Source organism: Streptococcus mitis (genome assembly GCF_000722705.1).
Lineage (GTDB): Bacteria > Bacillota > Bacilli > Lactobacillales > Streptococcaceae > Streptococcus > Streptococcus mitis_P.
Genome location: NZ_JPFW01000007.1, coordinates 403,230 through 460,900, shown reverse-complemented (window position 1 = coordinate 460,900; position 57,671 = coordinate 403,230). Strand labels below are relative to the sequence as shown.

Annotated in this window: 45 protein-coding genes and 4 pseudogenes (2 of these 49 cut by a window edge); 32 read left to right on the top strand and 17 right to left on the bottom strand. The window is 38.8% G+C overall.

What is annotated here, in order from left to right; all coding sequences use genetic code 11:
* The 3 genes from SK642_RS04925 to SK642_RS04915 all read left to right on the top strand — a co-directional run.
* Window positions 1-98 carry the final stretch of a PspC domain-containing protein gene (locus SK642_RS04925; protein WP_033683610.1) on the top strand. The gene continues 175 nt to the left of window position 1, outside the view, so 98 of the gene's 273 nt are visible here — the last part of the coding sequence; its start codon lies beyond the left edge, outside the window; its stop codon occupies window positions 96-98.
* A 373-nt stretch (window positions 99-471) separates the two neighbouring features.
* On the top strand, window positions 472-1,230 hold the full coding sequence (locus SK642_RS04920; RefSeq protein WP_000173372.1) for an ABC transporter ATP-binding protein: 759 nt from the start codon (window positions 472-474) through the stop codon (window positions 1,228-1,230).
* A 1-nt stretch (window position 1,231) separates the two neighbouring features.
* Entirely contained in the window at window positions 1,232-3,220 is a 1,989-nt protein-coding gene (locus SK642_RS04915; protein WP_033683609.1) for an ABC transporter permease, read from the top strand.
* Window positions 3,221-3,459: 239 nt separating this feature from the next.
* Here SK642_RS04915 and SK642_RS04910 read toward each other — a convergent pair whose 3' ends face one another.
* The gene (locus SK642_RS04910) at window positions 3,460-4,155 is read right to left on the bottom strand and encodes a VIT1/CCC1 transporter family protein (protein WP_033683608.1); all 696 of its coding nucleotides are present in this window, start codon (window positions 4,153-4,155) and stop codon (window positions 3,460-3,462) included.
* 710 nt (window positions 4,156-4,865) lie between these two features.
* On the opposite strand from SK642_RS04910, the gene SK642_RS04905 reads away from it, so the two are divergent.
* From SK642_RS04905 to SK642_RS04870, 8 genes are all read left to right on the top strand, one after another.
* Window positions 4,866-6,326, top strand: coding sequence for an aminotransferase class I/II-fold pyridoxal phosphate-dependent enzyme (locus SK642_RS04905; RefSeq protein ID WP_033683607.1), 1,461 nt, complete (start codon window positions 4,866-4,868; stop codon window positions 6,324-6,326).
* A complete protein-coding gene (speE, locus tag SK642_RS04900; protein ID WP_033683606.1) occupies window positions 6,327-7,187 on the top strand; it encodes a polyamine aminopropyltransferase in 861 nt (286 codons plus the stop codon). It abuts the gene before it with no gap.
* Window positions 7,184-8,443 carry a saccharopine dehydrogenase family protein gene (locus SK642_RS04895; protein WP_033683605.1) on the top strand — a complete coding sequence of 420 codons (1,260 nt, stop codon included), beginning with the start codon at window positions 7,184-7,186 and terminating at the stop codon, window positions 8,441-8,443. Before speE ends, SK642_RS04895 begins: the two co-directional genes overlap by 4 nt.
* A complete protein-coding gene (nspC, locus tag SK642_RS04890; RefSeq protein WP_033683604.1) occupies window positions 8,443-9,570 on the top strand; it encodes a carboxynorspermidine decarboxylase in 1,128 nt (375 codons plus the stop codon). The genes SK642_RS04895 and nspC overlap by 1 nt, the downstream gene beginning before the upstream one ends.
* Window positions 9,567-10,652, top strand: a complete 1,086-nt coding sequence (aguA, locus tag SK642_RS04885) for an agmatine deiminase (RefSeq protein WP_033683603.1) — start codon at window positions 9,567-9,569, stop codon at window positions 10,650-10,652. The genes nspC and aguA overlap by 4 nt, the downstream gene beginning before the upstream one ends.
* Window positions 10,653-10,661: 9 nt before the next feature.
* Window positions 10,662-11,537, top strand: a complete 876-nt coding sequence (gene aguB / locus SK642_RS04880; protein ID WP_033683602.1) for an N-carbamoylputrescine amidase — start codon at window positions 10,662-10,664, stop codon at window positions 11,535-11,537.
* A 191-nt stretch (window positions 11,538-11,728) separates the two neighbouring features.
* Window positions 11,729-12,430 carry a response regulator transcription factor gene (locus SK642_RS04875; protein WP_033683601.1) on the top strand — a complete coding sequence of 234 codons (702 nt, stop codon included), beginning with the start codon at window positions 11,729-11,731 and terminating at the stop codon, window positions 12,428-12,430.
* Window positions 12,427-13,305: a sensor histidine kinase gene (locus tag SK642_RS04870; RefSeq protein WP_033683600.1), complete on the top strand. Its 879-nt coding sequence runs from the start codon at window positions 12,427-12,429 to the stop codon at window positions 13,303-13,305. The genes SK642_RS04875 and SK642_RS04870 overlap by 4 nt, the downstream gene beginning before the upstream one ends.
* Before the next feature lie 39 nt (window positions 13,306-13,344).
* Here the strand turns inward: SK642_RS04870 and SK642_RS04865 are convergent, their stop codons facing one another.
* The 3 genes from SK642_RS04865 to SK642_RS04855 all read right to left on the bottom strand — a co-directional run bounded on the left by SK642_RS04865 (window position 13,345) and on the right by SK642_RS04855 (window position 15,967).
* Window positions 13,345-14,097, bottom strand: coding sequence for an ABC transporter permease (locus SK642_RS04865; RefSeq protein ID WP_033683599.1), 753 nt, complete (start codon window positions 14,095-14,097; stop codon window positions 13,345-13,347).
* Between the two features lie 10 nt (window positions 14,098-14,107).
* A complete protein-coding gene (locus tag SK642_RS04860) occupies window positions 14,108-15,016 on the bottom strand; it encodes an ATP-binding cassette domain-containing protein (protein ID WP_033683598.1) in 909 nt (302 codons plus the stop codon).
* Between the two features lie 141 nt (window positions 15,017-15,157).
* Window positions 15,158-15,967, bottom strand: a complete 810-nt coding sequence (locus SK642_RS04855) for a Cof-type HAD-IIB family hydrolase (RefSeq protein WP_033683596.1) — start codon at window positions 15,965-15,967, stop codon at window positions 15,158-15,160.
* A 272-nt stretch (window positions 15,968-16,239) separates the two neighbouring features.
* Here SK642_RS04855 and SK642_RS04850 point away from each other — a divergent pair, with 272 nt between their 5' ends.
* From SK642_RS04850 to xerS, 21 genes and pseudogenes are all read left to right on the top strand, one after another.
* On the top strand, window positions 16,240-16,461 hold the full coding sequence (locus SK642_RS04850; RefSeq protein WP_033683595.1) for an SP_0924 family bacteriocin-like peptide: 222 nt from the start codon (window positions 16,240-16,242) through the stop codon (window positions 16,459-16,461).
* Window positions 16,462-16,514: 53 nt separating this feature from the next.
* Window positions 16,515-17,186 carry a CPBP family intramembrane glutamic endopeptidase gene (locus SK642_RS04845; RefSeq protein WP_033683594.1) on the top strand — a complete coding sequence of 224 codons (672 nt, stop codon included), beginning with the start codon at window positions 16,515-16,517 and terminating at the stop codon, window positions 17,184-17,186.
* Between the two features lie 130 nt (window positions 17,187-17,316).
* On the top strand, window positions 17,317-20,592 hold the full coding sequence (gene rexB / locus SK642_RS04840) for an ATP-dependent nuclease subunit B (protein WP_033683593.1): 3,276 nt from the start codon (window positions 17,317-17,319) through the stop codon (window positions 20,590-20,592).
* Entirely contained in the window at window positions 20,589-24,239 is a 3,651-nt protein-coding gene (addA, locus tag SK642_RS04835; protein ID WP_033683592.1) for a helicase-exonuclease AddAB subunit AddA, read from the top strand. Before rexB ends, addA begins: the two co-directional genes overlap by 4 nt.
* A 215-nt stretch (window positions 24,240-24,454) precedes the next feature.
* Window positions 24,455-25,633, top strand: coding sequence for a hypothetical protein (locus tag SK642_RS04830; RefSeq protein WP_033683591.1), 1,179 nt, complete (start codon window positions 24,455-24,457; stop codon window positions 25,631-25,633).
* Window positions 25,634-25,872: 239 nt separating this feature from the next.
* Window positions 25,873-31,491, top strand: a complete 5,619-nt coding sequence (locus SK642_RS04825) for a YSIRK signal domain/LPXTG anchor domain surface protein (protein WP_033683589.1) — start codon at window positions 25,873-25,875, stop codon at window positions 31,489-31,491.
* 283 nt (window positions 31,492-31,774) lie between these two features.
* Window positions 31,775-32,251: a type II toxin-antitoxin system antitoxin PezA gene (gene pezA, locus SK642_RS04820; RefSeq protein WP_033683587.1), complete on the top strand. Its 477-nt coding sequence runs from the start codon at window positions 31,775-31,777 to the stop codon at window positions 32,249-32,251.
* On the top strand, window positions 32,251-33,021 hold the full coding sequence (pezT, locus tag SK642_RS04815; protein ID WP_033683586.1) for a type II toxin-antitoxin system toxin PezT: 771 nt from the start codon (window positions 32,251-32,253) through the stop codon (window positions 33,019-33,021). The genes pezA and pezT overlap by 1 nt, the downstream gene beginning before the upstream one ends.
* A gap of 15 nt (window positions 33,022-33,036) precedes the next feature.
* Window positions 33,037-34,119, top strand: a complete 1,083-nt coding sequence (locus SK642_RS04810; RefSeq protein WP_080708935.1) for an SIR2 family protein — start codon at window positions 33,037-33,039, stop codon at window positions 34,117-34,119.
* An 8-nt stretch (window positions 34,120-34,127) separates the two neighbouring features.
* Window positions 34,128-35,849, top strand: coding sequence for an ATP-binding protein (locus SK642_RS04805; RefSeq protein ID WP_033683585.1), 1,722 nt, complete (start codon window positions 34,128-34,130; stop codon window positions 35,847-35,849).
* Window positions 35,850-36,246: 397 nt separating this feature from the next.
* Window positions 36,247-36,606 carry an SAG1252 family conjugative relaxosome accessory protein gene (locus SK642_RS04800; protein WP_033683584.1) on the top strand — a complete coding sequence of 120 codons (360 nt, stop codon included), beginning with the start codon at window positions 36,247-36,249 and terminating at the stop codon, window positions 36,604-36,606.
* 9 nt (window positions 36,607-36,615) lie between these two features.
* Entirely contained in the window at window positions 36,616-36,981 is a 366-nt protein-coding gene (locus SK642_RS04795) for a MobC family plasmid mobilization relaxosome protein (RefSeq protein WP_033683583.1), read from the top strand.
* Window positions 36,968-37,297, top strand: a pseudogene (locus tag SK642_RS10025) (relaxase/mobilization nuclease domain-containing protein); the annotation flags it as partial. The gene SK642_RS04795 and the pseudogene SK642_RS10025, both read left to right, overlap by 14 nt.
* 2 nt (window positions 37,298-37,299) lie before the next feature.
* Window positions 37,300-37,416, top strand: a pseudogene (locus tag SK642_RS10740) (XRE family transcriptional regulator); the annotation flags it as partial.
* A gap of 302 nt (window positions 37,417-37,718) precedes the next feature.
* The gene (locus tag SK642_RS04785) at window positions 37,719-37,952 is read left to right on the top strand and encodes a hypothetical protein (protein ID WP_001022845.1); all 234 of its coding nucleotides are present in this window, start codon (window positions 37,719-37,721) and stop codon (window positions 37,950-37,952) included.
* 84 nt (window positions 37,953-38,036) lie between these two features.
* On the top strand, window positions 38,037-39,545 hold the full coding sequence (locus SK642_RS04780; RefSeq protein WP_033683582.1) for a tyrosine-type recombinase/integrase: 1,509 nt from the start codon (window positions 38,037-38,039) through the stop codon (window positions 39,543-39,545).
* Between the two features lie 81 nt (window positions 39,546-39,626).
* Window positions 39,627-40,478 (top strand): ribosome biogenesis GTPase YlqF, encoded by an 852-nt coding sequence (ylqF, locus tag SK642_RS04775; RefSeq protein ID WP_033683581.1) that lies wholly within the window; start codon window positions 39,627-39,629, stop codon window positions 40,476-40,478.
* Window positions 40,465-41,243, top strand: a pseudogene (locus SK642_RS04770) (ribonuclease HII). The gene ylqF and the pseudogene SK642_RS04770 overlap by 14 nt, the downstream one beginning before the upstream one ends.
* 16 nt (window positions 41,244-41,259) lie before the next feature.
* Window positions 41,260-42,810, top strand: a complete 1,551-nt coding sequence (locus SK642_RS04765; protein WP_033683580.1) for a ClC family H(+)/Cl(-) exchange transporter — start codon at window positions 41,260-41,262, stop codon at window positions 42,808-42,810.
* Window positions 42,811-42,847: 37 nt separating this feature from the next.
* Window positions 42,848-43,048: pseudogene (locus SK642_RS10020) on the top strand (hypothetical protein); the annotation flags it as partial.
* Between the two features lie 340 nt (window positions 43,049-43,388).
* Window positions 43,389-44,459 (top strand): tyrosine recombinase XerS, encoded by a 1,071-nt coding sequence (xerS, locus tag SK642_RS04760; protein WP_033683579.1) that lies wholly within the window; start codon window positions 43,389-43,391, stop codon window positions 44,457-44,459.
* Window positions 44,460-44,531: 72 nt separating this feature from the next.
* On the opposite strand, the gene SK642_RS04755 is transcribed toward xerS, so the two are convergent.
* The 13 genes from SK642_RS04755 to SK642_RS04695 all read right to left on the bottom strand — a co-directional run.
* Entirely contained in the window at window positions 44,532-45,521 is a 990-nt protein-coding gene (locus SK642_RS04755; RefSeq protein ID WP_000873999.1) for a lipoate--protein ligase, read from the bottom strand.
* Between the two features lie 59 nt (window positions 45,522-45,580).
* The gene (gene lpdA / locus SK642_RS04750; protein WP_033683578.1) at window positions 45,581-47,284 is read right to left on the bottom strand and encodes a dihydrolipoyl dehydrogenase; all 1,704 of its coding nucleotides are present in this window, start codon (window positions 47,282-47,284) and stop codon (window positions 45,581-45,583) included.
* Window positions 47,285-47,329: 45 nt separating this feature from the next.
* Complete coding sequence (locus tag SK642_RS04745) at window positions 47,330-48,373, bottom strand: dihydrolipoamide acetyltransferase (RefSeq protein ID WP_033683577.1); 1,044 nt, start codon at window positions 48,371-48,373, stop codon at window positions 47,330-47,332.
* Window positions 48,374-48,478: 105 nt separating this feature from the next.
* Window positions 48,479-49,471, bottom strand: a complete 993-nt coding sequence (locus SK642_RS04740) for an alpha-ketoacid dehydrogenase subunit beta (RefSeq protein ID WP_000448714.1) — start codon at window positions 49,469-49,471, stop codon at window positions 48,479-48,481.
* A gap of 15 nt (window positions 49,472-49,486) precedes the next feature.
* Window positions 49,487-50,455 carry a thiamine pyrophosphate-dependent dehydrogenase E1 component subunit alpha gene (locus tag SK642_RS04735; RefSeq protein ID WP_033683576.1) on the bottom strand — a complete coding sequence of 323 codons (969 nt, stop codon included), beginning with the start codon at window positions 50,453-50,455 and terminating at the stop codon, window positions 49,487-49,489.
* A 153-nt stretch (window positions 50,456-50,608) separates the two neighbouring features.
* Window positions 50,609-51,970: a sodium-coupled multidrug efflux MATE transporter PdrM gene (gene pdrM, locus SK642_RS04730; protein ID WP_033683575.1), complete on the bottom strand. Its 1,362-nt coding sequence runs from the start codon at window positions 51,968-51,970 to the stop codon at window positions 50,609-50,611.
* Window positions 51,971-51,980: 10 nt separating this feature from the next.
* The gene (locus SK642_RS04725) at window positions 51,981-52,241 is read right to left on the bottom strand and encodes a hypothetical protein (RefSeq protein WP_001863992.1); all 261 of its coding nucleotides are present in this window, start codon (window positions 52,239-52,241) and stop codon (window positions 51,981-51,983) included.
* Between the two features lie 13 nt (window positions 52,242-52,254).
* Entirely contained in the window at window positions 52,255-53,523 is a 1,269-nt protein-coding gene (locus tag SK642_RS04720) for a dihydroorotase (RefSeq protein ID WP_033683574.1), read from the bottom strand.
* A gap of 12 nt (window positions 53,524-53,535) precedes the next feature.
* Complete coding sequence (locus tag SK642_RS04715; protein ID WP_001135770.1) at window positions 53,536-54,000, bottom strand: NUDIX hydrolase; 465 nt, start codon at window positions 53,998-54,000, stop codon at window positions 53,536-53,538.
* A gap of 9 nt (window positions 54,001-54,009) precedes the next feature.
* The gene (locus SK642_RS04710) at window positions 54,010-54,663 is read right to left on the bottom strand and encodes a uracil-DNA glycosylase (RefSeq protein ID WP_033683573.1); all 654 of its coding nucleotides are present in this window, start codon (window positions 54,661-54,663) and stop codon (window positions 54,010-54,012) included.
* A gap of 61 nt (window positions 54,664-54,724) precedes the next feature.
* Window positions 54,725-55,417, bottom strand: a complete 693-nt coding sequence (locus SK642_RS04705; RefSeq protein WP_033683571.1) for a YjjG family noncanonical pyrimidine nucleotidase — start codon at window positions 55,415-55,417, stop codon at window positions 54,725-54,727.
* A gap of 119 nt (window positions 55,418-55,536) precedes the next feature.
* The gene (locus tag SK642_RS10915) at window positions 55,537-55,749 is read right to left on the bottom strand and encodes a hypothetical protein (RefSeq protein ID WP_000680089.1); all 213 of its coding nucleotides are present in this window, start codon (window positions 55,747-55,749) and stop codon (window positions 55,537-55,539) included.
* A 349-nt stretch (window positions 55,750-56,098) separates the two neighbouring features.
* Window positions 56,099-57,671: the 3' portion of an ABC transporter ATP-binding protein gene (locus SK642_RS04695; protein ID WP_033683570.1), read on the bottom strand. The gene runs 110 nt beyond the window's last position; only the last 1,573 of its 1,683 coding nucleotides appear in the window; its start codon lies off the right edge, out of view — the gene reads right to left on this strand; it ends in the stop codon at window positions 56,099-56,101.

The window sequence follows — 57,671 nt, the reverse complement described above, 5'->3', positions numbered from 1 at the left end:
CGACTAAGGAAGAAATCGAAGCAGAGATGTATGGAACAGGCCCACGGAAACGCAAAGAAGCCCAAGTCATTGACGATAATGAAGGCTGGTTTTGGTGAGGTAGAGACAGTTATTTTACTGTTATTCTATAAATTCGACTAATCTATTTTAACATTTCTTGAACCCTTGTATCCGCAAGGGTTTTCTTCTTGCTTTCTTTTTGTGGTAAAATATTTTTAATGAAATGGCTACATTTCCCCTAATCTTACAAAAATGTAAGATTAAAGTCTCTTTTGTAAGGTTAGGTTATGGCAAGCGGTCTTTTTTTGATGTAAACTAGACTCATAAAGAACAAAGGAGTAACATCATGAAACAAATCTTACATAAGAAAACTAGAAAACCAAGTCACAAAGAAATCGAGCGCGTTCAGCTGGGATGCGCTATGATGCAAGCTACATTTCATTTGATGGGATATTAAGAAAGGAGATTCTCATGACACTTTTAGATGTAAAACACGTTCAAAAAATTTATAAAACTCGTTTTCAGGGCAACCAAGTAGAAGCCCTCAAGGACATTCACTTTACCGTAGAAAAGGGTGACTACGTTGCCATCATGGGGGAGTCTGGTTCTGGTAAATCCACTCTTCTCAATATCCTAGCTATGCTGGATAAACCAACTCGTGGTCAGGTTTATCTGAATGGAACTGATACCGCAACCATTAAAAATTCACAAGCTTCTAGCTTCCGTCGTGAAAAGCTGGGCTTTGTCTTCCAAGACTTTAACTTGCTAGATACCCTGTCTGTTAAAGACAATATCTTGCTTCCGCTTGTCTTGTCAAGAAGACCCATTACGGAAATGATGAAAAAATTGGTGGTGACAGCTGAGAATCTAGGCATCAACCAATTGCAAGAGAAGTACCCTTACGAGATTTCAGGTGGGCAAAAACAGCGTGTAGCAGTAGCACGCGCTATCATTACAGAACCTGAAATTCTTCTTGCAGACGAACCGACAGGAGCTCTTGATTCCAAATCATCTGCAGCCTTACTTGATGTGTTTGACGAAATCAATGAGCGTGGTCAAACCATTCTCATGGTAACTCACTCAACGGCAGCAGCCAGCAGGGCTAAGCGTGTACTCTTTATCAAGGACGGCATTCTTTACAATCAAATCTACCGTGGAGAGAAGACAGAGCGTCAGATGTTCCAAGAAATCTCTGATACCTTGACTGTCATGGCAAGCGAGGTGAATTAGTATGTTTCGATTAACCAATAAGTTAGCGGTATCGAACTTGATTAAAAACCGCAAACTCTACTATCCTTTTGCGCTGGCTGTTCTCTTGGCAGTCACCGTCACCTATCTCTTTTACTCTCTAACCTTTAATCCCAAGATTTCGGAAATCCGTGGAGGTGAAACGATTCAAGCTACTCTTGGATTTGGTATGTTTGTCGTCACCCTTGCGTCAGCTATTATCGTCCTCTATGCCAATAGTTTTGTCATGAAAAACCGTTCCAAGGAACTGGGGATTTATGGCATGTTGGGTTTGGAGAAGCGTCATCTGATCAGTATGTCCTTTAAAGAGTTGGTGCTATTTGGAATTCTAACTGTTGGTGCAGGTATCGGTATTGGAGCCTTGTTTGACAAGTTGATTTTCGCTTTCCTACTCAAACTGATGAAATTGAAGGTAGAACTGGTCGCTACCTTCCAGATGAAAGTTGTCATTTCAGTGCTAGTTGTCTTTGGATTGATTTTCCTAGGCCTCATGTTCCTGAACGCCCTTAGAATCGCCCGTATGAATGCTCTCCAGCTCTCGCGTGAGAAAGCAAGCGGAGAGAAAAAAGGTCGTTTCCTACCTCTCCAAACAATTCTTGGTTCGATTAGTTTAGGGATTGGATATTATCTTTCCCTTACTGTAAAAGATCCTCTGACAGCCTTAACAACCTTCTTCCTAGCTGTTTTACTGGTTATCTTTGGAACCTATCTTTTGTTCAATGCAGGGATTACCGTTTTCCTCCAAATCTTAAAGAAAAATAAGAAATACTATTACCAACCAAATAATCTTATCTCTGTTTCCAACTTGATTTTCCGTATGAAGAAAAATGCGGTTGGACTAGCAACTATCGCTATTTTGTCAACAATGGTTTTGGTAACCATGTCAGCAGCGACTAGTATTTTCAATGCCTCAGAAAGCTTTAAAAAAGTTCTAAATCCTCATGACTTTGGAATTACTGGACAAAATGTTGAAAAAGAAGACTTGGACAAACTCTTGAGCCAGTTTGCAAGTGATAAAGGTTATAAGATTAAAGAGAAAGAAGTTCTTCGTTACGCTTACTTTGGTGTTGCAAACCAAGAAGGAACCAAGTTAACCATTTTTGAAAAAGGACAAAACCGTGTCCAAGTCAAAACAGTTTTCATGGTATTTGACCAAAAAGATTATGAAAATATGACTGGTCAAAAACTGTCTCTATCAGGAAATGAGGTCGGACTCTTTGCAAAGAATGAGGGAGTTAAAGAACAGAAAGCTCTAACTCTAAATGATCATCAATTTTCTGTCAAAGAAGAATTTGATAAAGATTTTATTGTCAATCATGTCCCAAATCAGTTTAATATCTTGACTTCTGATTACAATTACCTTGTTGTACCTAATTTACAAGCCTTTTTGGACCAATTCCCAGATTCGGATATCTATAATCAGTTTTACGGTGGTATGAATGTAAGTATCAGTGAAGAAGAGCAACTCAAAGTCGCTGAAGAATATGAAAAATACTTACAAAAGTTTAATGCTCAATTAAACACTGAAGGTAACTATGTGTATGGTAGCACTCTAGCAGATGCTGGTGCTCAAATGAGTGTCCTCTTTGGCGGTGTCTTCTTTATTGGTATTTTCCTATCCATTATCTTTATGGTCGGAACCGTTCTGGTCATCTACTACAAACAAATTTCTGAAGGCTATGAAGACCGTGAACGCTTTATTATCTTGCAGAAAGTCGGTTTAGATCAAAAGCAAATCAAGCAAACCATTAACAAACAAGTTTTAACTGTTTTCTTCCTTCCTTTGCTCTTTGCCTTCATACATTTAGCCTTTGCCTACCATATGCTTAGTCTGATTTTAAAAGTGATTGGTGTACTGGATACGACTATGATGTTGATTGTGACCTTGTCTATCTGCGCCATCTTCCTCATTGCCTATGTGTTGATTTTCATGATTACTTCAAGAAGCTATCGCAAGATTGTGCAAATGTAAAAAAGATACCTCGACTTCAAAATCGAGGTATTTCTTGTATTTTATACTCAATGAAAATCAAAAAGCAAACTAGGAAGCTAGCCGCAGGTTGCTCAAAGCACTGCTTTGAGGTTGTAGATAGAACTGACGAAGTCAGCTCAAAACACTGTTTTGAGGTTGCAGATAGAACTGACGAAGTCAGTTACACATATATACGGCAAGGCGAAGCTGACGTGGTTTGAAGAGATTTTCGAAGAGTATTAAATGCTGAAAAGTTGTCCGAGCAGGAAAGTGACTCCCATGGTCAAGAGACCAATAGCGAGGTTTCGAATCATAGCTGTTTTGGTTGGGGCTTTTCCAAGTCTGGCACTAGTGTAACCAGTGAGAAGAAGGGCCACACCGACGATAAGGACAGTAGCAGGGATGCGGTATTCACTTGGGAAAATGGTCACTGAGAGCATTGGAGGCAAACTTCCAAGGAAAAAGGCAACAAAGCTGGAAATGGCAGCGTGCCAAGGATTGGTAAACTCTTCATACTCAATCCCATATTTTTCCTCGACCAGAGCCTTGAGTGGATTTTTTAGAAAGGCCTTGTTGGTCAAGAGTTGGGCAGAGGTTTCGCATTCTCCGTTTTGGATATAGGCAGCATAGAGGGATTTTTTGGCTAACTCTATATCTTGGTCTAGCAAGACTTGCTCACGCGCAACGGCTGCTTCCTCTGTATCTTTCTGAGTTGAAACGGATACGTATTCTCCACCAGCCATTGAAAAGGCACCTGCCAAGATAGCCGCAAAACCTGATAAAAAGATAATCCAGATATTGGTCGTGGCACTGGCAACCCCGGTAACCACACCAGCAATGGAAATAATCCCATCATTGGCACCAAGAACGCCCGCACGCAGGATATTTAAACGACCTGCAAAATTTGAATCAATTTCGTGATTTGTTTCTGACATATTATTCTCCTTTTATCCAGTATAAAGGAAAAATATAAGGAAATCAATCTTTTAAAACTGTCTGAAAAAAGTTGCACGATTTTAATAATAATGTAAAAATGTCGTCATCTTATCTAATCTATCAAACACAGAAGGTAAAGAGTATATAATGGCATGAAAGAATTTCAAATTAAATACTGTAATCATTTCGTTCACTTTATAATCGTTTACAAAAAAATATTTATCGATATTTTTTACATAAACTAAACAATTTACGAACATATTTTTGTTTTTTATCAAAAAATACTTTACAAGTTCTTAAAAACATGATATAGTAATGGAGCTTAGAAAATGAGATGATGTTTTCTAGCAAATATAAACCCGAGTAAAAAATGCCTACGGACAGGCAGGGTTGAATGCCGAAGCGTGGTTGAAAAGCCACATTATTGATAGGGTTAAAAGCCTACTTTTATAAGTTGATGTTAGGATTTTTATCCTAATTCATAATTTTTAGTGTGGTGAAAGCACACGTCATCTTGTGAAACGATCAATAAAGTACGTAATATTTGCTACTAGAGAGTTAGGAAACATCAGGAACAGACATACTCAAAAGAAACAAACATAAAAACGTCAGAAGATTGCAGAGCAGGTGAAAACCTGCTCTTTTTTCATAAGTATCCTTTAGTTCCTTATTTATGGTGAGGTTCTAAAAATATGGAAAGGAGTATGTCTTGAAAGAGTTAGATCAAAACCAAGCCCCAATTTATGAGGCCTTGGTAAAGCTACGCAAGAAACGGATTGTTCCCTTTGATGTTCCAGGTCACAAACGTGGTCGGGGAAATCCAGAACTTGTCGAACTGTTAGGGGAAAAATGCGTTGGTATCGATGTCAATTCGATGAAGCCCTTGGATAATCTCGGTCATCCTATTTCGATTATTCGGGATGCAGAGGAGCTGGCTGCGGAAGCTTTTGGAGCTAGCCATGCCTTTCTCATGATTGGTGGAACAACCTCATCAGTACAGACTATGATTCTGTCAACCTGCAAGGCAGGAGATAAGATTATTCTGCCACGAAATGTCCATAAATCTGCTATCAATGCGCTGGTTCTATGTGGTGCCATTCCCATCTATATAGAGATGAGTGTAGATCCCAAGATTGGTATCGCTTTAGGTCTTGAAAATGACCGAGTAGCCCAGGCCATAAAGGACCATCCAGATGCCAAGGCCATTTTGATTAACAATCCTACTTACTACGGAATCTGTTCAGACCTAAAGGGGTTGACAGAAATGGCTCATGAAGCTGGCATGATGGTTTTAGTAGATGAAGCCCACGGAGCGCATTTACATTTTACAGATAAACTTCCAATTTCTGCTATGGACGCAGGAGCTGATATGGCGGCTGTCTCTATGCATAAGTCTGGTGGGAGTTTGACCCAAAGTTCGCTTCTTTTAATCGGGGAGCAGATGAACCCTGAGTACGTTCGTCAAATCATCAACCTGACCCAGTCAACATCTGCCTCTTACTTGTTGATGGCTAGTCTGGATATTTCACGTCGCAACTTGGCCCTTCGTGGTAAAGAGTCGTTTGAAAAGGTCATTGAGCTATCCGAGTACGCTCGTCGTGAAATCAATGCTATCGGTGGCTACTATGCCTACTCAAAAGAGTTAATAGATGGTGTGTCGGTTTGTGATTTTGACGTGACCAAATTGTCAGTTTACACTCAAGGTATTGGCTTAACAGGTATCGAGGTTTATGACCTCTTACGAGACGAATACGACATTCAGATTGAGTTTGGTGATATTGGCAATATCTTGGCCTATATTTCGATTGGTGATCGCATCCAAGACATCGAGCGCTTAGTCGGTGCTTTGGCTGATATCAAGAGACTCTATTCTCGAGATGGTAAGGACTTGATAGCAGGAGAATATATTCAGCCTGAGTTGGTGCTGTCTCCACAAGAAGCCTTCTATTCAGAGAGAAAAAGTTTGTCTTTAGACGAATCTGTTGGACAGGTCTGTGGAGAATTTGTCATGTGTTACCCTCCAGGAATCCCTATCTTGGCTCCTGGTGAACGCATTACACGTGAAATTGTAGACTATATCCAATTTGCCAAGGAACGTGGTTGCTCCCTCCAAGGGACGGAAGATCCTGAGGTCAATCACATCAACGTCATTAAGAGAAAGGAGAACTAGATGGATTTATGGTTTTCTGAAGTTCATACTCCAGATGTCAAATTATCCTTGAGAACTGCCAAGCAACTCTACGCTGGAAAAAGTGAATGGCAGGATATCGAAGTCTTGGATACCCCAGCTTTTGGAAAGATTTTGATTTTAAATGGGCATGTCTTGTTCTCAGATGCGGATGATTTTGTCTACAATGAAATGACCGTCCACGTTCCCATGGCTGTCCACCCAAATCCTCAGAAAGTCTTGGTTATTGGGGGTGGTGACGGAGGTGTTGCCCAAGTATTAACACTCTATCCAGAATTGGAACAAATCGACATTGTGGAACCAGATGAGATGCTGGTTGAGGTGTGTCGTGAGTATTTCCCAGATTTTGCCGCAGGGCTAGATGATCCTCGTGTTACCATTTACTATCAAAATGGGCTACGCTTTTTGCGAAACTGCGAAGATGACTATGATATTATCATCAACGATGCGACAGATCCATTTGGCCATACGGAAGGACTCTTTACCAAGGAATTTTATGGTAACAGTTATAGAGCCTTGAAAGAAGACGGTATCATGATTTATCAGCATGGTAGTCCTTTCTTTGACGAGGATGAGTCAGCTTGCCGAAGCATGCACCGCAAGGTCAATCAAGCCTTTCCAATCAGTCGGGTCTATCAGGCCCATATCCCAACCAGTCCTGCTGGTTATTGGTTGTTTGGATTTGCATCGAAGAAATACCACCCTGTCAAAGATTTTGACAAGAAAGGCTGGAAAAAACGCCAGCTTTTCACAGAATACTACACTGCAAACTTACACGTGGGAGCCTTTATGTTGCCCAAGTATGTTGAGGACATTTTAGAAGAAGAGGAAGGAAAAAAATGAGTCGTTTACTAGTTGTTGGATGTGGGGGCGTTGCCCAAGTTGCTATTTCAAAGATTTGTCAAGATAGCAAAACCTTTTCAGAGATTATGATTGCTAGCCGTACTAAGTCAAAATGTGATGATTTGAAGGCTAAATTAGAAGGCAAAACAAGTACAAAGATTGAGACAGCTGCTCTTGATGCTGACAAGGTTGAAGAAGTGATTGCCCTGATTGAAAGCTACAAACCAGAAGCTGTTTTGAACGTAGCTTTACCATATCAAGATTTAACCATTATGGATGCTTGTTTGGCTACAGGTGTCCACTATATCGATACAGCTAACTATGAGGCAGAGGATACAGAAGACCCTGAGTGGCGTGCTATCTACGAAAAACGTTGTAAGGAACTTGGATTTACAGCCTACTTTGACTACTCATGGCAGTGGGCTTATCAGGAGAAATTCAAAGAGGCAGGCTTGACTGCTCTGCTTGGATCTGGCTTTGACCCAGGTGTGACCAGCGTTTTTTCAGCTTACGCCCTTAAACATTATTTTGATGAAATCCACTATATCGACATTTTAGACTGTAATGGTGGTGACCACGGTTATCCGTTTGCAACAAACTTTAACCCAGAAATCAATCTACGCGAGGTTTCTGCGCCAGGTTCTTACTGGGAAGATGGAAAATGGGTTGAAGTCGAAGCTATGTCTATCAAGCGTGAGTATGATTTCCCTCAAGTTGGACAAAAAGACATGTATCTCCTTCACCATGAAGAAATCGAATCATTGGCCAAGAACATTCCAGGTGTCAAACGCATTCGCTTCTTTATGACCTTTGGTCAATCTTACTTGACGCACATGAAATGTCTTGAAAATGTTGGTCTCCTTCGTACGGATACTATTAACTTTAACGGCCAAGAAATTGTTCCGATTCAGTTCTTAAAAGCTCTACTTCCAGATCCTGCCAGCCTTGGCCCACGTACAGTCGGTAAAACCAATATTGGTTGTATCTTTACAGGTGTCAAAGATGGCGTTGAAAAGACCATCTACATCTACAATGTCTGCGATCATCAGGAATGTTACGCAGAAGTTGGTTCGCAAGCCATTTCTTACACGACTGGAGTTCCAGCCATGATTGGGACAAAATTAGTGATGAACGGTACTTGGAAACAAGCTGGAGTGTATAACCTTGAAGAATTGGATCCAGACCCATTCATGGAAGCTCTAAATGAGTATGGTTTGCCATGGGTTGTGGTTGAAAATCCACAAATGGTGGACTAATGAAATTAGAAAATGTACCAACACCAGCTTATGTTATTGACTTGTCAAAGTTAGAAGCCAACTGTCGCATTCTACAATATGTACAAGAAGAAGCTGGCTGCAAGGTTTTGCTTGCCCAGAAGGCATATTCTCTTTACAAAACCTATCCCTTGATTAGCCAGTATCTATCTGGGACTACTGCCAGTGGTCTTTATGAAGCCAAATTGGCAAGGGAAGAATTTCCTGGTGAAGTTCATGTATTTGCGCCAGCCTTCAAGGAATCAGATATGGAAGAGCTACTGCAAATATCTGATCATATTGTTTTTAACTCAGAGAGACAATTGCGTAAACATGGACCTCGTTGTCGAGATGCTGGTATCAGTGTTGGTTTGCGCCTCAACCCTCAGTGTTCAACTCAAGGAGATCACGCGCTCTATGACCCTTGTGCACCTGGCTCTCGATTTGGCGTTACACTAGATAAAATTCCTAGTGATTTGCTGGATTTGGTGGATGGTCTTCATTTTCACACCCTTTGCGAGCAGGGAGCAGATGATTTACAAACAACTTTGAAAGCAGTAGAAGAGCAGTTTGGTTCCTATTTGCATCAAGTTAAATGGCTCAATATGGGGGGTGGACACCACATCACAAGAGAAGACTACGATATAGATTTGCTGATTTCAGAAATCAAACGTATCCAAGAAACTTATAATCTTGAAGTCTATATCGAGCCGGGTGAAGCCATTGCGCTCAATGCGGGTTATCTAGCAACTGAGGTATTGGATATCGTTGAAAACGGTATGGAAATCTTGGTTTTAGATGCCTCTGCTACCTGCCATATGCCTGATGTACTTGAGATGCCCTATCGACCACCATTGAGAGATGGCTATGAGGCTCAGGAAAAAGCCCATACCTACAGACTTTCTTCTAATAGCTGTCTGACGGGCGATGTAATTGGTGATTACAGCTTTGAAAATCCAGTCCAAATCGGAGACAGACTTTATTTTGAAGACATGGCCATTTATTCTTTTGTTAAAAATAATACCTTTAATGGTATTGGATTGCCAAGTCTCTATGTCATGGATGAAAATGGAGATTGTGACTTGGTCAAGGCTTTTGGTTATCAAGACTTTAAAGGGAGATTATCATGATAGACAGTCCAAAAAAATTAGGCTATCGTATGCCAGCAGAGTACGAACCTCATCATGGTACCCTCATGATATGGCCGACTCGACCAGGTTCATGGCCCTTTCAAGGAAAGGCTGCCAAAAGAGCATTTACTCAGATTATCAAGACTATAGCAGAAGGCGAAAAAGTCTATCTTTTGGTGGGCCAAGACTACTTAGCTGAAGCCCAAGACTACCTTGGAGATAGCGTTGTTTATCTAGATATTCCTACCAATGACGCCTGGGCTCGAGATACAGGACCAACCATTCTTATCAATGATAAAGGCAAGAAATTAGCCGTTGATTGGGCCTTCAATGCTTGGGGAGGAACCTATGATGGTCTGTATCAAGATTATGAAGCAGATGACCAAGTAGCCACTCGTTTTGCTGAGGCCTTGGAAATGCCTATTTACGATGCCAAACCTTTTGTCCTAGAAGGCGGAGCGATACATAGCGATGGTCAAGGAACCATTCTTGTGACTGAAAGTTGCTTGCTTAGTCCTGGGCGTAATCCTCACCTGACTAAAGAGAAAATCGAGAATACCTTATTAGAGAGCCTTGGAGCTGAAAAAGTTATCTGGCTTCCTTATGGTATTTATCAGGATGAAACCAATGAACACGTTGACAATGTTTCTGCTTTTGTTGGTCCTGCTGAACTTGTTTTAGCTTGGACAGATGATCAAAACGATCCCCAGTATTCCATGTCAAAGGCAGATCTCGAACTCTTAGAGCAAGAAACAGATGCAAAAGGTCGTCACTTCACCATTCATAAATTGCCTATCCCTGCAGTTCGACAAGTTGTGACAGAAGAAGATCTTCCTGGTTATTCCTACGAAGAAGGTGAAGAAGAGCGATACGCAGGTGAAAGGCTTGCTGCTTCCTATGTCAATTTCTATATTGCCAACAAGTCTGTTTTAGTGCCACAGTTTCAGGATAAAAATGACCAAGTAGCCTTAGATATCCTCAGTAAATGTTTTCCAGACCGTAAAGTTGTTGGAATTCCAGCCAGAGATATTCTATTAGGTGGTGGTAATATCCACTGTATCACCCAACAAATCCCAGAATAGGAGAAAAAGATGAGAAATGTAAAAGTTTCAGCCATTCAGATGCAATGTGCCAAGGATGTGGCAACAAATATTCAAACAGCAGATCGTTTAGTACGTCAGGCTGCAAAACAAGGTGCACAAATTATTCTCTTACCCGAATTATTTGAACGTCCATACTTTTGTCAGGAACGTCAGTATGACTACTACCAACATGCCCAATCTGTAGCAGAAAATACTGCCATTCAGCATTTTAAGGTGATTGCTAAGGAACTACAGGTTGTTTTACCGATCAGTTTCTATGAAAAAGATGGCAATGTCTTATATAACTCTATTGCCGTCATTGATGCAGATGGGGAAGTGCTGGGCGTTTATCGGAAAACCCACATACCAGATGATCATTATTATCAAGAAAAGTTTTATTTCACGCCTGGCAACACAGGTTTCAAGGTCTGGGATACTCGCTATGCCAAGATTGGTATCGGTATCTGTTGGGATCAATGGTTCCCTGAAACAGCGCGTTGTCTTGCGTTAAATGGTGCTGAATTGCTCTTTTATCCAACAGCTATCGGTTCAGAGCCAATTTTGGATACGGATAGTTGTGGTCATTGGCAGCGTACCATGCAAGGACACGCAGCAGCAAATATTGTCCCAGTTATTGCAGCCAATCGCTATGGCTTTGAAGAAGTCACTCCAAGTGAGGAAAATGGCGGACAGAGTTCCAGTCTTGACTTCTACGGTTCCTCCTTTATGACGGATGAAACAGGAGCTATTCTAGAACGAGCTGAAAGACAAGAAGAAGCTGTTCTCTTAGCAACTTATGACCTAGATAAGGGAGCAAGCAAACGCCTAAACTGGGGCTTGTTTCGAGATAGAAGACCCGAAATGTATCAACGTATTACGGACTAGTAGGGGAGAAATGAGAGATTCATTCTGCTGGACTCGTTTTCACTAGCAACTATAAGGATACAATGTTAGCTAGTAAATGGATTTTATATTTTAACCCTCTAAGGCTTTCTCGCGCTTTTTATGCGAGGAGCTTTTCTGTTTAAGCATTATCAATAAAACATGCTATAATAGTTGCAGAAAGGTTGGTATTTATGGCTAGGATATTGGTTATTGAAGACAATAGTGACATTCAAGAGATTTTACGAACACTTCTTACTGAGGAGCACGAGGTGATTCAAGCCTTTTCTGGTACAGAAGGAATTATGCGTTTTGACCAAGGGGGGATTGACCTCGTTTTGCTAGATATCATGCTTCCTGGGAAAAATGGGGATCAGGTTTTAAAAGCTATCAGGGAACAAAGTCAAACTCCAGTCATTATGCTAACGGCTTTGAGCGATAAGAAGCTAATCAGTCAATATCTCTTAGACGGTGCCAATGATTACATAGTGAAACCTTTTGATTTGGACGAAGTCTTTGCTAGGGTTACTGTTCAATTACGTCAAAGCGCAGAAAAACAGCCTATGGAAATAGAAAAAACTGAAAATCTGCCACAAAACTTGAAAAATATCCAGTTTGATGCAGAAAGTTTTGAAATCAAAAATAGTCAGGAAACGATTCGCCTTGCCAAGAAAGAATGCTTGATTCTCCAAACTCTCCTTAAACATCCAAAGAAAATTTTCACCAAGGAAGAACTTTATGAGTTGGTCTGGGAGGATAGCTATTTACCTGGAGATAATACCCTCAATACGCATTTGAGTAATCTTCGTAAAAAATTAAACCAGCTTGACCCAAATCAGGAATATATTGAAACCATTTGGGGCGTTGGGATAAGATTAAAAGGAGACAAGCAATGACCTACATGATAATCTTTACCCTATTGGTACTCCTAATTATTTTATCGATTGTATTAATTCGCTACCATCTAGCACTTAAAAACTTGAGTCAACAGATTGAAGACAAGATTCTTACAGGTAGTATGAAAAGAGTAGGAGTCAGCATTTTTTCCAAACATTTTTTACATCTCTACCAGCAGATTGAGAATCTATTTCAGGAAGTGGAACAATCTCGGTTAGTTATGAAAAGGGAAAAGCAGACTCTGGATATGGCCATCAGCAATATCGCCCATGATATTCGGACACCTCTGACTATCGCTTCAGGTTACACCCAACAATTGATAAAGTCTCCTGAAGATAAAGCAGAAACCTTACAAAAAATAGCCCAGCATCTTGATTTAGTTTCCAAACGTTTGGAGGCTCTTCTAGAATATCGTCGTTTGATGGAAGGAGCTGTCAAACCGAAACTGGAAGAAATAGATCTCTCAGCTTTTATCACCAAAAAGACTTTGGCTTATTATGATGTTTTTCAGGCGGCAAATATCACGCTTGATTTTAAGGTTGAATCTGGTCTGAAAATGAGGACTGATGAAAACTTGCTGGATCGAATTTTACAAAATCTGCTTGGAAATGTCCTTAAACATGGCAAGGAAGAAGCGCGACTATCTTTGAGAAAGGAAAAGGAACAGCTTGTCTTAGAGATTGCAAACCTTGTCAAACAGCCCATCAAAAAAATAGAAAATCTCAGTAACCGTTTTTATTCTGAAAATTTATCAGACACCGAAGAATCCTCTGGTTTAGGCCTTTATATCACTGAGGAATTATGTCATCTTCTCGGTGCAGAGATGAAACTAAGCACAGATGGGCAGTGGTTATCGGTTTTTATTTACTTTTAACGAAATAAACCTCCTCTGTAGGCTAGAGGAGGTCATTTTTTATAAACTTTTCTTTTTGAAAACTGCCAATCCACTTAGATTAAAGATTAGAATAATAGCTAAAGTAACTATAAGTGTATAGAAAATGGACTCACTATTAGCAGTCATAGCATAGGAAAAATGCAAGGACAAATATGGTAAAAATTTGATACTTGGGAAGATGAGCATTGGCATAGAAAGTAAGATAGAGCTGACCAAATAGCCAATAAATACTGCAAGATAAGAATGACTAACATAGAGAATAAAGGAAACAATGGAAAGCCAAGCAAGGAGGCAAAGGAATTGAAGGAAAATGGTTGTTAATAGATTGCCAATAAAGCCATCAGGTATGGTTCCAAATCCATTTAAGATAGTTGCTGGAATAAAGGCAATCACAAGGCTGATGATAAGTTGCAAGAGTGCAATACAAGCCACTACAAAGGCTTTGGCAAGGAAAAACTCTGTACGAGAAACCCCTACTGTCAAACTATTTTTATAGAGCTTTCCGATTAAATCAACACCGAGAACTAGACAAGTTAGAACAATACAGAGAAAAACGAGGTTTGAACCTTGACTAGATGCGTTAATCAGGGCTTGTACACCGTCCCAACCATGGGTTGGAATGTCTGGCTCTTCTGTCTGGATTGCCATCAGATGGCCCGTGGCTCCTATACTTGCTCCCATTAGCATGAGAGTAAAGAGAATAAATTCTGTAATCCAGAATCCTTTGGAACGGAAAAGACGGTAAAAGTCTGCTTGAATGGTATGTATCATGATTTTCCTCCTATTCGACCAATTGAGTGAAGTATTCTTCTAGGTTTTGACGGGCATAGTAAATCTCGTCAATGGCAACATCTGCCAAGGTTAATTCCTTGAGAATCTGTTTGACATCTTGTTCCTGACCAAAGATATGGATTTCATTTTCTGGATTGATAACCTTGAACTGGAGTTGGATTTGTTCTTTTAATACTTGACAAGCTTTCTCTTGCTCAGCTGTCTTAAGTACAATATAATCCTCACTTAGTGTTTCAAATTCAGCTTTGCTGATTTCACGGATAATCTTGCCTTGATCTAAAATACCAAAACGATTAGCTAGGAGATAAAGTTCTGACAAGATATGGCTAGAGATGAGGATGGTTATGCCTTTTTCTTGATTGAGCCGCTGGATCATGAGGCGAAATTCTTTGATACCAATTGGGTCAAGTCCATTGATAGGTTCATCTAAGATTAGGAAGTCTGGTTTGGAGAGAAGAGCAATGGCGATGCCAAGTCTTTGCTTCATTCCCAGAGAGAAATCTCGAAAGACTTTTTTACCTGTATCTGACAAACCTACATAATCCAGTGTTTCTCTAATGACTTGATCAGCATTTGGAATATGACGAATCATACAGTAATATTTCAGGTTTTGATAGGCTGTTAAGTGATTATGAGCTACAGGTGATTCGATCACTGAACCTACTCGAGATAAAGCCTTGGTCCACTCATTTTCCGTTTGGCTAGAGAAGAGGGAAAGAGTTCCTTTATCCGCAAACAGTAGTTGCGTAATGATTTTTATCAAGGTGGTTTTCCCAGCTCCGTTTTTCCCAATAAGTCCATAAATATCTCCCTCTCTTATCGTTAGATGAAGATCCTGAAGAATAGCTTGTTTTTCAAAGTTTTTAGACAATCCATGAATGTCGAGTACTGTTTTCATGATTCTCTCCTTTTGATTTATTTTGTTAACTTTAGTATAAAGTATAGAAATCAAAGAAAGCTCAAGGATTTCTAAAGAGTTTCTAAAGTTTTAGGAATTCTTAAATATCAAAACCCAGTTGGCATGAACTGGGCTTCTTAATTATAAAATATACTTCTCAATAGCATGCGCGACGCCGTCTTCTTCGTTGCTGGCTGTAACGGCATCAGCTAGGGATTTGACATAATCACTGGCATTTCCCATAGCAATGCCCAGTCCTGCAAACTGGAGCATTTCGATATCATTATTAGCATCGCCCATAGCCATAATTTCTGATGGCTCGATATTCAAAATCTCTGCTAGTCGAGAAAGAGCGGTAGCCTTTGTCGTACCAAGTGGCATAGCTTCATAAATGACAGGCTGTGAACGAACTCCACTAAATCGTTGGCAAAGCTCCTCAGCAAAACGCTGCTCAAAATCGTTCGTTTGGCTCTCTGTCCCCAAAAACATACCTTGAAACATGCGATATTTGCCACTGATCGCTTCCTCAAGAGAAATTTCAGTCAGGTCTGAAAAGACTAGCTTGGCATCATTTTGGATGACTTGATTGGGCTTGCCACCGAGGACAAAATAATGCTCCTCATCAAAAAGAGTCAACTGAACATCACTTTTTTCAGCTAGGTCATAGAGGTATTCGATGTCTGCTGGACTAAGTTCTTGCCAGTCAACTAATCCCCAGTCACTGGTCTGGTGAGTTGAGCAACCGTTGTTAACAATCACATACTCATTCTGGAGGTCGAGTCCCAGTTTTTGATAATAGGGGAGGACGCCGAAAAGCGGGCGACCTGTACAGAGAACCAGTTTGACACCTTTTTCAATGGCTTGGTGAATAGCTGTAATATGAGCTTGTGGGATTTCCTTGGCTTCATTGAGGAGGGTTCCGTCCATATCCAAGGCTAATAGTTTAATCATAGGTCTTCCTTCTTTATCTTTTGGTATTATTATAGCATATTTTGGAGAAGATAATGGTAAAAGGCTAGGGGCTAATTGATTTTACGGTTTAGGATGTTTTGATGACAATTCATGATTGGAAGAGGAAATTTTGCAAAGATATGCTATACTAAGCTTGTCAATGTTGCAACTAGACAAATATAAAAAAACAATTTAATATAATAGTTTTTTTGTAAGTAGGTATGAGTAGCAGATTACTCAACTAATTTGAACAATAACAGAGGAAATATATCATGATTTTAATGACAAAAAATATAAATCTAACAAATGAAGAATTAGAGATGATACAAGGTGGAGCAGATCCCTATGGTAAAGAACCTAATGGTTATTATGCTTGGCAAATGGAACCAGTATTAACTATGCCAGTTCATGGATTTTGTCCCAGAGGAACCTATGATTTAGGATATATTGGAGGAGGTAATCATCTTTGCAAAGGAAGTGCTGCGAGATTTTAAGTAAAATTTATTAGGAACATGAAGAAACAAGGGGAGAAAGCAGAGAATTTAATATGAAAAAACGGGCTATTCAAATTTTACTAGCATTGTCCTTAATTTTTTATAAATCAACTTGGTTTTGGATGCTTTTCAACCACCTCGCAAAGCCCTATCTACCAGCAAGTCGTGAATTTTTTCAGATTCTGCTTTTGATGGAGAGTGGAGTTCTTTTATTAGCGGTCATCTATCTACTAGTTTTTGCAGGAAAGAAAACTTTTCATTTCAAGTGGCAGTTGAGGTACTTTATCTACCTTTTACTGGGTTACATCATTTCGTATATGTCGGACTTCCTCTTGTCTTATTTCATACCCTTGTCCTCAAATCAAATTTCTTTGAATGAAACGATAGAAATGATGGGACGACAGGAGTTACCCTATTTCTTGCTCATAGTTTGCTTCATCGCCCCTATTGCTGAGGAATTGATTTATCGCGGTGTGCTTATGACAACCTTTTTCAAAAACTCACCTTGGTACGGAGATGTCTTGCTTTCTGCTATTATTTTCGGTTGCATTCATATCAATTTCGCTTTAACACCTCTTGCCTTTTTCATTTATGCTAGTGGAGGTCTTATTTTGGCTTTATTGTATCGCATGGCAAAAACTCTCTACTATCCAATTCTACTCCATATCCTCATCAATATCACTGCCTTCTGGAACTTGTGGTTACTCCTATTTTCAGGAAGTTAGCTTACTAAAACAATGTCGGAACTTTCCGGCATTTTCTTTTCAATAGATGAGCAAGAACTGATTATTTACAGGATTGCTTAATTAAAAAATGGTATAATAAAAGGTAATGAAAAATTCCAACGAGGCAGAGATGAAATTACTTTATACTGATATTCGGACTTCTTTGACAGCAATTCTAACCAGAGAGGCGGAAGAGCTCGTTGCTACGGGCAAGCGGGTCTTCTACATCGCTCCTAACTCTCTTTCTTTTGAAAAGGAACGCGCCGTGCTGGAATGCTTGTCCCAGCAGGCTTCTTTTGCGATTACCGTCACGCGCTTTGCGCAGATGGCTCGTTACCTGGTCTTGAATGATTTGCCTGCTAAAACCAGTCTAGATGATATTGGTCTTGGGATGGCCTTTTATAAATGCCTTGCTGAACTTGATCCCAAGGACTTACGTGTTTATGGTGCTATTAAGCAGGATCCTCAGTTTATCCAGCAGTTGATTGAACTTTATCATGAAATGACGACTGCTCAGATGAGTTTTTTGGACTTGGAAAGTTTAACGGATGAGGACAAGCGAGCGGATTTACTCTTAATTTTTGAGAAAGTGACGGCCTATCTCAATCAGAGCCTGTTAGCTCAGGGAAGTCAGCTGTCCCATTTGATTGAAGCTATTGAGAATGACAAGGTAAGTAGTGATTTTACTCAAATTGCTTTAGTCATTGATGGATTTACCCGTTTTTCTGCTGAGGAAGAGCGGATTGTGAACTTACTTCATGGCAAGGGTGTTGAAATTGTCATTGGGGCTTATGCTAGCAAGAAAGCTTATACCAGTCCATTCGCTGAAGGCAATCTTTATCAAGCCAGTGTAGAGTTTCTCCATCATCTAGCCTTTAAATACCAAACACCTGCTCAGGACTGTTCTCAAATTCATGAGAAGATGGATAGCTTTGACAAGGCCTCTCGTTTGCTGGAGTCTTCTTATGACTTTTCAGAACTCAGCTTGGATGTAGATGATAAGGACCGCGAAAACCTGCAAATCTGGTCTTGTTTGACGCAAAAGGAAGAGTTGGAGTTGGTAGCCCGTAGCATTCGTCAGAAATTACATTCCAATCCAGACCTGAGTTACAAGCATTTTCGTATTCTGCTGGGAGATGTGGCTTCTTACCAGTTATCCCTTAAAACTATTTTTAACCAATATCAGATTCCTTTTTATCTTGGTAGAAGCGAAGCGATGGTGCATCATCCCTTGACACAGTTTGTCGAGTCTATTCTAGCTTTGAAACGCTATCGTTTCCGTCAGGAGGATTTGATCAACCTTCTTAGAACAGGTTTGTATACCGACCTTAGTCAGGCTGATATTGACGCATTTGAGCAATATATCCGCTATCTTGGTATCAATGGCTTGCCAGCCTTTCAGCAAATCTTCACTAAATCCCACCATGGAAAATTTGATTTAGGGCGTTTAAATGCTCTTCGTCTGCGTATTTTAGCCCCTCTTGAGACTCTCTATGCCAGTCGAAAGCAGAAAGCTGAAAATCTCTTGCAGAAGTGGAACTCTTTTATAAAAGAAGGAGCTGTGACCAAGCAATTACAAGATTTGACAGCTACTATGGAAGCTGTAGAACAGGAAAGACAAGCCGAGGTCTGGAAGGCTTTTTGCCACATTTTAGAACAATTTGCGACCGTTTTTGCTGGTTCACAGGTTAGTCTAGAGGACTTCCTAGCCTTGCTCCATTCTGGAATGAGCCTATCTCAATACCGTACCATTCCAGCAACAGTGGACACCGTTCTGGTGCAGAGTTACGATTTGATTGCACCACTGACTGCTGACTTTGTCTATGCCATTGGGCTAACTCAGGACAATTTACCAAAAATCGCGCAAAATACCAGTCTTTTGACAGACGAAGAAAGGCAAAGTTTAAATCAAGCGACAGAGGAAGGGGCACAGTTGCTAATTGCAAGCAGTGAAAATCTCAAGAAAAATCGCTACACTATTCTTTCCTTGGTTAATTCTGCCCGTAAGCAGTTGGTCTTGTCGGCTCCAAGCCTTTTTAACGAAAGCGAAAGTAAGGAATCTGCCTATCTTCAAGAGTTGGTCCATTTTGGATTTAGTCGGAAAGAGAAGAGGATGAATCACAAAGGGCTATCTAAGGGGGATATGGGGTCCTATCACAGTCTTTTGTCCAGTCTGGTTGCCTATCACCAGCAGTGCGAGATGAGTGAGACTGAGCAAGATTTGACATTTATTAAGGTTCTGGCGCGTGTCATGGGTAAAAAACTAGACCAGCAAGGTTTAGAAAATCCAGCCCTCCCAACCAATCCAAGTAGTAAGCAGTTGGCTAAGGACACCTTACAGGCTCTCTATCCCGCTGATCAAGAGTTTTACCTATCTACCTCTGGTTTGACAGAGTTTTACCGTAACCAATACAGTTATTTCCTCCGTTATGTACTAGGCCTGCAGGAAGAATTGCGCCTACGTCCTGATGCCCGTAGTCATGGGAATTTCTTGCACCGTATTTTTGAACGTGCCTTGCAGTTGCCTGACGAAGATTCCTTTGACCAACGTTTGGAACAAGCTATTCAAGAAACCAGTCAAGAACGGGAATTTGAAGCTATTTATCAAGAAAGTTTGGAAGCCCAGTTTACAAAGGAAGTTTTGCTTGATGTTGCACGGACGACTGGCCATATTCTTCGTCACAATCCAGCCATCGAGACTATTAAAGAAGAGGCAAATTTTGGTGGGAAAGGGCAGGCCTTTATTCAATTGGACAATGGTCGCAGTGTCTTTGTACGAGGCAAGGTTGACCGCATTGACCGATTGAAAGCTGATGGAGCGATAGGAGTAGTAGACTACAAGTCCAGTCTGACCCAGTTCCAGTTTCCTCATTTCTTTAATGGACTCAATTGCCAACTGCCAACTTACTTAGCTGCCCTAAAAAGAGAAGGAGAGCTGAACTTTTTTGGTGCCATGTACTTGGAAATGGCTGAACCAGTCCAATCTCTGATGGCCGTCAAAAGTCTAGCAGGTGCAGTAGTGGAAGCCAGTAAAACAATGAAATACCAAGGCCTCTTTTTAGAAAAAGAAAGCAGTCATTTGGGCGAATTTTACAACAAAACCAAAGCCAATCAGCTGACAGATGAGGAATTCCAGCTCCTACTGGACTACAATGCTCATCTTTACAAGAAAGCAGCTGAGAAGATTTTAGAAGGTCAGTTCGCCATCAATCCTTATACAGAAAATGGCAGAAGTATTGCCCCATATGTTCAGCAACACCAAGCCATCACAGGCTTTGAAGCCAATTACCATTTGGGGCAAGCCCGTTTCCTAGAGAAGTTGGACTTGGCTGACGGTAAGCGTCTGGTCGGAGAAAAGCTCAAGCAAGCTTGGTTTGAAAAAATAAGAGAGGAGTTGAATCGATGAAGCCCATTCCCTTTTTAACTGAGGAAGAAATTCAAAAATTGAAAGAAGCAGAAGCAAATTCGAGCAAGGAACAAAAGAAAACTGCTGAGCAAATTGAAGCCATCTACACTTCTGGTCAAAATATCCTTGTCTCAGCGTCTGCTGGTTCTGGGAAGACCTTTGTCATGGCCGAGCGTATTCTGGACCAGTTAGCGCGTGGTGTCGAAATTTCTCAACTCTTTATCTCAACCTTTACGGTCAAGGCTGCCACAGAACTTAAGGAACGTTTGGAGAAAAAAATCAGCCAACAAATTCAAGAAAGTAGTGATGTTGACCTCAAACAACACTTGGGACGCCAGTTGGCAGACCTACCAAACGCTGCCATCGGTACCATGGACTCTTTTACACAAAAATTCCTTGGCAAACATGGCTATCTAATTAATATTGCGCCTAATTTCCGTATCTTACAAAATCAAAGCGAGCAACTCCTTCTAAAAAACGAAGCCTTTCATGAGGTTTTTGAAGCGCATTACCAAGGTAAACGGAAAGAGACCTTTAGTCGTTTGCTGAAAAACTTTGCTGGACGTGGCAAGGATGAACGTGGGTTGCGCCAGCAGGTCTATAAAATCTATGATTTCCTCCAATCCACCAGCAATCCTCAGAAATGGCTGAGTGAATCATTCCTAAAAGGCTTTGGAAAAGCTGATTTTACTAGTGAAAAAGACAAACTAACCCAACAAATCCAGCAAACCCTTTGGGACTTGGAAAGTTTCTTCCGTTACCATTTGGATAATGATGCCAAGGAGTTTCCAAAGGCTGCTTATCTAGAAAATGTTCAGTTGATTCTGGATGAAATTGGCTCCTTAAATCAGGAGTCCAATAGTCAGGCTTATCAAGCAGTGCTTACGCGTGTTGTCGCCATCTCTAAGGAGAAAAATGGTCGGGCTCTGACTAATGCCAGTCGTAAGGCTGATTTGAAGCCCCTGGCTGATGCCTACAACGAAGAAAGAAAAGCCCAGTTTGCTAAACTAGGACAACTGTCAGACCAGATAACCATTCTCGACTATCAAGAACGTTATCATGGAGATACATGGGAACTAGCTAAGACTTTCCAAACCTTTATGAGTGATTTTGTGGAGGCTTATCGTCAGCGTAAACGTCAGGAAAATGCCTTTGAATTCGCTGATATCAGCCATTACACCATTGAGATTTTAGAAAATTTCCCGCAAGTTCGTGAGGCTTATCAGGCTCGCTTCCACGAAGTCATGGTCGATGAGTATCAGGATACCAACCACATTCAAGAACGGATGTTGGAATTGCTGTCTAATGGTCACAATCGCTTTATGGTGGGGGATATCAAGCAGTCCATCTACCGTTTCCGTCAGGCAGATCCGCAGATTTTTAATGAAAAATTCCAACGCTATGCGCAAAATCCTCAAGAAGGGAAGTTGATTCTGCTCAAGGAAAATTTTCGTAGCAGTTCAGAAGTGCTGTCAGCAACCAATGATGTTTTTGGACGCCTTATGGACCAAGAGGTCGGAGAAATCAACTATGACAGCATGCACCAGCTTGTTTTTGCCAATAGCAAACTGACTCCCAATCCAGACAACAAGGCAGAATTTCTCCTCTACGACAAGGACGACACAAGTGAGGAAGAAGAGGACCAATCAGACACAAAACTAACAGGAGAAATGCGCCTGGTTATCAAGGAAATCCTTAAACTTCATCAAGAAAAAGGTGTTGCTTTTAAGGAAATTGCCCTTTTGACCTCTAGCCGCAGTCGTAATGACCAGATTCTTCTCGCCTTATCTGAGTACGGGATACCTGTCAAAACCGACGGTGAGCAAAACAATTACCTCCAATCTCTAGAAGTGCAAGTCATGTTGGATACACTTCGTGTCATTCACAATCCCCTGCAAGATTATGTCTTGGTTGCTCTCATGAAGTCTCCTATGTTTGGCTTTGACGAGGACGAGTTAGCACGTTTGTCCCTTCAGAGAGCAGAGGATAAAGTCCACGAAAATCTCTATGAGAAACTAGTAAATGCTCAAAAACAGGTAAGTAGCCAAAAAGGCTTGATTCACTCAGCTCTAGCTGAGAAGCTAAAGCAGTTCATAGATATCTTGGCTTCTTGGCGCTTGTATGCCAAAACTCACTCTCTCTATGACTTAATTTGGAGGATTTACAACGACCGTTTTTATTATGACTATGTTGGGGCTTTGCCAAATGGCCCTGCTAGACAGGCCAATCTATACGCCCTAGCTCTGCGTGCTGATCAGTTTGAAAAGAGCAATTTCAAGGGCTTGTCTCGTTTTATCCGTATGATTGACCAAGTCTTGGAAGCCCAGCACGATCTTGCAAGCGTAGCCGTCGCACCGCCAAAAGATGCAGTAGAGCTCATGACCATTCACAAGAGTAAAGGGCTGGAGTTTCCTTACGTTTTTATTCTCAATTTGGATCAGGATTTTAACAAACAAGACAGCATGTCAGAAGTCATTCTCAGCCGTAAAAATGGTCTAGGTGTCAAATATATTGCCAAGATGGAGACAGGAGCAGTGGAAGCTCACTATCCGAAAACCATTAAACTCTCCATTCCTAGCCTAACTTATATACAGAATGAAGAGGAATTACAGCTGGCAAGCTATTCTGAGCAGATGCGTCTACTGTATGTTGCCATGACACGGGCTGAGAAAAAGCTCTATCTTGTCGGTAAGGGTTCTCGTGAAAAGCTGGAATCCAAGGAATACCCAGCAGCTAAAAATGGGAAACTAAATAGCAATACCAGACTGCAAGCCAAGAATTTTCAAGATTGGCTTTGGGCTATTACCAAAGCGTTTGCCAAGGACAATCTCAACTTTAGCTATCGTTTTGTTGGCGAAGACCAGTTGAGTAGAGAAGCTATTGGTCAATTGGAAAACAAGAGCCCTCTACAAGATAGCTCCCAAGCTGATAACCGCCAGTCTGAAACCATCAAAGAAGCTCTTGAAATGCTGAAAGAGGTGGAAGTCTATAACACTCTTCATCGCGCAGCCATTGAACTGCCTAGTGTTCAAACCCCAAGTCAAATCAAGAAATTCTACGAACCAGTTATGGATATGGAAGGTGTCGAGATTGCAGGTCAAGGCCAGTCAGTAGGCAAGAAAATCAACTTTGATTTGCCAGATTTTTCAACCAAAGAAAAGGTGACTGGAGCTGAAATTGGGAGTGCCACCCACGAACTCATGCAGAGAATGGACCTCAGTCAGCGACCAACGCTTGCTAGTCTGACAGAAACTCTCAAACAAGTTCAAACCAGCCAAGCTGTCAGGGACAAGATCAATCTTGCTAAAATTCTTGCATTCTTTGACACACTTCTCGGTCAGGAAATTCTCGCTCATACAGACCGTCTCTATCGAGAGCAACCTTTCTCCATGCTCAAACGTGACCAAAAGAGTCAGGAAGACTTTGTTGTCCGTGGTATCCTTGATGGCTATCTGCTTTACGAAGACAAAGTCGTTCTGTTCGACTACAAGACAGATCGCTATGATGAGCCAAGTCAACTCATAGACCGCTATCGTGGTCAATTATCCCTTTATGGAGAGGCTTTATCACGAGCCTATTCGATTGAAAATATTGAGAAATACTTGATTTTACTCGGTAAAGACGAGGTTCAAGTTGTAAAAGTATAATTTATACTCTTCGAAAATTAAATTCAAACCACGTCAGCTTCAGCTTGCTGTAGATATGGTTACTGACTTCGTCAGTTCTATCCACAACCTCAAAACTGTGTTTTGAGCTGACTTCGTCAGTCTTATGTGCAACCTCAAAACAGTGTTTTAAGCAACCTTTGGCTAGCTTTCTAGTTTGCTCTTTGATTTTTATTGAGTATTAGAAAGGAGACCTCATGACACTTCCAGTTAGAAAATCCCTGCATGATGCGGTTTTACAAGCTTCAAAAGCTGATACCTGGGAACAAGCTACCAAGGAATGGAATGAAGTTTCCTTGATTTTTAACGGTATCGGCCGTAGCAATTGTGTCTGTGGAAATGCCATCAAGTACGCCTACGAACTCTTTAACGGTGTCACAGGCCAACGCCTCTTTCCAATTGGTAGCGACTGTGTTCGGCATTTTCATCGATTGACCCTTGACCAGCAACTGGAAGAGGAAGAAAAACTGCTCAGAAAGGTTGAAAATCTGACCAGAAAAGCCCAGAAAAAGGAGAAAATCAAGGTCAATAAAAGTGACTTTGACGAGCGTCTTCTAAAGTGGCTCTGGGAAAAAGGTGTTTTCAAGCCTAATCGCGGTAATCAATTTACACCTGAGAGAGACTACCAGCTCTTCCTAGAAGTCTTTCAAGGAGGAAGTTGGACCAAGGCAGAGCCCAAGAAGAAGGCTCGTATGGAAGAAGTACTTGAAAAGTGTATCAAACCCTTTTTACTTGGGAAATCGGATGACCAACTCTACCTTGTCAAGCTAGGCAAGGAGAAAATTGACTACGAACAAGAACTCCGTATCCAGGCAGAGAAAGAGCGTAAGAAGAGGGATAAAATTGCCAAGCAATATGCAGACAATCTGGTCTTAGCCATGGGACCAGCAGAGCGTGCGTATCAAGACTACTTTGGCTTTACAGAGACCCTGACTCAAGAAGAACGCAAGTGGGAGAAAATACTTTTTGGTAAAAACAGAACAGAACGGGCTATTAAGGCCAAGCAGTACCAAAAAGAGCTGGAAAAAGACCAACGAATTGCAGCTCAGGATCCAATTGAAAGAAAGCAGAAGCAAACCTGGCTCCTCAATTCCTATTTCCATGAGCTTCCTGAAGAAAAAGCCCGATTTGCTCGTCTCTTATTAGCATATCGAAAAAGTGGCGAAGTTCCCTTTTCAACCGCATACCTGTCAGATCATCTCATCGACTTTTTCTATAAAATGAAAGCTTTTGAGTTTGAAATCGCACCAGAACAAGTCCGAGACTTTTTAAAAGAAAGCCTTCAAGCAGAACATTTATCATCAGCACAGGAAAGCTGGATAGAAGGAATTCTCCTCAACTGCGTCAAACCATTTTTAGAACGATTGCTAATATAAGTAACACCTACCGTGGATATTCCATGGTAGGTGTTGTTTTATCCAAAAAAATAATAGGAAATTACAAACATTACTACTTGATATTTTATATATAAAACAAAGTATGAAAACGTAACACAATTTTAAGACTTTTTTGTAAATTAAGAGTATAATCAAAGTGTATTGACTTTTTTATAGATAATAGACTAATATAATAAAAGTCTTCGTAATATATATAAATTTTATTTCAAGGAGGAATAATGGAAAAGTATTTTGGTGAAAAACAAGAACGTTTTTCATTTAGAAAGTTATCAGTAGGACTTGTATCTGCAACGATTTCAAGTTTATTTTTTATGTCTGTATTAGCTAGTTCATCTGTAGAAGCTCAAGAGACTAAAGGTGTTCACTATAAATATGTGACAGAGTCAGAGCTATCATCAGAAGAAAAGAAGCAGCTTGTCTATGATATTCCGACATACGTGGAGAATGATGATGAAACTTATTATCTTGTTTATAAATTAAATTCCCAAAATCAACTGGGGGAATTGCCAAATACTGGAAGCAAGAATGAGATGCAAACCCTAGTTGCTGGTGCTAGCTTAGCCGTTCTGGGGATTTTAATTTTTGCCGTTTCTAAGAAAAAAGTTAAGAATAAAACGGTATTACATTTAGTATTAGTTGCAGGAATAGGAAATGGTGTTCTTGTATCGGCTCATGCTTTAGAAAATAATCTTTTACTGAATTACAATACGGACTATGAATTAACCTTTGGAGAAAAATTGCCTCTTCCTAAAGAGATTTCAAGTTACACATATATTGGATATATCGAAGAGGGAAAAACGACTTCTGATTCTAAAGTAAGTAATCAAGATAAATCAGTTGCCACTCCTACAAAACAACAAAAGGTAAAATATAGTGTTACACCGAATTTTGTAGAACATCCATCAACAGTACAGGCTACTCAGGAACAAACACCTGTTTCTTCAACTAAGCCGACAGAAGTTCAAGTAGTTGAAAAACCTCTTTCTACAGAATTAACGAATCCAAGAAAAGAAGAGAAACAATCTTCAGATTCTCAAGCACAATTAACCGAACACAAGAATCTAGAGACGAAGAAAGAGGAGAAGATTTCACCAAAAGAAAAGACTGGGGTAAATACATTAAATCCACAGGATGAAGTTCTATCAGGTCAGTTGAATAAACCTGAACTCTTATATCGTGAGGAAACTATAGAGTCAAAAATAGATTTTCAAGAAGAAGTTCAGGAGAATCCTGGTTTAGCTGAAGGAACTGTAAGAGTAAAACAAGAAGGTAAATCAGGTAAGAAAGTTGAAGTCATCAGAATATTCTCTGTAAACAAGGAAGAAGTTTCTCGAGAAATTGTTTCAACTTCAACGACTGCGCCTGTTACAAGAATAGTCGAAAAAGGTACTAAAAAAGCTCAAGTTATAAAGGAACAACCTGATACTGTCACAGAACATAAGGACCTACAGGCGGGAGCTATTGTTAAACCCGCTGTCCAACCAGAGTTACCAGAAGCTGTAGTAAGTGATAAAGGTGTACCAGAAGTCCAACCAACGTTACCAGAAGATGTTGTAACAGAAAAGGTAGAACCTGCAGTTCAGCCTGAATTACCAGAAGCTGTAGTCACTGAAAAGGGAGAACCTGAAGTTCAACCAGCATTACCAGAAGCTATCGTTTCGGAAAAAGGTGAGCCTGAAGTACAAGCTAAATTACCTGAATATACTACAAAAGTTGCACCAACTTTGACTTTGGATAAGATTACAGAAGATGCGATAGATCGTTCAGCTAAATTGAATTACACTCTTGAAAATACAGGTAATGCTGAAATATCAAGTATTGTAGCTGAAATTAAAGATGGTGATACAGTAGTTAAACGGATTGATTTATCTAAAGAAAAATTAACTGACGCTGTACAAAGTTTGGATTTATTTAAAGATTATAAAATTGCAACAACAATGACTTACAACCGTGGTGAAGGTGATGAAACGTCTAAATTGGATGACAAACCTTTACGTTTAGAGTTGAAAAAAGTTGAAATTAAAAATATCGCATCTACTAATTTAGTGAAGGTAAATGATGATGGTACTGAAACACCTAGTGATTTCATGAGCGAGAAGCCTTCTGATGAAGATGTGAAGAAAATGTACTTAAAAATCACTAGTCGTGATAATAAAGTAACACGTTTAGCAGTTGATAAAATTGAGTTGGTAACTGAAAAAGAAAAAGAACTTTATAAAATTACAGCAACTGCTCAAGATTTGATTCAACATGTGGATCCATCTAAAACTAGAAATGAATACATTCATTACATTGAAAAACCTCGTCCTAAGGTTGATAATGTTTACTATAATTTTAAAGATTTAGTAGATGCTATGAATGCTGATAAAAATGGTACATTTAAAATTGGTGCAGATTTGAATGCTACAAATGTACCAACACCCTTTAAACAATATGTTCCAGGCACGTTTAAGGGACACTTATCAAGTGTTGATGGTAAACAATATACGATTCATAATATTGCCCGTCCCTTATTTGATCGTATTGAAAATGGTTCAGTGAAGAATATTAATTTAGGTAATGTGGATATCAATATGCCTTGGGCTGACGGAATAGCACCTGTTGCTAATATGGTGAAAAATGCAACTGTTGAAGATATTAAAGTCACAGGTAGTGTTATCGCTAATAATAATATTGCAGGAATTGTGAATAAGTTAGACCGTGGAGCAAATATGCGCAATGTTGCATTTATTGGTAAATTACATGCTGGTGGAGATAAGGGACAAAACCTAGCAGGGATTGTTGGAGAAATTTGGAAGGGTAACCTTGATAAGGCCTTTGTAAATGCCACAATTACTGGTAAACGGGCAAAAGCAGCTGGTATTGTATCTGTTTCAAGTAATGGTATGGACAATTATACTGTTGGAAGAGAAGGTAGTGTACGTCACTCTGTTGCGAAAGGGACGATTGATATTGAAAATCCTGTTGATGTGGGAGGATTTATTAGCACTAACTGGGTCTTGGGAGCTATTGAAGATAATGTTTCCATGATGAAAGTTTCCAAGGGTGAAATCTTCTTTGGTTCACACAATATTGATGATGAAGACGGATATTTCTCTGGAAATCGATTGAATCGTGATTATGTCGTGAAAGATGTTAGTACAGGTCTGTCTTCTTATCAACGCTCAAAACGAATCTCAACGATTTCCCAAGTAGAAGCAGATAAGAAAATTGAATCTTACGGTATCTCAGCAGACAAGTATGAAATCCATGACCCTATTGTTAATACCTTAAACCGCTTAACAAGAAAAGAAGATGAATATAAGTCAACCCAAGACTATAAAGTAGATCGAGATTTAGCATATCGCAACATTGAAAAACTTCAACCATTCTACAACAAAGAGTGGATTGTCAACCAAGGTAACAAACTTGCAGAAGATTCAAACTTAGCTAAGAAGGAAGTCCTTTCTGTTACGGGTATGAAGGATGGTCAATTCGTGACCGATTTATCAGATATTGATCATGTGATGATTCACTATGCAGATAAGACTAAAGAAATCAAAGCTGTTCATCAAAAAGAGTCTAAAGTAGCGCAAGTTCGTGAGTATAGTATCGATGGATTGAGTGACATTGTTTATACACCAAACATGGTTGATAAAAATCGTAATCAATTGATTAAAGACATTAAAGATAGGTTAGCAACTGTTGAATTAATTTCTCCTGAAGTACGTGCCTTGATGGGTAATCGGGATAGAGCTGAAGAAAATACAGAGGAACGTAAAAACGGTTATATCCGAGACCTTTATCTCGAAGAAAGTTTTGCTGAAACGAAAGCTAATCTTGATAAATTGGTCAAATCTTTGATTGAAAATGCTGACCATCAATTAAATAGTGACGAAGCGGCTATGAAAGCACTTGTTAAAAAAGTGGATGAAAATAAAGCTAAAATCGTGATGGCTCTTACTTACCTTAATCGTTACTATGATATCAAGTATGGGGATATGACTATCAAGAACTTGATGATGTTTAAACCTGACTTCTATGGTAAGTCAGTTGACCTTCTTGATTTCTTAATTCGAATTGGATCAAGTGAGCGAAATATCAAGGGTGACAGAACTTTGGATGCTTATAGTGATATGATTGGTGGAACTATTGGTAAGTCTGAATTACATGGCTTCTTAGATTACAACATGCGTCTCTTCACTAACGATACTGATTTAAATGATTGGTTTATCCATGCGGCCAAGAACGTATACGTTGTGGAGCCTAAAACAACGAACCCAGATTTTGTTAACAAACGACATCGTGCATTTGATGGTTTGAACAATGGTGTTCATAATCGTATGATCTTACCTCTATTAACTCTTAAGAATGCACATATGTTCTTGATTTCGACTTATAATACAATGGCTTATAGTTCATTTGAAAAATATGGTAAGTATACAGAAGAATCTCGAAACGAATTTAAGAAAGAAATTGATAAAGTTGCTAAAGGGCAACAAACTTATCTTGATTTCTGGTCAAGATTAGCTCTACCTAATGTACGTGATAGACTTCTTAAGAGTCAAAATATGGTACCAACACCAGTTTGGGATAATCAGACCTACAATGGTTCTCCTGTAGGTCGTCGAGGATTTGACAGTAAAGGTAACCCTGTAGCCCCAATTCGTGAATTATATGGTCCAACATGGAGACACCATGATAGAGACTGGCGTATGGGCGCTATGGCCTCAATATTCCCTAATCCAAATAATGATGACAAGGTCTTGTTTATGGTAACGGATATGATTAGTCAATTTGGTATTTCAGCCTTTACTCACGAAACAACTCATGTTAATGACCGTATGTTATATTTTGGAGGAAATAGTCATCGTGAAGGCACCGACGTTGAAGCATATGCTCAAGGTATGTTGCAAACACCTGATAAATCTACAGGTAACGGTGAGTATGGTGCTCTAGGTCTTAACATGGCCTATCATCGTGAAAATGATGGTGACCAATGGTACAATTATAATCCTGATAAGCTTCAAACTCGTGAAGACATTGATCGATATATGAAAAACTATAATGAAGCACTAATGATGCTAGATCATCTAGAAGCAGATGCAGTTCTAGAATCAGGGGTATCAGATATTAATACGAAGTGGTTCAAGAAAGTTGACAAGGCAATGCGGACTATTGACAATTTGAATAGGCTCAAAGCGCCGAATCAATGGGATAAAGTTCGTGATTTGAATGAAGAAGAAAAAGCTAAGAAGTTATCAAGCATCAATGATTTAATCGATAATAATTTTATGACAAAACATGGAAATCCAGGGAATGGAATTTATCGTCCAGAGGATTTCACTCCAAACTCAGCTTACGTGAATGTCAATATGATGGCTGGTATTTACGGTGGGAATACGAGTGATGGTGCACCTGGTTCATTATCATTTAAGCATAATGCTTTCCGTATGTGGGGTTATTATGGTTATGAAAATGGCTTTATCAGTTATGTATCTAATAAATACAAAGCAGAAGCAGATAAAAACAACCATGGTTTACTAAGCGATAAGCTAATAATTAATAAAGTATCGCAAGGAAACTTTAAAACCCTTGAAGAGTGGAAGAGACATTGGTACGGGGAAATTCTTGTTAAAGCTAAGAAAGGTTTTGAGGCTATCGATATTGATGGAACCCATATTAGCAACTATGATGAGTTACGCACTTTATTTGATAAAGCAGTTCGCAAAGATTTGGAGGGAATGTCAGATCCGAAAATTAAAGATCATTTCAAAAATACAGTGGACTTGAAGTCCAAAGTATTCAAAGCCCTACTAAAAAATACAGATGGTTTCTTTAATCCTTTGTTTAAATGAATATAACAAATTGCTACTTAATATGATGTTGGGCAAAAACTAGCTTCAAAATAAAACCACACAGTGATTTCAGTTTTATACTCAATTAAGCTGAAAGAAACATTGTGTGGTTTTGTTTTAAAATGTATAGTATTTTGAGAAAAGCCACCTAAAAAGGAATAACTCTTTAGGTGGCTTTTATAGAAGTAAAGTTTAGGATAGAAAAACAAGAAATAACGCACCAATTTTGGTGCGTTTTGCTTTTTTATGCTATAATGGATTTATAAAAATAAAGGAGTTTGCCATGATTGGAAAGAACATAAAATCCTTACGTAAAATACATGACTTAACACAACCCGAATTTGCCCGAATTATAGGAATTTCTCGAAATAGCTTAAGTCGGTATGAAAATGGAACTAGTTCAGTCTCTACGGAACTAATAGATATCATTTGTCAGAAGTTTAATGTATCTTATGTCGATATTGTAGGAGAAGATAAAATGCTGAATCCTGTTGAAGATTATGAATTGACTTTAAAAATTGAAATTGTGAAAGAAAGAGGTGCTAATCTACTATCTCGACTCTATCGTTATCAAGATAGTCAGGGAATTAGCATTGATGATGAATCTAATCCTTGGATTTTAATGAGTGATGATCTTTCTGATTTGATTCATACGAATATCTATTTAGTAGAAACTTTTGATGAAATTGAGAGATATAGCGGTTATTTGGATGGAATTGAGCGCATGCTAGAGATATCTGAAAAACGGATGGTAGCCTGATGGAAATCCAAGATTATACTGATAGTGATTTCAAACATGCTCTAGCACGGAACCTTCGCTCACTGACAAGAGGAAAAAAGTCCAGTAAGCAACCTATAGCAATTTTGCTTGGAGGGCAAAGTGGCGCTGGTAAGACTACAATTCATCGTATTAAACAGAAAGAATTTCAAGGAAATATTGTTATTATAGATGGTGATAGTTTTCGTTCTCAGCATCCACGCTATTTAGAACTGCAGCAAGAATATGGCAAAGACAGTGTTGAATACACCAAATATTTTGCAGGCAAAATGGTAGAGTCTTTAGTAACAAAATTGAGTAGTTTGGGATACAATATTTTGATAGAGGGAACTTTACGAACAGTTGATGTTCCAAAGAAAACAGCACAACTCTTGAAAAATAAGGGATATGAAGTACAATTAGCCTTGATTGCGACAAAGCCTAAGCTGTCCTATCTGAGCACTCTTATCCGATACGAAGAACTGTATGCTATCAATCCAAATCAAGCACGCGCAACTCCAAAAGAACACCATGATTTCATTGTAAATCATCTAGTTGATAATACACGGCAATTGGAAGAACTAGCTATCTTTGAAAGAATTCAAATTTACCAACGAGATAGAAGTTGTGTATATGATTCAAAAGAAAATACAACTTCAGCAGTAGATGTTCTTCAAGAGTTACTGTTTGGGGAGTGGAGTCAGGTAGAGAAGGAGATGTTGCGTCTAGGGAAAGAACAAATGAAAGAACAATGTGTAAAAAATAATACGTAAGGGTGGAAACAGTACATGCTTGAAATTAATATTGCTGATACAGAATTTAAAGAAATATTTTCTGATATAAAAAATCGTTATTTATCAACTGCAAATTTTCCAAAATTTATTATTGGTACGGGTTTATCTATAGTAATGGGTGTCCCTGGTATGGGTAAGTTGGCTGATGAACTAGATAAAAATTTCTCTTCAGATAAAAACGTTGAATATAAAAAATATTGGGGAGAGTGTCAGTCTATGGTGAGGAATCATGGACTTGAAGCAGCTCTTTTAACAATTTCAAATACAAAAAATGATTTTGTAGAAAAAATCCGTGAAATTACTGGTAAATTTATTTTAGAATCTGACTATGCTGTGAGAGAGAATATTTTGAAGAATTCATCTGGATTTGAAAAATTACTAAATTATCTCCACAAGACAGTGAGTGTTAATAAAAAAATTATTGATATAATGACACCAAACTATGACTTAATTATTGAGACTATTGCAGATAAGTTAAATTTAACTACAACTTTAGGATTTAAAGGCAATCTATTTCAAAAATTTGATTCAGAGTTACTGAGAGATCCTTACAAATACTATAAAAAATCAACAGCAATATTAAGAATTTTCAAACCCCATGGATCTATCAACTGGATAAATCGAGCTGGCATTACCTATCAAACTAATGATTACTGTTATCTAGATAAGAATAGTAATTGTATTGAAATCATTGCTCCTGGCAGTATGAAATTTCAATATGGGATGACTCATAATCTACTAAGAGAGCATCGTGAGATTTTTAATAGTGTTATTACAGATAATGAGAGTAGTCATGCGATTTTTATTTATGGATATGGTTTCAATGATAAGCAATTTGATACTGTTTTTGAAAACACAAGCAAAGATGTGATTGTGTTGACTATGGATATAAAGGAAGAAGTTATAAATAGGGCTGTATGTAATAAGAATTGGACCTTGTTTTATAAAAATGTTATAGGGAAAACGCACAATACAACGAATCTCTCATTTATGGTATATAAAGGTAAACAGTACAAAATAGATAAGAATTTGTGGGATTTAGAAGAATTTGTAGAGCTATTTATAGGAAAATTATGAGGTGAAAAATGGCAAATATACAGCAGTACTTAACTCAAGAAATTGGAAATGTACAAAATGTTGATACGCAAAAAGTTATAGTTAATGTAAAAAAGGAAGAGTTGTTAAATAAACTAAAGATAAATGATTTGGCTATTCTTTCAGGTAATAATGCTGATGAGAAATTAATTGGTATTGTGACCAAGGTTAGTAAGAAAAGTATTGATTTTAATGGTACTGAAATTGATGAGGATTCCTTATTGGAGTATTCTTATAATTTTTGTAGTATAACCTTAGTAGGGACATTTTATAGCAAAATTTCTCCAACTCAGAATAATATTTTTAAAAGGGCAGTGAATACTTATCCAGAGATAAATAGCCCAGTTTTTCTAGCTGATGATGATGCGCTATATATGATAATGAATTCCTTGACTAATAATAAAAGTCATGGAAAAGAATTAAATATTGGGAAATATGCTAGCAATCAGTCTGTTGAAGCAATTTTAGATGGAAATAAATTTTTCCAGAGACATGCAGCAATTGTTGGAAGTACGGGGAGTGGTAAATCATTTTCAGTCGCTAATATATTAGAGAAAACTAATGGATTAGACTGTTCAAATATTATTATCTTTGATCTACATGGAGAGTACAATGAGTTGTCTTATGCAAAGCAAATAAAAATTGGTGATGCAGCAACTGATTTACAAATTCCACTATGGTTTTTCAATTATGAAGAAATACATTCTTTATTTATTGAATCGTCTGAGGGCACTTCTTCTAATCAAAGAGCTATAGTAGTCAAACATATTCTTAGTAAAAAGAAGGAATATATAGAAAGTAAAGCTAATTTTTCTTCGGATATTGTTACAGTTGATACTCCAATACCGTTTTCAACAAAAGAGTTAAAAGAATATTTAGAAAATGAAAATATTAAAGAAGACAGAACTGGCGAAACGTATAAGTCAGGTGATAAGAAGGGGCAAGAAAAAACAAGGCAAGGACAATATTATGGCAAGTTGACTAATCTGATTACAAGATTGCAAACAAAAATGGACGATAAAAAATATGGCTTTGTATTTAATGAACAGCATACTTCAGATTCTAATTACTTAAATAGATTTATTTCTGAAATAATGGGAAGAGATAAACATATTAAAGTAATTGATTTATCTGAAATACCATCAGATATGTTATCAATTGTAATTGGTATTGTAACAAGATTAGTATATGATGTACAATTTTGGATGACTCCTAAAAGAAATGAAACAAGACATCCATTAGCATTTATTTGCGATGAAGCACATTTATATATACCAAGAGATATAACTAAGCTAAAAGCTGTTGAGAGAAAATCTTTAGAAATTTTTGAAAAAATTTCCAAAGAAGGGCGTAAGTATGGAGTTTCCTTAGTTGTTGTTTCTCAAAGACCGGCGGAATTAAATTCAACTATAATATCCCAATGTAATAATATTATTTCGTTGAAAATAACAAATGATAGAGATAAAACAGCAGTAGCGACAATGTTGACCGATTCATTAGTTGGGTTAGTTGAGACCCTACCTAACCTTGATGTTGGCGAATGTATTGTAATTGGTGATGCTATAAAGTTACCAACTAAAATTTTATTAGATAAACCTAAAGAAGAACCTAAAAGCTCTACAATCGATTTTTGGGACAGATGGATTGATGGTCAACAAACAGTGTTTGATATTGATGATGCAATAAAAAATATGATTAAACAATCGCGTTGAATGATATATTAGACTTATTAGATAGAGTCAGACACATGATACTAACTAACAATTTCATCTACCTTTGTATAGAGCCACGAGGCTCTTTTTTCATCCTCTCATTCTCCTGTGATAACTTTTCCAAAACATTTTTGTTATCCTTATATCATTCCTAAGAAAATCAGGTCTTGATTTTTCACTGGGGGTTTGGGGGCGAAGGCCACCAAGTTATCTTATCGTTGGCTGTCAAAACTAGGAGGTTTTGGTTGGTTGGCGATATGATTTTTGGGATATTGTGGACACAATATCTGAGCTCGCAAAGACCGAACAAGAAGCAAGTGAGGTCTTTAGGAAGCGTACTGACAATGTGAGGTAGACTTACACTGTCAGACAAGTAGAATGTTGAAGGGATATCAGAATGGGACAAGAAATTAAGTCAATCCGAAAGCAATTTAGAATTACGAGACAAGAAGAAAAACAGATAAAAGAAATGATGAGGGAACAAAAAGTGGATAGTTTCTCAGAATTTCTTCGTCAAAATTTATTGAAAAAGAATTATCAGGATAGAATTTTTGAAAGTTGGTTCTCCCTTTGGCAGTCTCAAAAGTTTGAACAGATTAGTCGAGATGTGTATGAAGTTCTGGTTGTCGCAATTGAAAATCATCAAGTGACTCAAGAGCACGTCTCAATCTTATTGACTTGCGTTCAAGAATTGATTGCAGAAGTGAATCAAGTACAGCCACTCAGTCGTGAGTTTCGTGAAAAATATATGGGTTAGGAGGATGTAATGGTTTATCGCTATCGTACCAATCTCAAAAAAGTATTTCTAACTGATCCAGAATTACACCAATTGAATGAACGGATTGCTAAGAGCAATTGTCAAAATTTTTCAGTCTATGCCAGAAAAGTTTTGCTTAATCCCAATATGTCATTTGTCACGATTAACACTGATACTTATGACCAGTTAGTTTTTGAATTGAGACGTATTGGAAATAACATCAATCAAATTGCGAGTGCGATTAATCAAAGCCATCTGATTTCTCAGGACCAATTACAAGAATTGAGTAAAGGAGTCGGAGAGTTAATTAAGGAAGTGGACAAAGAATTTCAAGTGGAGGTGAAAAGACTGAAGGAGTTTTATGGTAGTTACTAAACACTTTGCGACGCACGGAAAAAAATATCGTAGGCGTTTGATTAAATATATCCTCAATCCAGATAAAACAGATAATCTAAAATTAGTATCTGATTTTGGCATGAGTAATTACTTAGATTTTCCTAGCCATGCAGAAATGGTAGAAATGTACAATGTTAACTTTACTAATAACGACAAGTTGTACGAGTCCAGAAATGACCGACAAGAAAAACACCAACAAACTATTCATGCCCATCATCTCATCCAATCATTTTCTCCTGAAGATAATCTGACACCTGAAGAAATTAACCGCATTGGTTATGAGACCATGATTGAACGGGGGAGCATACGTTAACAGCAGATGTATTGGTAACTCTCTCAAACTTTTACGATGTCAGTACAGACTATCTATTGGGATTGACAGATTTTCCTGATCAAATTCGCTTTAGAAAATAATCTCCTCAATTTCATAGAGTGTGAAAATGAGGGGATTTTTTATTTGTTCTTTGAAAATTAAATAGTCCAAAATGGTACTTTCCTCATTTGTGGAGTAAATTTGAATGGCTCGCCATGATAAGAGCGATTTTTAAACCATCAATAAAATAGAGCGATACTTTATATGCCATGATACAAATGATATACAATGATACTTATGACTGTTCAGGCTGCCGCCGTAAAAGAGCAGCAAGTGAAATTCTTATGATGACTTCATCAGTCATGCCATGGAGGGAAAAATATTTTTTAGGAAGGATGATGACATGAATATAAAATATATATCTGTCGAAAATTCCATTGCAGAATGGGCCGATAAAAAAGGAATTCTAAAAAGATGGGATGGTTTAAATCAATATACATTGAACAGATGGATTAAAGAAATGCGAGAAAACAGAACATTTTCCATGTATGTAATTAACCCAACCCATAAACTTGTTTTCATTAATCTAGAAGGATTTGAAAGTTTCTTAAGATGGAAGCAAAAGCGGACAAAATAAGGAAGTCATGGTATAATATAGGGTAGTTATTTATTCTATACAACAATGATTTATTTCTTTTTAAGAGTTAAGAGGAATTAAATTATGTATTATGTAACTAAAACAAATTCAAAAGGGCAACCCTTATATCAAGTGGTTGAAAAGTACAAAGATCCACTAACAGGAAAGTGGAAATCAGTAACTGTAAGTTATACTAAGAATACTAGTAGGGCGAGGAAACAAGCTGAAAGAGAGGTTCTTGATAAAATAGATAGACTAACTACTTCATTTGAAAGTCAGTTTAGCCCTGAACTGATTACAACATTTGGAGAGTTAAAAGAAAATTGGTTTCAGACTTGGTGTGTCTCTGTTAAACCACAAACAATTCAGAGAGAACTACTGGTTATGAAGCGTCTTGGGAAAATTATAGGAGATGATTTTTTGTTAGACAGGATTACTCCACTTCTGATGAAAAATAGTCTCAATAAATATTTAGAAATGTATGATGCATCGCCTTCAACAATGACTCATATAAAAAGTACTTGTAATAAGATTTTTAATCATGGTGTGTTATATAATGTCATTAAGTTTTCTCCAATGACTGCGGTAAAACTAGATATTTCACTAGAGAAAAGGCGTAAAGCAAAAGAAAGACATGATTCTAAATTTCTAGAAATCCATGAATTACATGCATTTTTTGATGTGTTACGCCAATGCAGAAATGCAAACTATTATGATCTTGCTATAGTATTGTTGCTTACAGGCATTCGAATTAGTGAAGCAGCATTTTTACCATCAGATATTGATTTTGAAAAAGGAATCTTGCATATTGATAAGGCACTTCAATATCATTGTTTAAAAGTTGAACAATTTCATTTTGATACAACTAAAACACTCAATTCAATTAGAGAAGTAGCTTTGCCTGAAGCTGCAAGCGAAGCTATTAAAAGGACAATACAGAGAAATAAAGAGTTTGATGCTTATATGGAGAAACATCCCTGTCCTGCTTTTACACATTCTGAAAGTGTATTTAGAACAGAATACGGCTCTCCAATAACATCAAGCACTTTTCGTCAAATTTTGAAACGAATAGAAGGAAAATTATTGACAAATTGTTTAAGTGACTATGGTTTTAAGTGGGTAAAACATGTTACTCCCCATTCGTTTAGGCATATGCATATTAGTTACCTTCAAAGTAATGAGATGCACATAGCAGTGAAAGATATTATGACTAGAGTAGGACACGCTAACTTTGAGACAACAATGGGCTACACACATAATATAAATCGTTCACAAGAAAATACTGTAAAAGCCTTAAATCAATTTGTAGAAAATCACAATTTCCATTTTGAAGAATTGAAAAGTTATACCTGTAAATATTCCAGAATGATTGAAAAATTCATTGAAACTAGTGATAATAGAAATAAAGTAGAATTAAGTGTTGATGAGTTCAAAGACTTGTTACATCTTAGTCCACGTTACTCACCTAAAAATATTGTTTCAAATTTACTATTAAAAATCAAAAAAGATATTGTCAAATACCATCCACAGTTTGATATAAAGATTGTGAAATCAAGTGAGAATCAAATCAGAGGTTTTTCCATTGCATGGTAGTTTTGGTGTTCGCTTGGTGTTTAGACAATAGTAAAATAAAATAGGGGCTCTAAACCCTTGCTACGAAAGGAAAAAAACTCAATGGCTACTATTCAATGGTTTCCTGGTCACATGTCTAAAGCGCGTCGACAGGTTCAGGAAAATTTAAAATTTGTTGATTTTGTGACGATTTTGGTAGATGCACGCTTGCCTCTATCTAGTCAAAATCCTATGTTGACCAAGATTGTTGGTGACAAACCAAAACTCTTGATTTTAAACAAGGCAGACTTGGCTGACCCAGCAATGACCAAGGAATGGCGTCAGTATTTTGAATCACAAGGAATCCAGACGCTAGCTATCAACTCCAAAGAGCAAGTGACTGTAAAAGTTGTAACAGACGCGGCAAAAAAGCTCATGGCTGATAAGATTGCTCGCCAAAAGGAACGTGGTATCAAGATTGAAACCCTGCGTACCATGATTATCGGGATTCCAAACGCTGGTAAATCAACTCTCATGAACCGCTTGGCTGGCAAGAAAATTGCTGTTGTCGGCAACAAACCAGGGGTTACAAAGGGACAACAGTGGCTTAAAACTAATAAAGACTTGGAAATCTTGGACACACCAGGGATTCTCTGGCCTAAATTCGAAGATGAAACTGTTGCACTGAAACTGGCCTTGACTGGAGCTATCAAAGATCAGTTGCTCCCTATGGATGAGGTGACCATTTTTGGTATCAATTATTTCAAAGAACATTATCCAGAAAAGTTGGCTGAACGCTTCAAACAAATGAAAATTGAAGAAGAAGCGCCTGTTATTATTATGGATATGACCCGCGCCCTCGGTTTCCGTGACGACTATGACCGTTTTTACAGTCTCTTCGTGAAGGAAGTCCGCGATGGCAAACTCGGTAACTATACCTTAGATACATTGGATGACCTCGATGGCGACGATTAAAGAAATCAAAGAACTCCTTGCTACGGTCAAGGACTTAGATAGCTCTATTTTTTTAGAACTTGAAAAGGATAATCGCTCTGGAGTTCAAAAGGAAATCAGCAAGCGTAAAAAAACATTCAAGCTGAATTAGATGAAAATTTGCGCTTGGAATCCATGCTTTCCTATGAAAAAGAACTTTATAAGCAAGGATTGACCTTAATTGCAGGTGTTGATGAGGTTGGTCGTGGTCCTCTGGCTGGTCCTGTAGTCGCTGCAGCCGTTATTTTACCTAAAAATTGTAAGATTAAAGGCCTCAACGACAGCAAGAAAATTCCTAAAAAGAAACATCTGGAAATTTATCAAGCCGTTCAAGATCAAGCCTTGTCAATCGGAATTGGTATCATGGATAATCAGGTCATCGACCAAGTCAATATCTATGAAGCGACCAAACTAGCCATGCAAGAAGCAATTTCCCAGCTCAGTCCGCAACCTGAGCACCTTTTGATCGATGCCATGAAACTGGAGTTACCCATTTCACAAACTTCCATCATCAAAGGAGATGCCAACTCCCTCTCTATCGCAGCAGCATCTATAGTAGCTAAGGTCACACGTGATGAATTGATGAAGGAATACGACCAGCAATTTCCTGGCTATGATTTTGCTGCTAATGCAGGATATGGAACAGCTAAACACCTGGAAGGCCTCACAAAACTAGGAGTTACCCCAATTCACCGAACCAGCTTTGAACCCGTTAAATCACTGGTTTCAGGAGAAAAAGAAAGTTAAGTTAGAAGGAATGATTATGGAGGAACAGTCAGAAACACTCAGTTCCAAGAAAGAATTTGCCTTTGCCTCAAGCACTATATTATCCCAAGTTGGACGAGGAATCATTGTGGGACTCGTTGTCGGGCTCATCGTCGGATCCTTTCGGTTTTCAATCGAAAAAGGCTTCCACCTGATACAAGGACTTTATCAAGCTCAAGCGCACCTAGTGCGCAATCTTTTTATCATTGGTCTATTTTATTTAATGGTTTGTTGGCTCAGTGCGAAATTAACTCGATCAGAAAAAGATATCAAGGGTTCAGGGATTCCTCAAGTCGAAGCCGAATTAAAGGGACTCATGACCCTCAACTGGTGGGGCGTACTTTGGAAAAAATATATTCTAGGAATTTTGGCTATTGCAAGTGGCCTTATGCTGGGGCGTGAAGGGCCAAGTATTCAACTCGGAGCGGTCGGTGGTAAAGGAATTGCCAAATGGCTTAAATCCAGTCCAGTAGAGGAACGTTCTCTTATTGCGAGTGGAGCTGCAGCAGGTTTAGCCGCAGCCTTTAATGCTCCGATTGCAGGACTTCTCTTTGTCGTAGAAGAAGTTTATCACCATTTTTCACGCTTTTTCTGGGTCTCAACTCTAGCAGCCAGTCTCGTAGCAAACTTTGTTTCTCTGCTCATATTTGGTCTAACACCCGTACTGGATATGCCAGATAATATCCCACTCATGACCCTAGACCAGTACTGGATATATCTCCTTATGGGAATTTTTCTGGGGCTTTCCGGTTTTCTCTATGAAAAAGCTGTCCTAAATGTCGGTAGAGCTTATGACTGGATTGGTCAAAAAATCCATTTGGATAGAGCTTATTATCCATTTCTGGCTTTTATCCTTATCATACCAGTCGGCATCTTCTTGCCACAAATCCTTGGCGGTGGAAATCAGCTTGTTCTTTCCTTAACTGAGCAAGATTTTAGTTTCCAAGTTCTATTAGCTTACTTTTTGATTCGCTTTGTTTGGAGCATGATTAGCTATGGAAGTGGCCTTCCAGGAGGAATTTTTCTACCCATTCTGGCGCTTGGTTCCTTGCTTGGTGCCCTAGTTGGTGTCATTTGTGTGAATATTGGACTTGTCAGTCAAGAGCAATTCCCTATATTTGTCATTCTGGGAATGAGTGGCTATTTTGGAGCAATATCTAAAGCTCCCTTAACTGCGATGATTCTGGTAACCGAAATGGTAGGCGACATTCGCAACCTCATGCCACTTGGCTTAGTAACCCTAGTTGCCTATATCATTATGGATCTGCTCAAGGGTGCGCCAGTCTATGAGGCTATGTTGGAAAAAATGCTGCCAGAAGAAGCGACAGATGAAGGAGAAGTCACTCTCATTGAAATTCCTGTATCTGACAAAATCGCTGGAAAACAAGTACACGAGCTCAACTTACCACATAACATCCTCATCACAACACAAGTTCATAATGGCAAAAGCCAAACAGTTAACGGCTCAACCAGAATGTATCTGGGGGATATGATTCATCTGGTTATTCCAAAAAGTGAAATTGGAAAAGTCAAAGATTTGTTGTTGTAGTTTTTTACATAATTTATATTATGCAAAAAACTTCTTAACAGAGATAGTATTCATCTTCATGAGCATGAATCTCACCAGATTGGCCAAGGATCTAGTCTCTAAAAGATCCACTATTCAAAAACCACACAGCGTTTCTTTCAGATTAATTATATTCAAGACTGAAATCACTGTGTGGTTTTATTTAGAAGCTAGTTTTTGCCCAGCCTCATTTCTTACTAATAAGCTCTTTGACATATAAAATAATAGAACTTTCTTAAAAATAAGACTATGTATTTTGTATCTCATAGCTCCTTATATAGATCTTCAGTTATGTAGAATGAACAGAAGTTTCGTTACTGATAATCTCTTTTTTATTTTCCTTATTCTGTTGACTATTTCATTCTGGTTTAGTATTTGGAAACTAGAAAAAGCACTAGATAATAATTCACAATAAAAACTCCAAAGATTTAGATCTGTTTTATACAGGTTTAAGTCTTTTTTTAAAAGTTCTATAACATCTTTCCGAAAAACTATAATTTTCTTGAAAAATATATAAACCTATGCTATACTACTTGTAGACTTATTTATGGAGAAAATACATGAAACGTGAGATTTTACTAGAACGAATCGACAAACTAAAACAAATCATGCCCTGGTATGTTCTGGAATACTACCAATCTAAGCTGGCTGTACCTTACAGTTTTACAACCTTGTACGAATACCTGAAGGAATACGATCGATTTTTCAGCTGGGTTTTGGAGTCTGGAATTTCAAACGTTGATAAAATATCTGATATTCCTTTATCTGTCTTGGAAAATATGTCAAAGAAAGACATGGAATCCTTTATCCTTTACCTACGTGAACGTCCTTTGCTGAATGCAAATACAACAAAGCAAGGTGTTTCACAGACAACCATCAATCGTACTTTGTCAGCACTTTCTAGTCTTTATAAGTATTTGACTGAGGAAGTTGAAAACGATCAGGGAGAGCCTTATTTCTATCGTAATGTAATGAAGAAAGTTTCAACCAAGAAAAAGAAAGAAACGCTTGCTGCCAGAGCTGAAAACATCAAGCAAAAACTCTTTTTAGGTGATGAAACAGAAGGGTTTCTGACTTATATAGACCAAGATTACCCACAACAGCTCTCAAATCGTGCTCTATCATCGTTTAATAAAAATAAAGAACGTGATTTGGCTATTATTGCCCTTCTCTTGGCATCGGGTGTTCGCTTATCTGAAGCTGTTAATCTGGATTTAAGAGATCTCAATCTCAAGATGATGGTTATTGATGTCACTCGAAAAGGTGGTAAACGTGACTCGGTCAATGTTGCAGCCTTTGCTAATCCTTATTTAGAGAATTATCTAGCCATTCGAAATCAACGCTATAAAACGGAAAAAACAGATACCGCTCTCTTTTTGACATTATATCGTGGTGTTCCCAATCGTATCGATGCTTCTAGTGTTGAAAAGATGGTTGCTAAGTACTCTGAAGACTTCAAAGTCCGTGTAACCCCCCATAAACTACGCCATACCCTAGCAACTAGACTCTATGATGCAACCAAATCGCAAGTTTTGGTTAGCCATCAGCTAGGACATGCCAGTACACAAGTCACCGACCTCTATACCCATATCGTCAACGATGAACAAAAGAATGCTCTGGATAGTTTGTGAATTACATAAAGTAAATTATGTAAAATAAAACTCAAAAAAAGAAGCTGCTAAAACAAGCAACTTCTTTTTGATTTATCCTACTACCGCTTCAGCGATTTCTTCACGACTAATACCAGCGAAGTAGCGTGTAATGTCAATGGTTTCTAGAGCTTTAAGAACATCTTCGCGTTCGTATTTAACGCCTCGAAGGACATCTTCTACAGCTGCAACGTCTTCGATACCAAAGAAGTCACCATAAATCTTGATGTCTTGGATTTTTGATTCGACGACATTAGCAAAGACTTCAACCTTACCACTGGTGAATTTTGTACCACGACGGACGTTAAATTCAGGTGATTTACCGTAGTTCCAGTCCCAAGTTCCAAACTTAGTATCCTTGATGCGATTGATTTCAGCCAATTCTTCCTCAGAAAAAACGTATTCAGTCATCTCTGGGTACTCTTTTTTCATGTATTCCAAGAGTAGGTCACGGAATTCTTCGACTGTGATTTTTTCTGGTAGTTCATTGACAATATTGGTTACACGGGCACGGACCGATTTCACACCTTTTGATTCAAATTTGTCCTTTGAAACCTTGAGGGCATTAGCAAGAACTGATAAATCAACGTCAAAGAGCAAGCAACCGTGGTGCATGATACGACCGTTGATATAGGCTTGGGCATTTCCACAGAATTTCTTACCATCAATCTCAAGGTCATTACGACCTGTGAACTCAGCTTTAACCCCAAGTTGAGCCAAAGTATTGATAACTGGAGTTGAGAAGCTCTTAAAGTCAAAAGCCTTGTTTTCATCTTCTTTTGAGATGATTGTGTAGTTGAGGTTATTTAAATCGTGGTAAACAGCTCCACCACCACTGATACGGCGGACCACCTCAATACCATTTTCTCGAACATAATCACGGTTGATTTCTTCGATAGTGTTCTGATGACGCCCTACAATGATAGATGGCTTGTTAATCCAAAGAAGGAAGATTTGATCCTCATCCAAAAGATGTTTAAAGGCATATTCTTCCAAGGCGATATTAAAAGCAGTGTCGTTTGAATGATTGATAATGTATTTCATGAGATACCTTCTTATACGATAGAGACTGGAATAACCTTCCAGTCTAATCTATCTTTCTTTTATTTTTTCTTAGGTGAGTGGATGGCCATTCCTAAAACATCCGCAAATGCTTCGTACATCACTTCAGAGTAAGTTGGGTGTCCGTGGATAGTTTTCAGCATTTCTTCAACAGTAATTTCCATTTCGATAATGCTCGATGCTTCATTGATCAATTCTGCAGCTGCAGGACCGATGATATGAACACCAAGGATTTCCCCGTATTTCTTATCTGCAATGACTTTAACGAAACCTTGAGCAGCATCCGATGCAATGGCACGACCGTTAGCAGCAAAGTTGAATTTACCGATAGCAACATCGTATTTCTCACGGGCTTGTTCTTCTGTCAAACCTACTGCTGCTACTTCAGGAAGAGTGTAGATAGCTGCTGGAGTCAAGTTCAACTTAGCAACAGCATGGTTTCCTTTAAGGGCATTTTCAGCGGCAACTTCACCCATACGGAAAGCTGCGTGAGCCAACATCTTAGTACCGTTGATGTCACCTGGTGCATAAATACCTGGAACAGAAGTTTCCATGTATTCGTTGACCTTGATGCGACCACGATCCAATTCAAACTCAACCTCACCAATACCTTCAAGGTCTGGCACACGACCAATTGAAAGAAGAGCTTTGCTTGCGATGATATCGTCTTTTCCTTCAACCTTGATACGAAGTTGACCATTTTCCTCAATGATTTCTTGCAGTTTAGTACCAGTCAAGATGGTCATTCCTTTACGCTCAAGGATCAAGCGAAGGTTCTTAGACACTTCTGCATCCATAGCTGGCACGATACGGTCCATCATTTCGATAACAGTTACTTTTGAACCAAATGTCATGAAGGCTTGACCAAGTTCGATACCGACAACACCACCACCGATGATAACAAGGCTTTCTGGCACTTCGTTCATTTCGAGAATGTCATCACTGGTCATCACAAGTGAAGATTCCATACCAGGGACGTTGATCTTGCTGACTTTTGAACCACCAGCAAGGATGATTTTCTTGGTTTCAAGCAATTCAGAACCATTTACCAAGACATTCTTGTCTTTAGTAATAGTACCGATACCCTTATGAACAGTAACTCCGTAGCTACGAAGAAGACCTGCAACTCCACCCACCAAGGTATTAACAACCTTAGACTTGGTTTCAAGGAGTTTGTTCATATCTACAGTGAAGTTTGGATTTTCAATGACGATACCACGGTTTGCGGCATGACCGATGTTTTCGATAATTTCTGCATTGTGAAGATAGGTCTTGGTTGGAATACAACCACGGTTCAAGCAGGTTCCACCAAGTTCAGATTTCTCAACAAGGGCAACCTTACCGCCGAGTTGGGCAGCTTTAATGGCTGCAACATAACCAGCAGGACCTCCACCAATCACAACGATATCAAAAGCATCATCGCTCTTACCATCATCGTTTGAGGCACTTGCTGCAGGTGCAGGGCTAGCTTCTGGGGCTGCTGCTCCAGCTGTTGGGATATTTTCCCCTTCTTCACCAAGGTAACCGATAACTTCCGTTACAGGGACTGTTTCGCCATCTCCTTTTAGGATAGCAATCAAGTATCCATCTTCTTCGGCTTCCAATTCCATGCTGACTTTGTCAGTCATGATTTCCAAAAGGATTTCTCCTTCTTTTACAAATTCTCCGACTTTTTTATTCCATTGGACGATTTGTCCTTCTGTCATATCCACGCCGGCTTTTGGCATAATTACTTCTAAAGCCATGTCTTCCTTCCTTTATCTATATCTTAAAAATGAATACTCTTGTTCTTAAATCAACATTGAGATTGGATTTTCAATCAATTCTTTCAAGTCTTTCATAAACTTAGCACCAGCCATACCATCTACGACACGGTGGTCAATGGTTAAACCAAGACTCATGATTGGGCGAATCACAATTTCACCATTGACGACAACTGGCTTCTCGATTGTCGAGCTCACACCAAGGATAGCTGAGTTGGGTTGGTTGATGATCGGACCAAAGGACTGAACACCAAACATTCCCAAATTACTGATTGTGAATGTTGAATTTTGAAGCTCACTTGGAGCCAATTTGCCATCCAAGGTACGGCCAATAACATCCTTAAAGGCTACAACCAGTTCTGAAAGAGTCATCTTCTCAGCATTGTAAACAACAGGTGTCATCAATCCATTATCCATCCCAACTGCCATGGCAAGATTGACGTAGTTATGAGTGATAATGGTCTTTCCATCTTCGGTCAATGAAGCGTTGATGTAAGGGTGTTTCATAAGAGTCTTAACAACCGCAAGCGAAAGAAGGTCTGTTACAGTAGTTTTTTTACCAGTTGCTTCCATGATTGGCTCAAGAACCTTCTTACGAAGAGCCAACATTTCAGTCATATCAACTTCATAGTTGAGAGTAAAGGTTGGCGCAGTCAAGTAAGATTCAACCATGCGTTGGGCAATAACCTTACGCATTGGTGTCATTGGAATACGCTCGATTTCACCGTATGGTGTTACGTTATTAGGGACTTCTTCCACTTTTTCAATCTGAGCAGGAGACTTGATAGTATCGTTTTCGATATTTTCAGGAAGCAAGGCCAAAACATCCTTCTTCATGATTTTACCACGATGACCAGTTCCTTGGATTTCCTGCCATGCAATGTTATGTTCGAGGGCAATTCGTTTTGCAAGTGGCGAAATGCGAACCACATTTGTGTCTTTATAAGTTTCCACGTCTTCTTTGTGGACACGACCGTTTGCACCTGAGCCAGAAACGTCGTAGAGGTTAATACCTAAATCATCCGCTAACTTTCTAGCCGCAGGGGTCGCTCTTAGCTTGTCATCAACCATGACCTCTCCAATTTCTATTTATGATATTAAGCGCGCAGAGAACTCTGCACCTAAAAGATACAAAGTTTCTCGTCAGCTTTATTTTTACATAACTTATATTATGTATTATTCTTTGTTATATGTTTTACGGATGGCATCTTTGATGCTTTCAACTGTTGGTATCATTGCATTTTCTAGGTTTTGTGCATAAGGCATTGGCACATCTTCTCCTGCACAACGGCGGATTGGTGCATCTAGATAATCAAATGCTTCTGATTCTGAAATAATAGCTGAAATCTCTCCGATATAGCCGCTTGTTTTGTGGGCATCGTTAACCAGAACAACTTTACCAGTCTTCTTAACTGAGTTAATGATGATATCCTTATCAAGCGGAACGAGGGTACGTGGGTCCACAATTTCAACTGAAATTCCTTCTTCTGCTAATTCTTCAGCTGCTTGAACCACACGGCGAAGCATTTTTCCGTAAGTAACAACTGTTACATCTGTTCCTTCGCGTTTGATTTCGCCAACTCCAAGTGGGATTGTATAGTCTGGATCAACTGGCACTTCCCCTTTTTGGTTAAATTCTGACTTGTACTCAAGAATGATAACAGGGTTATTATCACGGATAGAAGACTTGAGTAGTCCTTTCATATCCGCAGGCGTACCTGGTGCCACAACCTTAAGTCCAGGAATATGAGTAAACCAAGACTCTAGTGATTGCGAGTGCTGGGCTGCAGAACCGACACCGTTACCAGCTGCACATCGAACTGTCATTGGAACCTGACCTTTACCACCAAACATGTAACGTGTTTTAGCGGCTTGGTTGACGATATTGTCCATGGCAATAACCGAGAAGTCCATAAAGGTCATATCGACGATTGGACGAAGTCCTGTCATGGCTGCTCCTGCTGCTGCTCCAGAGATGGCAGCTTCAGAAATCGGACAGTCACGAACACGTTCTGGACCAAATTCTTCGAGCATTCCAACAGAAGTTCCGAAGTCTCCTCCGAAGACACCGACGTCTTCTCCCATCAAGAACACATTTTCATCGCGACGCATTTCCTCAGACATAGCAAGGATAATGGTGTCACGGAAGGACATTGTTTTTGTTTCCATTTTATCTCTTTCTCCTTAGTCTGCGTAAATATCTTCAAATGCTGATTCAAGCGGTGGGAATGGACTTTCTTCAGCAAATTTAACAGAAGCTTCTACTGCTTCCTTAACTTGCGCTTGGATTTCTTCCAATTCTTCGGCACTTGCAACAGTGTTTTCAATAAGGTACTTGCGAAGGTTTTCGATCGGGTCTTTTTGTTTCCACAATTCCACTTCTTCACGGGTACGATATTTACCAGGGTCAGATGATGAGTGACCAAGCCAGCGATAAGTTATACTTTCAATCAATACAGGCCCATTGCCACCACGAACATGATCTACAGCTTTCTTAAATCCTTCATAGACGTCTATGACATTGTTACCGTCTTCGATGAACATTCCAGGAATTCCATAAGCAGCACTACGTTGATGGATATGTTCTACATTGGTCATTTTCTTGATGTCCGCAGAGATACCATAACCGTTGTTAATGCAATAGAAAATGACTGGCAGATTCCAGATAGAAGCCATGTTCACTGCTTCGTGGAAAACACCTTCGTTGGTCGCACCATCTCCAAAGAAGCAGACAACGATTTTACCGGTATTTTGCATTTGCTGACTGAGAGCTGCACCAACAGCGATTCCCATACCACCACCTACGATACCATTGGCACCGAGGTTACCAGCATCAAGGTCGGCAATATGCATAGAACCACCTTTACCTTTACAGGTTCCAGTGTATTTACCAAGGATTTCAGCCATCATTCCGTTGAGGTCAATTCCTTTGGCAATAGCTTGTCCATGACCACGGTGATTTGATGTAATTAGATCATCTGGATTGAGAGCCAACATAGCACCCACGTTAGCTGCCTCTTCTCCAACAGAAAAGTGCGTCATTCCTGGCACTTTCCCTTTCTTTACTAATTGTGCAATTTTTAAGTCCATACGACGGATTTCTTCCATCTTACGGAACATTTCTAGCAAAAGATTTTTATCTAAAGTTGACATCTTCTTGCCTTTCTAACTTTCTTCTTACCTTACTATTTTACCGTTTTTGGAAAATACTGTCAAAATTTTTCTCAAGTAAATTTCACAAAATAAAAAAGAAACCCCCATGGAAACAAGGGATTTCCTTATCAAGAATATTTTTTCACAAACTTTTTATCGTTTAGATTTTGCTAAAGATTCAAATCTCTTCATAATCACAGTTAGACGCCAACGGTAGAGAACCCCACTCACGATTAGACTAATAATCAAACCAATCCAGTAAGAATAAGCTCCAAAATCTGTTAGAGAGTCGAATACCATAGCTACTGGAAGTGTCACCCCCCAGTAACCAACCAAACCAAGGTAAAAAGGAATAACTGTATCCTTATAACCCCGCAAAATTCCCTGAAGGGGTGCCGCAAAGGTATCTGCTAACTGGAAGAAAAGACTATAAGTTAAAAAACGCGCTGTCAAATCGATAAATTCTGGGTCGTTACCATAAAGACTGGCCACATTTCCTCTAAAAATGTAAAGGAAAGATAAGGTGAAGGCCGCAAAAATAAGGGCTGTCCCTCTTCCTAGACCAATATAGGTTTTCGCATCATCAAATCGCTTGGCTCCCACTTCATAGGAAACGACAATAGCCATAGCCGATGAGATACTCATAGGAAAGGCGTACATAAGACTTGAAAAGTTCATAGCTGACTGGTGACTAGCGATAATCAAGGACGAGAACTTAGCCATAATCAAGCCAACCACAGAAAAGATAGCCACTTCCGCAAAGACAGTTCCGCCAATAGGCAGACCTAAGCGAACTCCTTCCTTGATTTTATCCATATTAAGCGGAATACGTTTCTCAAGGTGTAAGGCTTTGAGCTTCTCCTGTTTAAATAAAACCAGAACAGAAATTCCAAGCAAAACCCAATAAGCCAAGGAAGTACCTAAACCAGCACCAGCACCTCCCAGCTCTGGAACTCCAAAGGCACCGTAAATCAAGAGATAGTTAAATCCACTATTGAGAGGAAGTAACAAAAGCATGAGGTACATAGACAGTTTGGTCAACCCCAGCGAATCCAGCAAGGAACGAATGACACTAAAGAGCAACAAAGGGATAATTCCGATAGATAAAAACCAAAGATAGCGAACCGCTACTGCCGCCACTGGTGCTTCTAACCCAATATGATTCAAGATTGGTGGTGCCAAGAACAGCACCATCCCCAGCAAGACCACAGATAGACCCAGGGCCAAATAGATGAACTGGTAAAAATCAGATGCAACTTCTTCCTTTTTGCCTCGACCAAGATGGTGACCAATGATGGGCACCTGGGCTGACACAATGCCTGTTAGGAATGTAAAGAAAGGATTCCAGATACTGGTTGCCATAGACACACCAGCCAAGTCCATAGTATTGTATTGACCTGTCATTGCAGTGTCAACAAAAGAGGCAGAATAATTGGCAAATTGGTAGATCAGGATAGGGAAGAAAATTTTTAAAAATAATACTAACTTCTCTCGTAAACACTTTGTCTTATACATACTTCTCTTTCTATTCTGATTTATCTAAACCAAAGAGTTTCAGACCATAGTTTTTCAAACTTAGCGGAGGGTTATTAGATTTTGAAGTAGTATGCCAACACGCACATGTACGACAATAATAGCTTCTAACTAAACCTCCATTATCATATTGAACCGCATGGTCAGCTTTTTCTTTAGTTTCATATTGAATTTTAGAACGATTAGATGCGGGACAGTAAATTCCGCTATTAGATTTTGCTTGTCTCTCCCTACGTTTTCGAAAATAATTCATATTCCAACTCCTATCAAGCTTGATAGACGATTTGTCCCTTACAGATGGTATATTTAACCTGCCCTTTTAAGGTTTCACCGATAAAGGGTGAATTAGCTGCTTTCGAAGCAAAATGGGAGTCCACAAGGCGGTCAGCCTTAGCATCAAAAATAGTGATGTCCGCTGGACCATTCTCAGCCAAGTAACCTGCTTCAAAATTGTAAAGCTTGGATGGGTTGTATGTCATTTTTTCAAGCAATTCCATCAAACTTAACTCACCAGCTTCGACCAAATAAGTCAATCCGAGAGAAAGAGATGTTTCCAAACCTGTCATGCCAGATGGTGCTTTGGTGATATCCTCAACATTTTTTTCATCCGCATGGTGAGGCGCATGGTCAGTCGCAATAACTGTGATGACACCTGACTTTAGACCTTCGATAACAGCACGACGGTCTGATTCCAAACGAAGCGGTGGATTCATCTTAGCATTGCTACCTTGTGTCAAAAGAAGTGCTTCTGTCTTAGAGAAATGCTGTGGCGCTACTTCTGCTGTGACTTGCGCACCCAGCTCCTGAGCAAACTCCACTACTTTAACACTTTCTTCCTTAGACAAATGCTGGATATGGACATGAGCCTTGATCGCATAGGCAATCATGACATCACGCGCCATCATAGCATACTCAGCCACCCCAGTTGCACCACAGATATGGAAATGTTCTTTAGCGATATTTTCATTAAAGCCAAGAATCCCATTCAATCCTGGATCTTCCTCATGGAGACTAATAAAGGTATTAAGCTTTTTAGCTTTCTCCATGGCTTCCTTGACAACTTTACTACTTTCAAGCGGAATACCGTCATCAGAGAAACCAACAGCTCCAGCTTCTAAGAGTGCCTTAAAGTCAGTCAAATCTTGGCCATTAAAATTTTTAGTAATGGTCGCAACCGTCTTAACATTAATCTTCTCTTTGGCAGCTGACTGGAGAACTTCTTGCAGGGTTTCTACATCTGAAATGGTTGGACTGGTATTAGCCATCATGACAACTGTTGTAAAACCACCTGTAGCAGCTGCTAGAGCACCTGTATGAATATCTTCTTTATGAGTTTGTCCCGGTTCACGGAAATGAACATGGATATCAACCAAGCCAGGAGCAACGACTAGACCAGTAGCATCAAGTACCTCTGCTCCTTCTTCCTTGATCTCAGTCGCAATTTTGATAATTTTCCCATCTTGAACTAAAACATCACACACTTGATCCAAACCAGACTTAGGATCCATTACACGACCATTTTTGATTAGTAGCATCTGCTTTCTCCTTTATTCATAGAAATCAACTTGGGTATCCAACAATTTATCCCCATCATAGACAAACTTGGCTGAGAAGAAGGGTTTATCCTCTAAAAGCCACCCAACAAAGGTATGGTCACCTTCCCAAGTCGGCTTACTCAAAACCTCGTCATAGGGAACCCATTCCAGCGTCCCCTCATTACAGTCAATCAAGTCCCCTTCAAACTCTGTCACCTTAAAAACATAGGTATACCAGTCTAAATCTGGCGTAAATTCAGGAAAAGTGATAACACCTTTTAAAACCGGCTTAGCTTTGAGCCCTGTTTCTTCGAGGATTTCACGTGCTGCGCATTCCTGAGGGGTCTCACCTCTCTCTAGCTTACCACCCACACCAATCCATTTCCCTTCATGGACATCATTGGGTTTCTTATTACGGTGGAGCATGAGCAGTTCTTTCCCGTTATCAATGTAGCAAATCGTCGCTAACTGAGGCATATTCTCTCCTTATCTAAGCCAATCGATTGGCTCTTGTCCTGTTTCTTTTAAGAATGCATTGGCCTTGGAAAAAGGCTTGGAACCCCAAAATCCTCTATAAACTGACAAAGGACTTGGATGGGCTGATTCGATAATCAAGTGATGAGGATTGGTAACTAAGGCCTTCTTCTTACGTGCATAGGCTCCCCAGAGTACAAAAACGACTGGTCTATCTAGATGATTGACCACCTGAATCACAGCATCCGTAAAAGGCTCCCATATCTGACCAGCATGACCATTGGCCTGTCCAGCAGGAACCGTCAAACAAGCATTAAGAAGTAAGACTCCTTGCTCAGCCCAAGCTGTCAAATCATGAGATTTCTTGACCCCGATATCATCCGACAATTCTTTCAAGATATTTTGCAAAGATGGAGGAGCTGGGATAGAGTCAGGTACAGAAAAACTTAAGCCCTGCGCTTGACCTGGCCCGTGATAGGGATCTTGCCCTAGAATCACCACCTTAACGTCTTCAAGCGGTGTTGTCAAGAGGGCCTGAAAAACCTTTTCTTTGGGCGGATAAATAGTCCCTTGAGAATAGACCTGCTCCATAAACTGATTGATTTTCCCGAAATAACCTTCAGGTAATTGTCCCTTAATCAAATCATGCCAAGACGAGTGTTCCATAGCCGACTCCTTCTTTTTTACTGCCTCTATTATAGCAAAAAGTGGTTATCTAAACCACTTTTTACAGTTTATCTAAACAATCCAGCAAGTCTTGGTAAGAATGGACTTCGTAGGTTGGCTGGGCTTGTGTGGGGTTTTCGAGGTGATGAGGATTGTACCAAATCGTGTCAATCCCTGCATTATTGCCGCCTTGAATGTCGGCGGTTAGAGAATCTCCAATCATCAGCGTCTTTTCTTTACTAAATCCAGCAATCTGTTGACCGATTTTTTCATAAAAGAGAGCATCAGGCTTTTGTGTTTGCAACTGTTCAGAGATAAAGACTTGGTTGAAATAAGGTGCTAGACCAGATTGAGCCAAACGCCCTGTCTGAATGGCAGTAATGCCATTTGTCGCAGCATACAGCTCATAATCTCGCTCAATGAGGTTGTCTAAGAGTTCATGAGCGCCCGAAAGAGTTTGTCCCTGCTGGGCTAAGTAAAACTGGTAACGCTGGGCAAGAAAACTACCATCTTTCTCCAGTCCAAAGTGAGCAAATAGACGAGAAAAGCGCGTGTTAACCAGCTCTTGTTTACTAATTTTCTTTTGTTCCAAATCCTTCCAGAGAGCCTTGTTCATGGGAACGTAATAGTCTTTATAGGCCTGAATATCTGTAACCCCTTCTTCCTTTAGAAGTTGGGTCAAAGCCACATCCTCAGCAGCATCAAAATCAAGCAAGGTGTGGTCGAGGTCGAAGAGTAAAAATTTGTAGGACAAGTTGGTGTTTTCCTTTCTAAGATAAACAACTTTCACTTCAGCCAGTTGTTTAATGTAAAATCTTAAAAGTGGTATAGTATCACAAAGAATAATCGTTCCAATTGATTAACTAACTCATACTATTCTAGTGAATTATAGAAAAATCTTCTATAAATTCGAGCAATAGTTAAAATACAAACAAATATAATTCCCAAAATAGATAACACTATTTTCACAAAATTCATTTCAGAGCCTATTACATAGATATGAAAAAGAGGGGCTAGTCCTACACATAGAGACAATAGATAACTACTAAATCTTATCTCACCAATTCCTGCAAAAAAATGTTTCATTATAAATATTCTCCTTTGAAGCCCCTAATGATTAAAAATAATGACTGCTTAAAATTAAACAGCTCTATAATCTAAATATTTGTCAGAGATAAGCTATACTAAGATTATTTTTTAAGCACAACCTTCTTGCTCTTATGGTTTAATTATATTATAACACTATAAAATTTCAATTTAATTGATATTTACCATTTAATCATATTCGATGAGTTGTATTTTACAGATTAATATTATTTAGCCTTCTTTTTTAGTCACTTTTTAATTCTCAAATTCCCTTTGTTTATACAACCATAATATTATTGAAAAACAACTTGAGATTAAAGATTTTCATCCTCTTTTTATTCTGGTAGCACTACACACTCAACTCAACCAATTTATAAAATTCACCTTTCCTATCCATCAAGTTATCAAAAGAACCATCTTCAACAATAACTCCATTTTTCATAAAAAGAATTCTATTGTATTTTTTCAACATGCTCTTATTTAACTTATGCGTAACAACAAGAACCGTCAAATCTTGAATTTCTAAAATTGAATTTTCAATTTCAGTAGTAACTTTATTATCTAAAGACGAGGTAGCCTCATCTAATAATAAGATTGGTGTTTTTCGAATTAAAGCACGCGCAATACTAAGTCTCTGTCTTTCTCCCCCAGATAGATTTGATCCATTCTCGCCACATGAAGTTTGTAGACCTAATTCATTTTCTAAAATATAACTTTCTAAGCCAGACTGCTGTACAGCTTTTTTTATATCATCTTCAGTAAAGGATTGACTAAGGGTAATATTTGCTTTTAAAGTATCATCAAAGATATAAACATCTTGCTGAACAATAGTCATTAAGTTATAAAGGCTCTCTGCTGAAATAGCTTGCAAATCTTGATTATCAATTGAGATATACCCACTTGTTACATCATAGAAACGCAGTAATAGATTGAGTAAAGTTGATTTTCCACTACCTGACATACCTACTATTGCAATTTTTTCCCCCTTTTTGATCTGTAAAGATAATTTATTAAAAATCTTTTCCTCAGTATTAGGGTAGGAAAAATCTACATTTGAAAAAGAAATGACATCATCAAAATATTCTTTCGTTTTACGAGTTTGAAGTTCGATTACATCTTTTACCTCAAATGAATTCAGTGTAGCCTGACCTTCGCGGAATTTACTCATTCCCATACCAATTTCATTTAGTGGCATTACTACAAAATTGACTAGTTGAACAATAGCTGTAACACTCCCAATTGTGGTATGCCCACCGAAGACCAGATACATTCCTCCACCAAAGGCTACTAAAAAAACAATCATCCCTGAAAGTTGAGAAATAACATTAGATAAAACATCAAATTTCCCTTTGATGAAATATATCTCATCCAATTTTTCGCTTTCGTTTTTGTAATCTTGACCGATAGCCTCTTTCACATTAAAACTCTTTATAACTAGAAACCCTGCTAAAATATCTTTAACCTTAGCTAAATATTTCTGCTCGGCTATCATAGAACTATTTTGTAGAGAGGCTGATTTTTGTCCAATAAAACCTGAAATCATCATAGGAATAATGCCAGCAATGATAACTAATAAGGTCAAAAACCAATTACCTATAAACATGGCTACTAGTGAGAAAATCATTAAGGAAATATTTTTTGAAATATTAAAATACTGGTGCAAATAATCCTGCTCAATTTTCTTCATGTTCTCAGTTAATATTGAAATAAATTTCCCTGATTTTTCCTTAGAAAATTCTCTATAATCCCTATCTAAAATAGATTTAAACACCTTATTTTTGTATCTTGACATAATCTGCCTAACAAGTTTATTTCTTAATCGAAGGGATATAAAATTAAGACTGGCATAGATAAATATTACGATAGCGCCTATTAGTATCGCTTGGGTTAGAGCTTCCCTATTTTGGGACATTCCACTATCA

Coding starts and splice junctions, on each gene's coding strand:
- SK642_RS04920 (WP_000173372.1), top strand. CDS start 472: ATGACACTTTTAGATGTAAAACACGTTCAAAAAATTTATAAAACTCGT.
- SK642_RS04915 (WP_033683609.1), top strand. CDS start 1,232: ATGTTTCGATTAACCAATAAGTTAGCGGTATCGAACTTGATTAAAAAC.
- SK642_RS04910 (WP_033683608.1), bottom strand. CDS start 4,155: ATGTCAGAAACAAATCACGAAATTGATTCAAATTTTGCAGGTCGTTTA.
- speE (WP_033683606.1), top strand. CDS start 6,327: ATGGATTTATGGTTTTCTGAAGTTCATACTCCAGATGTCAAATTATCC.
- SK642_RS04895 (WP_033683605.1), top strand. CDS start 7,184: ATGAGTCGTTTACTAGTTGTTGGATGTGGGGGCGTTGCCCAAGTTGCT.
- nspC (WP_033683604.1), top strand. CDS start 8,443: ATGAAATTAGAAAATGTACCAACACCAGCTTATGTTATTGACTTGTCA.
- aguA (WP_033683603.1), top strand. CDS start 9,567: ATGATAGACAGTCCAAAAAAATTAGGCTATCGTATGCCAGCAGAGTAC.
- aguB (WP_033683602.1), top strand. CDS start 10,662: ATGAGAAATGTAAAAGTTTCAGCCATTCAGATGCAATGTGCCAAGGAT.
- SK642_RS04875 (WP_033683601.1), top strand. CDS start 11,729: ATGGCTAGGATATTGGTTATTGAAGACAATAGTGACATTCAAGAGATT.
- SK642_RS04870 (WP_033683600.1), top strand. CDS start 12,427: ATGACCTACATGATAATCTTTACCCTATTGGTACTCCTAATTATTTTA.
- SK642_RS04865 (WP_033683599.1), bottom strand. CDS start 14,097: ATGATACATACCATTCAAGCAGACTTTTACCGTCTTTTCCGTTCCAAA.
- SK642_RS04860 (WP_033683598.1), bottom strand. CDS start 15,016: ATGAAAACAGTACTCGACATTCATGGATTGTCTAAAAACTTTGAAAAA.
- SK642_RS04855 (WP_033683596.1), bottom strand. CDS start 15,967: ATGATTAAACTATTAGCCTTGGATATGGACGGAACCCTCCTCAATGAA.
- SK642_RS04850 (WP_033683595.1), top strand. CDS start 16,240: ATGATTTTAATGACAAAAAATATAAATCTAACAAATGAAGAATTAGAG.
- SK642_RS04845 (WP_033683594.1), top strand. CDS start 16,515: ATGAAAAAACGGGCTATTCAAATTTTACTAGCATTGTCCTTAATTTTT.
- rexB (WP_033683593.1), top strand. CDS start 17,317: ATGAAATTACTTTATACTGATATTCGGACTTCTTTGACAGCAATTCTA.
- addA (WP_033683592.1), top strand. CDS start 20,589: ATGAAGCCCATTCCCTTTTTAACTGAGGAAGAAATTCAAAAATTGAAA.
- SK642_RS04830 (WP_033683591.1), top strand. CDS start 24,455: ATGACACTTCCAGTTAGAAAATCCCTGCATGATGCGGTTTTACAAGCT.
- SK642_RS04825 (WP_033683589.1), top strand. CDS start 25,873: ATGGAAAAGTATTTTGGTGAAAAACAAGAACGTTTTTCATTTAGAAAG.
- pezA (WP_033683587.1), top strand. CDS start 31,775: ATGATTGGAAAGAACATAAAATCCTTACGTAAAATACATGACTTAACA.
- pezT (WP_033683586.1), top strand. CDS start 32,251: ATGGAAATCCAAGATTATACTGATAGTGATTTCAAACATGCTCTAGCA.
- SK642_RS04810 (WP_080708935.1), top strand. CDS start 33,037: ATGCTTGAAATTAATATTGCTGATACAGAATTTAAAGAAATATTTTCT.
- SK642_RS04805 (WP_033683585.1), top strand. CDS start 34,128: ATGGCAAATATACAGCAGTACTTAACTCAAGAAATTGGAAATGTACAA.
- SK642_RS04800 (WP_033683584.1), top strand. CDS start 36,247: ATGGGACAAGAAATTAAGTCAATCCGAAAGCAATTTAGAATTACGAGA.
- SK642_RS04795 (WP_033683583.1), top strand. CDS start 36,616: ATGGTTTATCGCTATCGTACCAATCTCAAAAAAGTATTTCTAACTGAT.
- SK642_RS04785 (WP_001022845.1), top strand. CDS start 37,719: ATGAATATAAAATATATATCTGTCGAAAATTCCATTGCAGAATGGGCC.
- SK642_RS04780 (WP_033683582.1), top strand. CDS start 38,037: ATGTATTATGTAACTAAAACAAATTCAAAAGGGCAACCCTTATATCAA.
- ylqF (WP_033683581.1), top strand. CDS start 39,627: ATGGCTACTATTCAATGGTTTCCTGGTCACATGTCTAAAGCGCGTCGA.
- SK642_RS04765 (WP_033683580.1), top strand. CDS start 41,260: ATGGAGGAACAGTCAGAAACACTCAGTTCCAAGAAAGAATTTGCCTTT.
- xerS (WP_033683579.1), top strand. CDS start 43,389: ATGAAACGTGAGATTTTACTAGAACGAATCGACAAACTAAAACAAATC.
- SK642_RS04755 (WP_000873999.1), bottom strand. CDS start 45,521: ATGAAATACATTATCAATCATTCAAACGACACTGCTTTTAATATCGCC.
- lpdA (WP_033683578.1), bottom strand. CDS start 47,284: ATGGCTTTAGAAGTAATTATGCCAAAAGCCGGCGTGGATATGACAGAA.
- SK642_RS04745 (WP_033683577.1), bottom strand. CDS start 48,373: ATGGTTGATGACAAGCTAAGAGCGACCCCTGCGGCTAGAAAGTTAGCG.
- SK642_RS04740 (WP_000448714.1), bottom strand. CDS start 49,471: ATGGAAACAAAAACAATGTCCTTCCGTGACACCATTATCCTTGCTATG.
- SK642_RS04735 (WP_033683576.1), bottom strand. CDS start 50,455: ATGTCAACTTTAGATAAAAATCTTTTGCTAGAAATGTTCCGTAAGATG.
- pdrM (WP_033683575.1), bottom strand. CDS start 51,970: ATGTATAAGACAAAGTGTTTACGAGAGAAGTTAGTATTATTTTTAAAA.
- SK642_RS04725 (WP_001863992.1), bottom strand. CDS start 52,241: ATGAATTATTTTCGAAAACGTAGGGAGAGACAAGCAAAATCTAATAGC.
- SK642_RS04720 (WP_033683574.1), bottom strand. CDS start 53,523: ATGCTACTAATCAAAAATGGTCGTGTAATGGATCCTAAGTCTGGTTTG.
- SK642_RS04715 (WP_001135770.1), bottom strand. CDS start 54,000: ATGCCTCAGTTAGCGACGATTTGCTACATTGATAACGGGAAAGAACTG.
- SK642_RS04710 (WP_033683573.1), bottom strand. CDS start 54,663: ATGGAACACTCGTCTTGGCATGATTTGATTAAGGGACAATTACCTGAA.
- SK642_RS10915 (WP_000680089.1), bottom strand. CDS start 55,749: ATGAAACATTTTTTTGCAGGAATTGGTGAGATAAGATTTAGTAGTTAT.